27 protein-coding genes (1 of these 27 only partly in view) are annotated in these 40,580 nt (G+C 47.1%); 8 read left to right on the plus strand and 19 right to left on the minus strand.

The window, feature by feature from the left end:
- The 11 genes from L0659_RS22880 to L0659_RS22930 all read right to left on the minus strand — a co-directional run.
- A protein-coding gene (locus L0659_RS22880; RefSeq protein ID WP_235128894.1) for a TonB-dependent receptor crosses the window boundary here: on the minus strand, positions 1–1,439 show its start. 2,044 nt of this gene lie to the left of the window's left edge; the window shows 1,439 of its 3,483 coding nt (coding positions 1–1,439); the start codon lies at positions 1,437–1,439; the stop codon falls past the left edge of the window.
- 47 nt (positions 1,440–1,486) lie between these two features.
- Positions 1,487–2,473, minus strand: a complete 987-nt coding sequence (locus L0659_RS22885) for a FecR family protein (RefSeq protein WP_235128895.1) — start codon at positions 2,471–2,473, stop codon at positions 1,487–1,489.
- 106 nt (positions 2,474–2,579) lie between these two features.
- On the minus strand, positions 2,580–3,161 hold the full coding sequence (locus L0659_RS22890) for an RNA polymerase sigma-70 factor (protein ID WP_235128896.1): 582 nt from the start codon (positions 3,159–3,161) through the stop codon (positions 2,580–2,582).
- Between the two features lie 190 nt (positions 3,162–3,351).
- Complete coding sequence (locus L0659_RS22895) at positions 3,352–4,560, minus strand: inositol-3-phosphate synthase (RefSeq protein WP_235128897.1); 1,209 nt, start codon at positions 4,558–4,560, stop codon at positions 3,352–3,354.
- A 198-nt stretch (positions 4,561–4,758) separates the two neighbouring features.
- The gene (locus tag L0659_RS22900) at positions 4,759–6,321 is read right to left on the minus strand and encodes a glycoside hydrolase (RefSeq protein WP_235128898.1); all 1,563 of its coding nucleotides are present in this window, start codon (positions 6,319–6,321) and stop codon (positions 4,759–4,761) included.
- Between the two features lie 405 nt (positions 6,322–6,726).
- Entirely contained in the window at positions 6,727–8,412 is a 1,686-nt protein-coding gene (locus tag L0659_RS22905; protein ID WP_235128899.1) for a RagB/SusD family nutrient uptake outer membrane protein, read from the minus strand.
- A gap of 11 nt (positions 8,413–8,423) precedes the next feature.
- A complete protein-coding gene (locus L0659_RS22910) occupies positions 8,424–11,582 on the minus strand; it encodes a TonB-dependent receptor (RefSeq protein WP_235128900.1) in 3,159 nt (1,052 codons plus the stop codon).
- 204 nt (positions 11,583–11,786) lie between these two features.
- Complete coding sequence (locus tag L0659_RS22915) at positions 11,787–15,980, minus strand: hybrid sensor histidine kinase/response regulator transcription factor (RefSeq protein ID WP_235128901.1); 4,194 nt, start codon at positions 15,978–15,980, stop codon at positions 11,787–11,789.
- Positions 15,981–15,995: 15 nt separating this feature from the next.
- Positions 15,996–16,238: a hypothetical protein gene (locus L0659_RS22920; protein WP_235128902.1), complete on the minus strand. Its 243-nt coding sequence runs from the start codon at positions 16,236–16,238 to the stop codon at positions 15,996–15,998.
- 112 nt (positions 16,239–16,350) lie between these two features.
- Entirely contained in the window at positions 16,351–16,635 is a 285-nt protein-coding gene (locus L0659_RS22925; RefSeq protein ID WP_235128903.1) for a hypothetical protein, read from the minus strand.
- Between the two features lie 114 nt (positions 16,636–16,749).
- Positions 16,750–16,887 (minus strand): hypothetical protein, encoded by a 138-nt coding sequence (locus L0659_RS22930; protein ID WP_235128904.1) that lies wholly within the window; start codon positions 16,885–16,887, stop codon positions 16,750–16,752.
- Between the two features lie 160 nt (positions 16,888–17,047).
- On the opposite strand from L0659_RS22930, the gene L0659_RS22935 reads away from it, so the two are divergent.
- Positions 17,048–18,376 (plus strand): alginate export family protein, encoded by a 1,329-nt coding sequence (locus tag L0659_RS22935; protein ID WP_235128905.1) that lies wholly within the window; start codon positions 17,048–17,050, stop codon positions 18,374–18,376.
- A gap of 33 nt (positions 18,377–18,409) precedes the next feature.
- Entirely contained in the window at positions 18,410–19,228 is an 819-nt protein-coding gene (locus tag L0659_RS22940) for a pseudouridylate synthase (RefSeq protein ID WP_235128906.1), read from the plus strand.
- Here L0659_RS22940 and L0659_RS22945 read toward each other — a convergent pair.
- From L0659_RS22945 to L0659_RS22955, 3 genes are all read right to left on the minus strand, one after another.
- A complete protein-coding gene (locus tag L0659_RS22945; protein WP_235128907.1) occupies positions 19,221–20,924 on the minus strand; it encodes an alpha-amylase family protein in 1,704 nt (567 codons plus the stop codon). The two genes, L0659_RS22940 and L0659_RS22945, sit on opposite strands and share 8 nt — an antisense overlap.
- Before the next feature lie 82 nt (positions 20,925–21,006).
- Positions 21,007–21,906 carry a histone deacetylase gene (locus L0659_RS22950; RefSeq protein ID WP_235128908.1) on the minus strand — a complete coding sequence of 300 codons (900 nt, stop codon included), beginning with the start codon at positions 21,904–21,906 and terminating at the stop codon, positions 21,007–21,009.
- Positions 21,907–22,332, minus strand: a complete 426-nt coding sequence (locus L0659_RS22955; RefSeq protein WP_235128909.1) for a DUF1810 domain-containing protein — start codon at positions 22,330–22,332, stop codon at positions 21,907–21,909.
- Positions 22,333–23,044: 712 nt separating this feature from the next.
- Here L0659_RS22955 and L0659_RS22960 point away from each other — a divergent pair.
- The 4 genes from L0659_RS22960 to L0659_RS22975 are packed head-to-tail and all read left to right on the plus strand — an operon-like array spanning position 23,045 to position 26,300.
- Complete coding sequence (locus tag L0659_RS22960; protein ID WP_235128910.1) at positions 23,045–23,554, plus strand: RNA polymerase sigma factor; 510 nt, start codon at positions 23,045–23,047, stop codon at positions 23,552–23,554.
- An 8-nt stretch (positions 23,555–23,562) separates the two neighbouring features.
- Complete coding sequence (locus L0659_RS22965; RefSeq protein WP_235128911.1) at positions 23,563–24,135, plus strand: hypothetical protein; 573 nt, start codon at positions 23,563–23,565, stop codon at positions 24,133–24,135.
- A 10-nt stretch (positions 24,136–24,145) separates the two neighbouring features.
- Entirely contained in the window at positions 24,146–25,033 is an 888-nt protein-coding gene (locus L0659_RS22970) for a DUF4097 domain-containing protein (protein ID WP_235128912.1), read from the plus strand.
- A gap of 22 nt (positions 25,034–25,055) precedes the next feature.
- A complete protein-coding gene (locus L0659_RS22975; RefSeq protein ID WP_235128913.1) occupies positions 25,056–26,300 on the plus strand; it encodes a hypothetical protein in 1,245 nt (414 codons plus the stop codon).
- 82 nt (positions 26,301–26,382) lie between these two features.
- Here L0659_RS22975 and L0659_RS22980 read toward each other — a convergent pair whose 3' ends face one another.
- The 3 genes from L0659_RS22980 to L0659_RS22990 all read right to left on the minus strand — a co-directional run bounded on the left by L0659_RS22980 (position 26,383) and on the right by L0659_RS22990 (position 33,973).
- Positions 26,383–28,944, minus strand: coding sequence for a TonB-dependent receptor (locus L0659_RS22980; RefSeq protein ID WP_235128914.1), 2,562 nt, complete (start codon positions 28,942–28,944; stop codon positions 26,383–26,385).
- Positions 28,945–29,215: 271 nt separating this feature from the next.
- Complete coding sequence (locus tag L0659_RS22985; protein ID WP_235128915.1) at positions 29,216–30,769, minus strand: SusD/RagB family nutrient-binding outer membrane lipoprotein; 1,554 nt, start codon at positions 30,767–30,769, stop codon at positions 29,216–29,218.
- 24 nt (positions 30,770–30,793) lie between these two features.
- On the minus strand, positions 30,794–33,973 hold the full coding sequence (locus L0659_RS22990) for a SusC/RagA family TonB-linked outer membrane protein (RefSeq protein WP_235128916.1): 3,180 nt from the start codon (positions 33,971–33,973) through the stop codon (positions 30,794–30,796).
- Positions 33,974–34,347: 374 nt separating this feature from the next.
- Here L0659_RS22990 and L0659_RS22995 point away from each other — a divergent pair, with 374 nt between their 5' ends.
- Positions 34,348–35,760 carry a sulfatase gene (locus L0659_RS22995; RefSeq protein ID WP_235128917.1) on the plus strand — a complete coding sequence of 471 codons (1,413 nt, stop codon included), beginning with the start codon at positions 34,348–34,350 and terminating at the stop codon, positions 35,758–35,760.
- 301 nt (positions 35,761–36,061) lie between these two features.
- Here the strand turns inward: L0659_RS22995 and L0659_RS23000 are convergent, their stop codons facing one another.
- Entirely contained in the window at positions 36,062–36,511 is a 450-nt protein-coding gene (locus L0659_RS23000; RefSeq protein ID WP_235128918.1) for a helix-turn-helix domain-containing protein, read from the minus strand.
- 63 nt (positions 36,512–36,574) lie between these two features.
- Complete coding sequence (locus tag L0659_RS23005) at positions 36,575–37,069, minus strand: PPC domain-containing DNA-binding protein (protein ID WP_235128919.1); 495 nt, start codon at positions 37,067–37,069, stop codon at positions 36,575–36,577.
- Between the two features lie 232 nt (positions 37,070–37,301).
- Between L0659_RS23005 and L0659_RS23010 the strand changes: the two genes are divergently transcribed.
- Positions 37,302–40,457: a TonB-dependent receptor gene (locus L0659_RS23010; protein ID WP_235128920.1), complete on the plus strand. Its 3,156-nt coding sequence runs from the start codon at positions 37,302–37,304 to the stop codon at positions 40,455–40,457.
- Positions 40,458–40,580 lie beyond the last annotated feature (123 nt).

Below are 40,580 nucleotides of genomic sequence, written 5' to 3' on the forward strand. Positions count from 1 at the left end.
GCTTCGGCGGTAATGTTGATGTTGTAACTGTAACGGGAATATTTCACGGGGTCGAACATTCCGTTCTGTTTCAGGAAGCCAAGACCGGTCTGATACTTGATCCGGTCTGATCCGCCGCTGAGCTGTAAAGAATAATTCTGCATCGGCGCATTCATATTCACGAGCTCCTTAGTGTTGCTGATCGGATATTTGTCCGGATCTTCCCGGTTCAGATTGATGTAGTTTTCAACCAGGTCTGTTGCAAAAGGAAGCTGCGTTCCGGTTGGGTTCTCGTTCAGATATGCCTCGTTTTTCAACCGCATATAATCCTGGGCGCTCAGCAGCTTTGGATAATATGTGGGCGTTTGCGTTCCGTAATAACTGTTTAGTGTCAATGTTGGAGCGCCAGTTGCACCTTTTTTGGTGGTAATGAGCAAAACGCCGTTCGCGCCGCCGAGGCCGTAGGGTGCCACCGCCGCAGCATCTTTCAGGACGGTTACCGTTTCAATAGAACCCGGGTCGATCTGGCTTACATTGTCGCGGATAATGCCGTCAACGACAATTAACGGGCGGTTATTCCCGGTTGTCCCGATCCCGCGGATGTAAATTTGCGGCGAGTCGTTTCCGGGCTGTCCGCCGTTCGGGCGCATGCTCACGCCGGCCACTCGTCCTGCGATGGAATTTGAAATGTTAGGGACCGGATTTTCGGCAATTTCACTTCCTTTTACCGATGCGATGGAGCCGGTCAATGTCGATTTCTTCTGCGTTCCATAACCTACAACCACCACTTCGTCAAGCGCTTTGGTATCCAATATAAGATCCACTTTAAGATCCGTAGCATTGCCAACTTTCACTTCCTGAGACAGATAGCCCACAAAGGAAAAGATCAGCACCGCGTCGCCATCCGGAACATCCAGTTGAAAATTACCCGAAACATCGGTTGTTGTTCCCCTCTGGGTCCCTTTTAGAATAATACTTACACCCGGCAAAGGCTCATTGGTTCCGGGCGTTTTGACCGTTCCCCGCACCGTAATGTCTGCCATCAGCGGCACTACATCCAGCTCTTCCGTGGTTTGTAGCAATGTGGTCTTTTTGACTGATCTGGATAAAACGATCTGGTTGTTTTTGACGCGGTAAGCAATGGATAAGGGCGTCAGCAGCCGGTCCAGAACAGCATCCAGCTTTTCCTTACGGGCATCAATGCTCACGATATGCTGTAAGCTTACCAGGTTGCTGGAATAGGCGAATTCCACCTTCGTTTCATTCTCGATTTTGATCAATGCCTCATTCAAAGTTACATGCTTCAGTTCCAGCGTCACGCCTTTGTTGAGGAGTTCCTGGGCAGGCGAGGTGTGCGCAAAGGCCATTGCCGAGCACAGGCCAATGCATAATAATTGGTAGATCGTTAGTCGCATGATTTTGGGTAGCAATCCATGCCGTGGATGAAAAGGTTTTTTCATAAGTTTACATTGAATTGGTTAAATGTGAGCAATAACTATCCTGCTGTTCAATCGCAGCCTTCGCCGCCAAACGTAATTTTATCTCCCTCAATCTGATAAGTTGTTCCCAGCAAAGCATCGATCATATCCAGGATCTCGGGCAGTCGCTGGTTGTTGAAATCCACTTTTAACCGGCACTTTTTAATATGCGGATCTTTAAATTCAATATTGACTTTAAATAACTTTCCCAACCGTTCCGCCACTTCTTCCATCGGCGCTTCGTCAAAAACCAGGGAGACGCTCTGCCAGATTTCCTTCGTTTCCTGATTTTCAGGCAATGTTTTTACAGTTAATGCATTGCTGTTTTTGGCAAAAACCACTTGCTGTGCGGGTCGGAGGATCACGGGTTTTTTCTCCTTCAACGATTCCACTTCCACCACGCCCGTTACGACCGTAACCTGGCAAGTCGCTTCACCTGCATTGGCACGGACATTAAAGCTCGTTCCCAATACACGGGTTTTCATATCACCTGAAAATATCTCGAAAGGATGCAGCTTGTCGGGAGTAACGTCAAAAAATCCTTCTCCCGAAAAACGCACCTGCCGCTGCTTAAAAGATCTGGCGTAGGACAATGTTGCCCCCGGGCTAAGCCAAACCGTGGTGCTGTCGGGCAGCGTGTAGGGGTTTACTTTCTTTTCCTGATTCCTGAAACTTACCCATTCGGAAAGTGGCGCAGATGTTTCGGAGACGGTTTTATTTGGTTTGAAATAGAAATAATAAGCAACGCCCAGGCCCACACACAACATTGCCGCGACCCGGAACGCATATGTCCGGAATATTGCAACCGGCGCTGGCCGCAAATGTGCCCTGTCTTCTTCCGCAATCCGCACCTGAATGCGGTTATACAGATTTTCCTCCTCCGCTCCGGTCCAGAGTTCGGAGTGTTCCGCGTCCAGACTTTGATACCAATCATTCACTTCCCGACTTTCCGCATCACTGCAATTGCCGGTCAGGTATTTTTGTAAAATTTCGGATGAAGGTTTGGGGTGCTTCATTAGGTGTAAGTTTTACACTTATTAACAGGTTTCAATAGTACAGTCTATGAAATGCCTGAGCAACCCTTAGTCGGAATGTAAATTTTTTTTTAAAAAATAGGATAAGTCAAATTACTGGGAGAAAAAGCACGGCAAAAGCGATGTAATCTTTCATTTCAACGCGGAGGATTTTCAATGCTTTGCTGATATGGGCTTCTACGGTTTTTTCGGAAATTTCCATCGTAGCAGCGATTTCTTTAAGGGAGTAACCTTTCCGGCTGAGGATAAATACTTCGCGGCATTTCTGCGGAAGTTTGAGCAGCGATTGCTCGTAAAATTCATGAAGATTATTGAATTCCAGATATTCACTGGTGTCATTATCAAGCACCTCCTCCTCGTCAAGCAATGAAGTGGTCCGTTTTTTCTGCTCCTGGTGAAAATAGTTGATAATGTTGTTTTTCAACATCCCATTCAAATACGCCTGAATGTTTTTCTGGATGTCGAATTTGTTCCTGCCGAGCCAGAATTTCACAAATGTTTCCTGAACCAGGTCTTCTGCGATGGATTTTAGCCCCGTCTTCTTGATAGCAATATGGACCAAAAGCCGTGCATGACGCCTGTAAAGCTCGCGAAACGCCAGTTCTTCGTCGCATTGACAAATCAGTTTCATCAATGTTTCTTCGGAATAAGTGCTGTACAGGTGTGTCACCGCTTTTCTCAGGATTTTAAATGTGAAGGTTATCCGGCATTGTTACCGCAAAAGCATGCGCCGCATCTTATATAATGTTAAAAAAGGTAAAAATTAGTTCTATGCCAAAATCCTAAAATTTCCAGGAATTAGAACAAAATCCCGGCCAGTAAGCGCTGCGCCGGGATCTTAATGTTGAATGGATTGAAAATTAGACTGTAGCGGCTGATTTCGCCAGCTGTTTTCTTGTTGAAGCGGTTAGTTCACGTCTGGCTAATGCATGGCATTCATAAATGGCGTCGCTGAACATCATTTGCTCGGGTGGTGTTTTTTGCGTGGAAGCGGAAGGTCCTCTTAATGCACCCACAAGACCCATTTCGCGGGCAACATACACATAACGAATGGCATCGATCACCACGCCTGCTGAATTTGGCGAGTCCTGAACCGAAAGCTGCGCATCCAGAATCACCGGCGAACCCATGAATCCTTCTAGTTCAAGCCGGAAATTGGCCACTTTATTATCACCATAATAAGCAATGTACTCCGATGGCCCGGCGTGCAGGAAGCTGTCCTGCGTGGAAATTCCGCGGATGTCGTTTTGCGCACGAATGACATTTTCCTTGGAGATTTTCTTGGATTTCAGACGCGCTTTGTCTTCCATATTGAGGAAGTCGGTGTTGCCGCCTACGTTGCGCTGGATGTGTGCTTTTACATGATGTCCACGCTCGAAGGCGAGTTCCTGCAACATTTGGGATACAATGCTGGCGCCAAACTGGCTCCGCATATCGTCGCCGATGATGGGAATGCCTGCATCCACAAACCGCTGCTCCCACTGCGGGTCAGACGCGATGAAAACAGGGATGCAGTTTACAAGCGAAATCCCCAGTTCAAGACAAATCTCTGCGTAAAACTCAGTGGCCAGCTGCGAGCCAACGGGCAAGTAATTGATCAAAACTTCGGCTTCATGCTTTCTGAGCTGCGCCACGATCTCGCTGCGCAATGATGCCACCAGATCCTTGTTATAATGTTCGCTTTGCGCCAGCAGGTCCGTTTCTGCCAATTCACTTTTAATCACAAATCGGTTTTCAGCCGGGTACGCCAGCATTTGCGGTGACACGCCATCCATCACGGGCGACGGATACACCGGCGCTTTGGATTTAATGTCATTGTTGAGGATAATGGTGCAATTTGGCTTTGCAAAAATGGCCTCTTTCAACGGCAAGCCGACCTTTCGTTCATCGACGTCAAATGCACAGACAAATTCAATATCTGCGGCTTTATAACCGCCAATATCATCCGCCATTAACCCCGATTTCTGTTCGGAGAAGGATGTATAATATTCAACTCCCTGCACCAATGAACTGGCACAATTTCCTACGCCGACAATGGCAACTTTGATTCGTTCGGATCTATTCGACATTTGTATTTTTTGTCTAATTTCTGAATAATTAAACTGCCTCAATATTTCTCAATTTTATTATGAAGAAATAGGCGTTCAAATACAAATAAAGCCATTTTTTCTGGCATTCTGAACTTTTAAAACAAATTAATGCAAACGTTTGCAATTTTTGAAATTGGTTTGCATTATAACAATATTGTCAAACATGCTGGAAAGCAATTACTGACCGAGCTTTCCAATAACGGTGGTAACGCTTTTGGCCTCGATGGAAATCACGCTGCCAGCTGCTGCACCCATTACGGGTTCAAGATCAGCCGTGGCAGAAGTTTTGTAGATTTTAACATGAGAAAGCTTGGAGCCCTGCAAATTCAAAGTAACATCTGCCGCTTTGGACTGATCATTTATGATGATAGTCACGAGTTGGTTGTCCGCATTTTTATACGAGGAAATCAATAAACCCTCTCCGGCAGCCGATACTGAAACTTCCGTCCGAATTGCGCCTGGCCGAACAAAGCGGCTGAAATTTCCCAGTGCCCACAGCATTTTGGATGATTGGTAGCTGCCGTCGGTTTTGTTTTTATCAATGTAAACCAGGCCGTCTTTGTAGTTGTATGGAGAAATGGCAATCCACCAGTGCCATGCCGAGGCGCTGGCATTTACCAAGTCATTATGGATCACTTTCGCGATGTAAATGCCCGCATTAATCCCCAGGTCACGGCCCGAGCCCTGGATCTCGCCTTCGTTGTCGCCCAAGATACAATATTCAGACATCCAGTATTTCAGTCCAGGCGTGGCCTGCAATGCTTTGGCAATTTCCTGTCTTTTTGAAGCAGCCTTGTTGTAAGGAGAGGTCGTAAAATAGCTGTGACCGGAAATCGTTTGGGTCAGATTAGGCAGGTTACCGATGTAATCCGGTGACGATTTATCAAAGAACGCGCGGATCTGGTTCCCTCTGCCCGGTTTGTTGAACTCGGAATAGAGATAATTGATCTGTCCTGCTTCTGCAATGTCAATTTTGGTAGGCAGCTTACTTTTTATCAATGACGCGCTCAGGGATTTGGCGATACCGGCAATCTCGTTGTTAAAGAATGGAGTTCCTTCCTGCCCGCCATCGCTCCAATCCCACTGTGGCTCATTCACCGGACTAATGTGGTTAAAAGTAATCCCGGTCTTTTCGCGAACACCACTGACAACATTGGCCATAAAATCGCCATATTTATTGAAATTTTCGGCGTTCAAATTGGGCTTTCCAGCATTGGCATAACCCTTCTTATTTACGGTGATCTGCACTGGCGGACTGTTTGGAAACGCGAGAAATTCATTCACGCCACGCTCTTTTGCCGCTTTCAAAAACCAGATCTGCCCGGCCTGTTTGTTCCAGTTATAAGTGCCGTCATCATTCAGAAACGATTCGGCGCGCCTCCATTCGTCCTTAATCCCGCTGGCATCTCCTTGCTCAGCCGTCCCTGCCCCAATGTTGAACCGCCATAATGACAATCCGATGCCTTTGGGCTTACCATTCCCCAGCGTATCGCTGCTAAACAGCAAGTCGGCGATCCCGTTGCGCTTAGCATCCGGCCAATTCCCCACAAACTGGCACGACCAAGCATCGGAAGCTCCGAAATGGTCAATAGTTTGAAAGGTTTTAGCTGGGTTAACGGTAATAGTAATAGGATCCGCTCTACCGCCAGGGCCAATAGCAGTGCCCGGCGTTGCTGACGAGCAGGATGTTAGCGTTAAGGTCAGGAGGAATGCGGGTAGGAGTTTTTTTGTTGGGTTCAAGGTTTTGTTGGGTTTTTGGGTTGGTTAATGGTTCCGGCTGGGCGTTTTGGTGGTCGGTAGCGTTGTGCTTGCCCTTCGGCCGCCCGGCGGCCCGGTACGCTCAGGGTGACAGGGCGTTGTGCTAGTCAGCCGTTATGGGCGTAGCCCGTTGGCCACCCCGCAAGCGATAACGTTACTGACCTGCATAATGCTCTGTCACCCTGAGCGTAGCCGAAGGGCAAGCACGACGTCAACGGCTAGCACAATGCTCTGTCACCCTGAGCGTACCGGGCCGCCGGGCGGCCGAAGGGCGAGCACGACGTCACCGGCTAGCACAATGCTCTGTCACCCTGAGCGTAGCCGAAGGGCTAACCACAACGTCACCGGCTAGCCGCAACGCCTTAACATCCTACCGCTAGCACAGCATCAATACCCCGGGTTTTGTTCCAGTTTATTATTCGAAGCTTGTATCTCTGCCCGGGGAATTGGGAGCCAATATTGCTTTTCTGCAAATGCCTTCCCGGTTAATGCTTCTTTTACTTTGTACGTAAATGTATTGCCGCTTTTACCGATTTCGATGCCGTTGGCGGGGGCGTTTTCGGTTTCGTTGGCGATTTTCCATCTGCGGACGTCATAGAAGCGGTGCTCTTCGAACGCTAGTTCGATGCGGCGTTCGTTTCTGATTTTTGTGCGCATTTGGGCCTGGGTTAATCCGGCTTTCAGGACTGGCATCATGACACCGGGGCGTTGTCTGATGGCATTGATGGCTGCGTAAACGGATGCGTCCGGCCCTACTGCTTCATTTTGAGCCTCTGCGTAGTTGAGCAGGATTTCGGCATAGCGGAAATAAATCCAGGTTTGTGTTCCGGCGATGTCCCAGGGATTATCGATCGGGAGGGCATCGTTCATGAATTTTTTCAAGTAATAACCTGTCTTTGAGGTATTCCAGTTTGATGGGCCGTCTTTGCTGTCTTTTCCACCCGGCGTGAAAGTCTGGATTGTGCTTCCGCGATATGGTGCGCCGTTGTAAAGAATAGTTTCATAAAAACGCGGATCTCTGCCTTTGTATGGATCTTGCGGATTGTAGCTGGTCCCCGTTTCGTTGATTTTGGTCCCGTCCATCATTTCGTAATCATTTACCAGATTTTGAACCGGAACATTGCCGCCCCAGGCATTATAGCTGTTCGGCCCGTTAGCAATTTCGAGCGCCACGTGTCGTGCGCCCTGCGCGTACAAGCGCCCGAAAATGATTTCCTGATGGTCCTGCACAGTGAATATTTTGCCATAACCACCTGTATATAAGTTGTATTTATTCAAATCCATCACAGCCTTGGAAGCTGCGGCAGCTTGTGCCCAGGTTGCCGAATTGTACAACGGACTTGCACCGTAAAGCAACATTCTGGATTTCAGCGCCATGGCAGCGCCTTTGGTCGCACGGCCCAGTTTCCAGGAAGCGTTATCATTGTCTCTTGGTAAAAGTGCGCTGGCCTCGTCCAGCTGCGCAACCACGTAATCAACGCCGGCTTTGATTTCCGAGCGGGTGAAAAGCTCCGGACTAGTCAGGTCGTCGCCTAACTCGTAAACTTTATCTCCCAGCAAAACCGCTTTCCCGTAATTACGGATCAGGTCATGATAGCGGAATGCGCGCAAGAATTGAAGTTCTCCTTTTAACCTGTCCTTTTTTCCCTGGCTCATCGGAACCTTATCAATGTTGGCCAGCGCGTAGTTGATCTCGCGGATGCTTCTGTAACTCCTCCCCCAGAGCGTTCCTGCGATCCCGGTGTTTTCGGGCGCAATCTGTCCGCGCTGGATTACCCACGTGTTGTCATCATTGTTGTAAATGGATTCGTCTGTCAGTGAAGACCACATGGCGTATTCAAAACCACGTCCAAAGCCCGGTAATGTGCCTTCCGCCTCTTTGTCTGTGAGGCGTGTTCCCATGTAGCGGTTAATGACGTAGGCCTCAAAAAGGACCGAGTCGGACAAAATGGATGCGTCGGAAACACGGTCGGTTGGCACCACGTCCAGGAAATTTTCCTGGCAAGCCACAACCGCCAGCCCGCAAGCCCCGCAAACGGCTGCGATTAAGATATTTTTTATTTGCTTTATCATTTCAGTGTTCATTAAAACTTAATGTTCAAACCCAGGTTCAAGATCTTCTGCTGCGGATAAAACTGCCCGCTCGTATTATTTCCTTCCGGGTCATAGTCTTTCACGCCTGTGATTGTGAAGAGGTTAAATGCGCTGGCGTAAATTCTGAGCGAAGCGATCTTGATCTTTGACAATGCTTCTTTTGGCAATGTGTATCCGACTTCAATGTTTTTCAAACGCACAAACGATGCATTATCCAGCCAGAAATTGTTGGCATAAAGACCGCCGTTGATCGAAGTGGAAGCTCGTGTATCAACCCGAGGATAAGATCCTTCCGGGTTTGTCGGGCTCCAACGGTTATCTGCCCAGCTGCTGTAAAAGTTTCCTACCTGGCCTGATTCAGGAAGCACATACTGGCTTACCATGCCTTGTCCGGCAAAGACGACGGATGCGTCAAAAGCTTTATAACCTCCGTTCAGAACCAGACCGTATGTAAGCAAAGGCACATTTCCGTAAGGCGTCCTGGTCTGGTCGTCGGCCGTGATCTGGCCGTCGCCGTTGTAATCTTCCAGGATCAGATCCCCCAGTTGTGCGCCTTTCAGGTGCGGATATGCGTCCAGCTCTGCTTGCGTGCGGAAGATGCCGATGGAATTGTAAAGCAGGTTCGTATAGAGCGGACCGCCCGTCTGGCGCTGATAATCCAATGTTCCCGGCGCTTCGTCCATGAACACGACCTTACTTTTGGCATAGGTCATATTTCCTGAAATGTTGTACCGGAATGTTCCGGAATGGTTATAGCCCAATGTTGCCTCAAAGCCCGAGCTGTTCACTTTACCAATGTTCTGGTCCGGCACCAAAGGCGTGTTATCATTGGTTTTGAATGGATTCACAATCCCGGAAGTGTTTGGGATCGAAGCGTTTCTTGCCGCCAGGATATCTGACCTTTTTTGTTGGAAATAAATAACTTCCAGACTGAAATTTTTCAGGAAAATCGCATTCAGACCAATGTCCATTTTCTTCGCTACTTCCCAGGTAATGTTGGGGTTAGCGAGCTTGGTAAGGTCAATGCCCGGCGTGATCACATTGGAGCCCAGCACATACTGGTTTACGAACGAGTAGTTGTTGTAGTATTGAAATTGACCTACATTATCATTACCCAGCGAACCATAGGAAGCCCGGATTTTCAAATCGTCGATAAAGTTGACGCCGCTTTTAAACCAATCTTCTTCCGAAATACGGTAACCGGCTGATATAGAAGGGAAAAACCCAAATTGCTTGCCTTTTGGAAAAACAGAGGAGCCATCGATTCGCGCCTGAACTTCCGCGAGATATTTCTCACTAAAATTGTAAGCAACGCGACCGATCACACTTTTACGCGTGAAATTATAGCTGCTTCCGGAGTTATTTTTGTCCGTAGCCGCCGCACCGCCTTGTGAAAGCTCGGGTGTAGATACGGTCGGATAGTTAATGCGGGATGCATCAAATTTAACTTCATTGCGCTTGTTCTGCTCGTAAGCGACGAATGCATTCACATTATGCTTGCCCAATTGTCTCAAAAAGCTCACCCGGATGTTCTGGGTAACATTGGTAATGTTCAGCTGCGACTGGGTTAGTGACGCAAGGCCCGCAGAACCGCCCGTCACGACCGGGTTATATGCACCCGTATCGCCGTTGTAGTTGTAAAGCGTGTAAGGCGTGCTGAAATTTTTGGAAAAATTGAATGATTTATCCACCGAGAAAAACCCGTCAGCAGACAACCCTTCAATAAAAGGCAGATCATAGCTGGCACGAACTATGCCATTGAATACCGAAGTCGGGTTGTTGATCGTTCCGCCCATATCTGTTCCCAAAACAACCGGATTGCTGTTTTCCACGCCTGTCGAGTAATATCCGTTCGGGTAACGAGAAATGACGGTCGGGTAAGCGCGGTAAATGGAGCGGAAAGTGTTTCCTGCGGAAGAAATTGGGAACTGCCTGTTCTCCTGGCGCCCTGATAACGAAAGTCCTACTTTGAAATCTTTGGTTACGTTGGCATCGATATTCGAGCGGAAATTGTATTGCTTATATTTCGTCGCCCCGTTTTTGTATAAACCATCCTGGTAAATCGTCCCCAGCGACACATAATATTTCACATTCTCGGTCCCGCCGTTGATGCCCAGGTTATGCTGGTTCTGCAATGCAAATTTGCTCAATGATTCCTTTTGCCAGTTTGTGTTCGGGTAGTTCAAAGGATCCGAACCATTCCTGAACTTCTCGATTTCCTCTGGTGTATAAAACTGGTTCATGCCGCCTGCCGGATTGTTATAGTAATCGATCTCGTTCAAAATCGTGGCATAAGTCGGTGCATCAGCTAGTTTTGGCAATCTGGTCGGTGACGAAAAACCCTGATTGAAACTATACGAAATAACCGGCTTGCCGGTTGTTCCCCGTTTGGTCGTAACCAGGATAACCCCATTTGCAGCACGGCTTCCATAGACAGCCGCCGAAGCATCTTTCAGGATGGATATGCTTTCAATGTCATTCGGATCCAGACGTTCCAAACCGCCAACCTGACCCGGAATTCCGTCCACGACGATGAGTACATCATTGTTTCCCGTAGATGCAAAGCCGCGGATCGTGTAGCTGGATCCGTCGTACCCCGGCTCACCGCCCCTGTTATTGGCAACAAAACCTGAGAAACGGCCTGCCAGCGAGTTGGAAAGGTTTGGCTGCGGGCTTTTTACAATGTCAGCGCCTTTAACTTCTGATACAGAGCCGGTTAATGTCGCTTTTTTCTGCGTTCCGTATCCTACTACCACGATTTCCTGCAATGTCTTGTCATTGGTCACCAGCTTTACATCAATTTCGCTGCGGTTTGCCACGGCGATTTCCTGGTTGATATAACCGATGTAAGTAAACACGAGCGTGCCGTTTGCGTCAGGAATGTTGAGTGAATATTTCCCGTCCACGTCGGTTGTGGTTCCTGTGGATGTGCCTTTCAGGATCACGCTGGCGCCCGGAAGCGCATCGCCGTTGTCGGCGGTAACCGTTCCTTTTACTGCGATTGCGTTCTGTGCGAAGGCAGCCTGTGCACAACTAAGAAACGATATGGCCGCCAGCAACAAAGTCAGCCGGATATGCCTCCATGTCCTGCCCTCAGTTTCGTTAAGCATTCCAGGCAAAGCCCACTTGCTTCGAAAAGATTTTGTCATAAATCAATGTTTAAATAAAATGGTGATTGGTTGTCAGCACAAAAAAGCTTGACGCCTTTTTTATGAATTGATCAATCAAAAGTATGATTATTTGCAGTTGACAAACAGGGGGCATTTTCACATTAAGAAGGGGGTAATTCAATAAAAAGAGCCCGATCGATGAAAAACCGGCCTCTTAGAAAAGAAATCTTATTAACAGATCAACTAATTATCCAATTTATTTTGGAAAACACCCCGGTTGACCTGGAAATTCTCGTGAAATGGATTGCGGTATTTTTTGACATATTCCGAGGGCTTCATTTCGAATAGTTTGGTAAACTGCTCCCGGAAATACTTGATATCATTGATCCCGACCTGGTAAGCCACTTCGGATATGGTAATGTCCGTGGTGATCAGGATCTGTGCTGCTCGACGCAACCTGATGAAGCGGATGAAGCTGTTTGTAGACTGTCCGGAAATGGATTTGATGCGGTTATATAATGTCGAATGGCTCATGCCGATCTCGGCTGCAAGCACCTTAATGGAGAAGTCAGGATCGGTTAGATGGTTCTCTACAACGCGGATGCATTCTTTCAGAAACTCCTTGTATTCGGAGGAAATCTTGAAGTCGTTTGCCTGCAATGTGATCTCATTATAAAAATATCTTTGCAGGTCATTGCGGCTTTTCAGGATCGCATCTACACGCGCTATGAGCAATGCTTTGTCAAATGGTTTGCTGATGTAATCATCCGCGCCGCCTTCAATGCCTTTCAACCTCGATTCCTGGGAAGTGCTTGCAGTGAGCAGGATAACCGGAATGTGGCTCAATGTAAGATCAATCTTGATCTGGCTGCACATCTCGATCCCGCTTATGCCATCCATAAAAACGTCGCTGATGACAATGTCCGGTAAATGTTTCCTGACCAGCGCAATGCCTTCCTTCCCGTTCTCGGCCTGCAAAAGCTTGAATTTCCCGGTAAATGCCTGACCAATATATTGCCGGATATCCGCGTCGTCCTCAACAATGAGCATTGTTTTGATGTCTGAGCTCAGCTCTTCCACAACCATCTGATGCCTCGAAATAGCAGAGGAAGTGAGCATGACGCCATCTTCGGAAAGCTCTTCGAGCAGCACAGAATTCCCCTCCTCTGCACTTACTGGAAGATCGGCCGTGACCAGGTTTGGATGCGCCTTCCAGAGTAAAACGGTAAACACAGTGCCCCTACCCGCGTCCGATTCGTAAGAAATGGTGCCGAAATGCCTTTCGATAAATGTTTTGGTCAAATATAATCCAATCCCAAACCCGCCCTTGGAAGGAAAACGACCATCCTGGAATTGGTGGAAAACAGAATAAATGCTATCCCCAACGCCCGCCGGAATGCCCTGGCCCGAATCGCTAACCATAATCCGCACCTGATCGCCCACTTCCGTGATTTCCAATGTTACATGCCCGTTTTTAGGCGTGTACTTGACCGCATTTGAAACGAGGTTGAATAATGCAATCTCAATTTTCTCACGATCCGCAACCAGCTCCAAATTTTCATTCGGACTAACAAACCGATAGTTAATGTGCTTCTGTTCAGCCTGATGCGTAAAACACTGGAAAACTTCGAGCGCCAGCTTGGTAATGTTCTGGACGGCCGGGTTCAGCTTGTCCGCTTCCCGGTCGGCTTTTCGGAAAAGCAGGAGCTGGTCCACCATACTAAGCAGCCTTTTTGCATTCCTGTAAACAATGTTCAGATTGTTCTGATCGGGATGGCGGTTTTCGGCTTTGATTAATAATTCTTTAACCGGGTTGATTATCAGCGTTAACGGCGTACGAAACTCGTGCGAAATGTGTGTAAAGAATGCAAGCTTCTTTTCATTCAACTCCTTTTCTTTTTGCGTTTCGAAATGCGCCATTTGCACTTCATATTTCAACCGCGCCTGCCTGATCTTATATTGCTGGTAATAGTAAATGATCACGCCGGCCACAGCCAGGTAAAGCAAATAAGCCCACCAGGTCTGATACCAGGGAGGCAGCACGCGCACCTGCACACTCGCTACATTATCAAACCAAATCCCATCCTGGTTCGCGGATTTAACCTTGAATTCGTAACTGCCCGGCGGCAGATAACGGTAAGTAGCCGAACGCTCGTTTTGCACATAGTTCCAGTCCTTATCCAGCCCTTCCAGCTTGTAAGCGAAGGCATTATGGTCCGGATAAGCGTAGTTTAATGCAGTATATTGAATTGCAAAAACAGATTGGCTGGGCTGTAAAACGATTTCATCCTGATCCGCAATCTGCTTTTCGAGAATGATCTTACCATCTTTTTTGGCTCCAATGGCTACATTCTGTCCGAATAACTGCAACCCGGTGATCATTACTTTCGGCTTGTAATCCGACGGTTTGATGGCGGCGGGTGTAAACAGGTTCCAGCCTTCGGTGCCACCGAAAACCATCGCCTTTTCACGCTCCATATAAAGTGCAGAATTGGGATTGAACTGCCCTCCCTGCAAGCCGTTACTCTGGTCATAATGGTCAATCCGAAGGTTGGCCAGGTTAATTCTCGAAAGTCCCTTATTGGTGCTGAACCAAACCTGATCGACACTTTCGGGCAGGAAAGCATAAATGACATCATTGGCAAGACCATTTTTCTCGGTAAAATGCCTGGTCGAGCCGTTTTTTGTATCGTATATCAAAAGTCCGTTCCCCTCCGACCCAATCCATAAGCGTTCCTTTGCATCGAAATGAAGGGAGAAAATAATGCGATTGGACAAATAACCAATTTTCCCGGGGTCATTAAAGAACGACTTGAACTGCATGGTTTTGACATCCAGATAATTTAGCCCTCCACCATACGTCCCGATCCACAAATTGCCTTTATTATCCTCCGCAATGGCACGCACATCATTGGAAGTAATGCTGCTGTTTGCGGTCAAAAAATGCTGAAACGTGCCTTTATTCCGATCCAAAAGCGCCAGTCCGCCTCCATTCGTCCCAACCCATAAGTTGCGTTTGCGGTCTTCGTAAATTGCCCGGACATCATTTTTGACAAGACTTGCAGGATCTCCGGGAATGTTGGCATACTGCCGGAAAGCGTCCCTGCCTGCATGATATTGAAACAATCCGCCGGAATACGTCCCGAACCACAGTTCGCCATTCCTGCCGCGATGCGCCGCAATGACCGCCCCGGAAGAAAGACCGCCGGGAGCGTTGCTGACAGCATAATGTTTGATGGTTTCGCCTGTGCTTTTGGTTTTATAAATGCCATCGCCATCCGTTCCCAGCCAGAGATTTCCCTCGGTATCGGCGCACATTCCATAAAACCGCAAATAACTTTCCGCCCGGGAATCCTGGATCTTCTTGGCAAAACTCCTGAATTTTTCAGGAATGCTGCTGATCAGGTAAACGCCCTCGCCGTAAGTTCCTAACCAGATGTTATGGTCGGCATCCATGTAAATGGACTGGACCGAACGCTGGGTAATGCCTTGATTTTGAGAATTATTTACCTTTTCAAATGAAAATTCTTCCGGCTTGCGATCTGTTAATTGAGACAAATCCAGACTGTAAAGCCCGCCATCCTGCACGCCTACGAGCAGCTGGCCGCGGTGGTTTTCCAGTAACGAAAGATATATGTCGCTGCGCTGATTTCCCGGCAGGTGAACGATGTAGAATCTGGATTCATCGCGTTTGAATAAGATCAGTCCTCTGGCCGATGCGATCCAGACATTGCTTAAATGATCTTCGTAAATGCTGTTAATGCGCGTGGAAGGAAGGTTTTCCAAACTCAGTTTTGCTTTCGAAAGCTTCCTGTTTTTCCCAACCTGCAAAACATCAATCCCCGATTCCCGCGTCCCGAGCCATAACAATCCTTTTGAATCTTCGAATGTGCTCAGGATCGAATTGGTGTTTACGTTCGGGAGATTCCGCTTATTATAGTAGGTAAAGCGTTCCTTTTTTTTATCAAATAGTGCAAATCCGGCACCATTCAGGGAAATCCAGAGATTACCATCCCTGGCCTGGGAAATGTCGCTGACATCCGCGCCCGAAGCGCCTTTGACAGGCATGGGCGTGTGGCGTTCGAAGCGTTCTTTTTCAGCTATGTATTTATTGAGGCCACTGCGGGAACTGGTCCAGATAACGCCGTCCCTGTCGCAAAACACGGATTTGACATAATTTCCGGAAAGACTTTGCTTGTCGTCGGGGCTGTTTTTGAATACTTTAAAAGAGGTGCCGTCGAAGCGGTTGAGCCCGTCGCCGGTGGCAAGCCACATCAGCCCCTGCTTATCCTGGACAATGCTGTTAACGATGCCGAATGACAAACCTTCTTTCAGGGAATAGCGCAGCACCCTCCCACTCTCGGCCGCGAAAACAGGGAACATGCCCAGGCAGAAGAAACCCAGGCTTATCAGGATTTTAAGGAATGCTCCCTTCATTAAGTCACTCGCTGTTTACTTCAACCAACCCGCTTCTTTTGCCAAAAATAGCAATTCAATCACTACAACAAGTCCTGTGACACCTATCACCGCATATTTGATCTTGCTCTTGTTGCTGATGGGTTGTTTTGGCTCTTCGACTTTCTTCTCGACAATGACTTTTTCAACAGGTTTCCTCATAAGTGGCGCATCCGTGCCCAGTTTCGCCTTATGAAGCTCAAATAGTTCCCTGCGCTTGTCCTCTAAATTTGAACTCATAAACCAAAGTATTTTTAACCTGACAAATGCATTTCCAATGTTTTGTAAAAAACGTAAACTAATGGGTTTTAGTTGAAAAAAGATGCTGGTTATTTCGAAATTCTGATCGCAATCAATGCATTAGCGAAGCTTCTGTTTCCAGAACATCGGCTAACTGATCGATCAGTTCGTTGGCTTCGTAGTAATATTGCTGTTCAGTTAATGTGCCCTGGTTATGCAGCACGAGCAATCGGTCCAGATCAGCTTTGATCTGGCGGCGGTGCCGTTTTTCCGGCAAACGCGGGGCTGGCCGCTGCACAATATGCTTGCGTTTCGGCCTGAAAAGATCGATTATATGGCTAAGTAAGAAGAAGCTGACGCCCACGACCAGCACACCCAAGAGATCCAGCAGTATCATCGCATAGAAGTTATATGCCGTAGTAGCGGCGTATTTGGTTCTATTTACAATAACAATTTACAGTTATTGATGCGATATCTCAACCATTTGCTGCCAAACAAGAAAAAAATTTTATCACTTCAACGTCAGGCTCTTTTCCTGCGCGCCGTTCTCAACGAAAATCACCGGCTTGGTATGCTCCGTGATCAGCTGCTCGTTCCATTGATCAGAATAAAGTATAATTTGAAATATAGCAAGAATAGTTTGGCTCAAAACCTATATAAGAAAACAAGCCAGTGAAATAGTTGGCCTTTTCGACTATTTTAGATCTGGATTTACACGCTTAACGACTGGTAATGACTGAAAAGACAATTTATAAGACTGCCGAAACGGATCAGGAGTATGTGCGCATTTCCCAAGGACATTTACATTAATGAAGTTGACCATTTCTGCTCTTTGTTTTGCCTGCCAGCCGCGTCTCGTGCTGCTGGTTTTGGGATATTTTCTTTTTGTGAATTCACCTGGGTTTGCACAAGAAAGTGACTCAGTCAAAAACGAACTGATCATTGACTTTGAAGTAAGGCCGCGTGCTGAGTTTCGGGATCATTTTATGCTTACGGCTGCGGATTCAGTGATGCCGGAATTGTTTGCGACACAAAGGAACAGGCTGAACATTACGTATTTAACCAGACATTTCAGGTTTCATGCTTCACCACAGGAAATTCATGTTTGGGGCAAACCGGACCGGTTTTCCCGCGTTGGAAGCATCAATGCATTCGAACTATACGCCGAAGGATCATTAAACAAACACTTTTCCGTACGCGTTGGCAGGCAGTCGTTATCGCTGGATAACGGCCGGATTTTCTCGGCAGCGCCATGGAGCCAGCAGGGACGCTCGCATGAGGGCATCCGGTTTTTCTTCAACAAAAAGGTAAATACCGATCTCACCATCGCATTTACCCGTCCCTATGGCGATGCTTTTGATGCAGCTTATTCACCCGTGGCATCACACCAGTATAAAATGCTTTTTGTTCATCACCTTAAATACACATTCAAGAACCACATTGCGATAACCACCATTAACACGCTCGAAGTTTTTGATAAAAATGCGAAGCAACCAAATCATTATCAACGCATTACAAATGGCGGACGACTGGAATACAGCCAGGGTTGGCTATATGGGACGGTGAATGCATATTATCAATACGGCGAAAATGCCGGCGCAAAGAAAATCCGCGCCTACTACATACAACCCGAAGTAAGCGCATTGATGGGTAAAACAACATTGCGTCTGGGTGCCGAGATGATCAGTGGAGACCGAAAAACGGTTCAGAAAAATGTCTCCAATTCCTTTGTGCCGTTGTATGGTGTTGCCTGGAAATTTATGGGCAACATGAACCTGTTCACCAGGTTTCCCGCAGATTTGAATGATCGGGGATTAGTGAATCCTTATCTTTTCATTTTATATCAAATTAACAAGAAAGTCGCCTTTCGTTCGGATTTTCACCTGTTTTATTCCCAACATCAGCTCAGCGAAAGCAACGATTTTTCCGGGAAATACCTTGGTTTTGAAAACGATATTTCTGTCAATTATAAGCCTGTAAAACGGTTGGAAGTCATATTCGGTTTTTCCTCCACCTTTGCCACCGAACGCATGGAATTGCTCAAAAAAGTCCCGGATTCCGGTAAAGTCCCGGTTTGGAGTTACCTTATGGTCTCTTATACGCCGAGATTATTGCATTTGAAACGGAGCGTCGATTGATCCATATCATTTAAGTAAAATAAAAGCCTGGTCTTGTCAACGTCATTATCATCCATCACAGAAGCATATTTCACACCATTCAGGGATGCGGCTGCGGGCTATATTTTACCTGAAAAATTCACTTTCCCATTTGATTACGAGCCGCACCCGCTGAGTTTGCTGGCCGTGTCCATGCTGCAATCCCACCTGGAAACCCAGAATGACTGGACGCATAATTTTGGTTTATCGGGCGATCCTGAGAATATTATTGGTAAAATGTTTGGGGTGCTTGTGGTTGAAACTGAGGAGCATGAGATCGGTTATCTGGCTGCCTTTTCCGGGAAGCTTGCCGGGGGCAATCATCATGCCAGATTTGTCCCTCCTATTTTCGACGGAGTTGCAGAAGGCGGCTTCCTGAACGCAGGCATGACCGAGCTTTCGCGCATCAACGAGGCGATTAAGACAGTTGAACTCGATAAAAGTAATGCGTTTGAATTAGAAGTGAAGGATTTGAAAGCGCTCCGGAAAAGCCATTCTCTTTCTCTGCAAAACGCGATTTTTGATCAATATAGCTTTCTAAACCAAGCAGGAACGCGCAAGAGCCTGCGGGACATATTTGCCGATGCATGCTATAAAAATCCACCTGCCGGTGCAGGCGAATGTGCCGCTCCAAAATTACTTCAATACGCATTTTTACACAACATGAAACCGCTTGCGATGGCTGAATTCTGGTGGGGAATGTCACCAAAATCCGATTTTTGGAAACACCGCCAGTTTTACCCAGCCTGCCGCGAAAAATGTGCGCCCATACTCGCTCATATGCTTGCTGGCATTGATATGGAAGCCAATCCACGGCACAATCATGTCATTTAACCCGAAACCATTTATAACCATAGCCATCCAGCTTGATGTTATATCTACCATCGGAAGCTTTCTGGTCATCGTTATTCACGAGATCAACCAATAACTTATTTCCGGGCATGCTGATTCTGGACTGTTTTGGCTGATCGCTGAAATTGTGCAGGATTACCAGCGATTTTCCTTCATGCTCATACTGTATAGCAAACACAGAGGGTGAACCTGCGTCGAGAAGTTTATACGTTCCCAACCCTATTTCCGGGCAGGATTTGCGAAGCTTGATCAACTCAGTCGTCCAGTTCAGCATGGATGCCGAGTCGCGGGTTTGTTGTTCGACATTTATTTTCTTGTAACTATGTTCGCCAAAATCGATCACAGGCCGAAAAGCCGAATCAGCTGTGGTGAAGCCGGCATTTTTTTCGGCTGTCCATTGCATGGGCGTTCTGACGGAGATGCGCTCCTTTAAGCGAAGATCGTCGCCCATTCCCAGCTCATCGCCATAGCGGATTACCGCCGTTCCGGGAAGTGAAAATAACAAGCTGTAAGCCAACTCCATATGCTTGCGGTTGTTGCCCAACATTGTGGCCAGCCGTCGTCTGATCCCCCTGTCGTAAAGCTGCATGCTGGTATCCGGGCCGAATTTGGCATAAACCTCCTGCCGCTGTTTGTCTGAAAGCCTGCCCAGGTCGATTTCATCATGATTTCGCAGAAAATGAGCCCATTGCGACGCATCCGGAATGACCTGAGTCTCCGTGATCGCCTTTTTGAATGGATCCAGATTGCCCGTCGCGAGGGCGTAAAACAGATGCTGGTTTGCGAAAAAATTGAACATCATTTGCATGCCTTCACCATTCTTCCCGAAGTAATTTTGATTCTCTTCCGGCACAACATTGGCTTCACCCAGAATGACGACATCAGCACGGCGCGTTTGCGCAAACTGCCTGATATCCATCAGGAATTTGTAATCCAGCTTGGGCTTCTCGCTTCCCGTTTTAGGCACCTCAATAATAAACGGAACTGCATCCAGACGAAAGCCCGAAACGCCCTGCCCCAACCAGTAACCTATGATCTTCTGACTTTCTTTTACCACCTCAGGATTGGCAAAGTTCAGATCAGGCTGAAAGGGATAAAACCGGTGATAATAATATTGCCCGGAAAGTGAATCAAGGTCCCAAACTGCCTTTTGAACACCGGGAAACACCATTCCCTTGTCATAATCCTTTGGCAGCTTTTCAGACCAGATGTACCAGTCATGATATTTGGAATCCTTGCTCTTGCGTGCATTCTGAAACCATGAATGCTGATCGGAAGTGTGGTTTATAACAAGATCGATTATCACGCGCAAACCCCTTTTTTGTGCCTGAAAAACGAATTCTGCAAAATCGCCGCTCGTTCCCAGTTTCTCGTCAACACCATAAAAATCACCCACATCGTAACCATCGTCCTCGCCCGGCGAAGGCTGAAACGGCGCCAGCCAGATCGCATCAACGCCCAACGCGCGGATATAGTCGAGCTTCTGGATCAGGCCCTGAAAATCACCCCGGCCGTCGCCGTCGCTATCTTTAAAAACCCCGACTTCCAGGTTATATATAATGCTGTTTTTAAACCAGATATGATTTTTTAAATCGACGGTCGCCAGTTTTTCCTGCGCATGGCTATATGCGGGCGATATCAATAATGTGAAAAGTAAGAGTTTGTTGAGCTGCTTCATTTAGTGGATTTTATGTTCGATGAGGCGCGGTCCGGCGCGAATCCGGAGCTGTTTAAAAATTGTGCCCAATCACGATTTGAAATCAAAAAATTTGCTTTGCGACGCGGTAAGTGTTTGCGTGTGCATTCAGAATGGTCCTGAGTTGCGGGGAATAGCCGCCGCCCATACTGCATTGCATTGGAATGTTGTGCTTTTTGGCGAGCTGCATAACCATTTCGTCCCTTAACTGGCAACCCCGTTCAGTGCAGGACATCCGCCCGATTTTATCTGTTTGCAGTATGTCGACGCCAGCCTGGTAGAAAATAAAATCGGGTTTCACTTGCGCTATGAGCTTTGGAAGTGTGTTTTCCAATATTTTCAAATACGTGCTATCCCCGGTTTTATCATCCAACGGCACATCCAGATCGCTCTTTTCTTTTCGGAAAGGATAGTTGTTTTTCCCGTGCATGGAAAAGGTGAAAACTTTCGGTTGGTTTGCGAAAATGTGTGCCGTGCCGTTGCCCTGGTGTACATCCAGGTCGATGATAAGCACTTGTCTTACCTTTTTATGATCAATTAAATACTGGGCCGCGACCGCGTGATCATTGATCATACAAAACCCCTCCCCAAAATCGCGACCGGCATGATGCGTGCCGCCGGCAATGTTGAACGCAATTCCCGTATCCAATGCTTTAAGCGCCCCCTGCACCGTTCCGTTCGTAATCCGCAACTCGCGTTCTGCCAGCAATGGCGACTGCACAAAGCCAATGCGCCTCATTTCCTGCTTACCAAGCGTTCCCGCGACCAGCCGGTCCACATAGCCGCGATCGTGAACCGCATATACTGCTTGTATATCTACGGGTTCGGGGCTGAAAAAATCCGGTTCTTCCGCTATCCCCTCGCGCAGCAGTTGCTGAGGAAGCAGTTCATATTTATCCATCGGGAATCGGTGTCCATCCGGCACCGGGTACTTATATATGGGATCAAATGCGATTGGAAACATTCAGGACTGTTTACGGAGGATTTCAATGGTTTTCTGATCGGGCTTACCATCAAAATATTTATCAAGGACCGCCTGAAAAACCGGATCTGCATCCTCAGCCATACTAAATAAAGTCATACTTGACCGCAACTTTAAATCATCCGGGCTCCCCAGGATCTGATTGGCCGATTTACCTGTAACATCAAGAATTGCATTTGAAATTTCCACCAGTCTTTTCCCTAAGACAGGATGCTGCAAATATCGATTCGCCTCGTCCAGATCCTCAATCCCATAATGCACAGAGGTGCTGCTCATTCCCAACCCCTTAATCTGCGGAAAAACATACCATATCCAATGCCCCTGCTTCCGCCCCCGCTTTATCTCCGCCAAAGCGCCAGCATAATCACGCTCCTGGGCTGTTAAAAATCTATTAAGGTCCGATTCCATTGTTTATTATTTTGATCCGGCTTTGGGATTGAATAAAAGCTTGCCAGCGGTTGAATGTCGAATCATTTCAAGTTTGGCATAAATACTTCCTCGATTTTCAAAAGCGGGTTTATTCTTAAAAATCTGTATAGGCCTGCCATGCATTAATCTATCTCTATCTTTATAATGTCTAGCCAGGACGGAATCAATAGCATTACGCAGGATAACCTCAAACTGGCTAATGGGATGAAATGCCTGCGATAGTGCTATCGAGGCATTGTACAGCTTCCTGGCCAGCTCCTCGTCATATGCGCTTGCTATTAAGTATCTATTACATCTCGGCTTGGATAAATATCTGTTCCGTAAATTATTATTCATGCTTTTTGGAAATTCCAATATAATGTGTTTTGTTTGTATCACGTAGGCCTGGTCAAGCCTCTTTCCTTCGTGGAAACGTAACCAGGTAAGTTTAGGGAGTTCTGTACAGAGCTCCCTTTTTTTGTATCTGATTTGTTGGTTTTGCTCCAATGGCCACAATCATTTTTCCTCTATGTTTAAGTGTGTAAATTCTACAATCCATAGGTGCGAATATTCCGACGATTTCGCTGGAAAACAAGCCTGCTTCCGACGTTATAGGTGTAGCCTATAATTTTATTACACTTTCCCTCCACACCCATACAACCTTTTCCCCTTCTTGCGGCCTCTTTGAATTGAGTACCCTAAAAAACAATGTATGACATCTGAGGCTGAGCTTATTTCAGGATGCCTTTTGCATGACCGGATTGCGCAGCGGAAATTGTATGACCGCTACAAAAAAGCGATGTATACGCTCGCTTATCGCATAACCGGGGATTTTGATGATGCCAATGATGTGTTGCAGGATGCATTTATGGATGTTTTCAAACACCTGAACCAGTTTCGTGGCGATGCGGCGCTGGGTGCGTGGATCAAGCAAATTGTCATCAGGAAATCTACTAAAAAGAAAAAGATCGTGGTTTGGCAGGATCTGGATGAATATACCGGCGAAATCATTGACTGGAATGAAGTAGAGATCAACACGGCGCATTTGGAAACAGCTGTCCTTTCCCTACCCGACGGTTTCCGCACGATTTTCGTGCTGGCAGAGGTGGAAGGCTACACCCACAAAGAAATCGCCACGATGCTCAACATTACAGAAGGAACATCCAAATCACAATTATTCCATGCAAAGAGAAAGCTGCGCAGCATGCTCTCGCCAAAATAATCACCACTATGGAAAAGAACCGGCGTACATTAAAAGAAGCCTTGAACAAACTTCCGCACTACTCGCCAGGAGAGGGCGTGTGGGCATCATTGAACCAGCAACTGAATGAGTTACCATTGAAAACGGCGGCAAAGTCACTACCTGAATACGAACCGGATGACAGACTTTGGAACCAGATTGAACTTGGCCCAAAGGTCGGAAGAACTGCTTACTTCTGGCGGTATGCTGCGGCGGTGATATTGCTGGCAGGCGTTGCAGCAGGTTGGTTTGTAAGTCAAAAAACAGGAAAACAAATCGCTTTCACGCAGGAAATGGTGGACGAGCGGCTGCAAACCAATGCGGACCTGGTTACTGACCAGCAGTATGAAAAGCTCAAAACGTACTGCGAAACGGAAACATTGATTTGTAAAAGCAATGATTATAAAAGGTTACAGCATGAATATGAAGAGCTCGTCGGGGCGGCTGTGCAGTTGCAGCAAGCCATCGGCGAGTACAATGCAGAACCCGACCTGGTGCGCCAGTTTGCAAACATTGAACAACAAAAGGCCGAAGTGCTGAACGAAATGGCCAAAATGATATAATCCCTGAAACATGAAACAACTCTTTTATCTGAAAATCTTCCTTGTCGTGCTATCAGCTGTTGCCAGCCACAGAGGCCATGCACAGAGCGTATTGCAGGTTGCGACCAAAACCATTGAGAAAAACATACCGTCACCCGCTATACGCACGCTGCACATCCATGCAGAGAAGGCGGACATTGAACTGACGACCTGGGACAAACCGGAGATCTCTGTGGTGATGGAGCTGTCGGCGAGGCACCCGGAGAAAAATGTTGCTGCCATCGATCTTTCCAAGGTCCAGTATATAGCCGACCGTAATGGAAAAGATTATTTTTTGCGCAACTACATTGTCCTGAAAAACGGCGAAAGCAAGCCTGTTTCCAACCTGAGGGCCCGGTACAAAATCCATCTGCCCGCCTCATGCGCAGTAGACCTGAAAAATTCCTTTGGCACCATTACATTGAAAGGTTTGACGAACAACTTACAGCTGAAAGCCGATTTTTGTACAACTAACCTGTTGGAAATCAAAGGGAAAGGACAAATGCAGACTTCATTCGGGGAGCTGAAAGGGAATGAATTATCAGGCGATTTCTCATTCCAAAGTGACCATACAAAAATGTCGTTACAAAGCATTGCCGGGATAATTAAGGTGGATGCAGTTTATGGAGACATTGCATTATTCCCTTCGAGCGGCCTGACGAGTTTGAGCATCAAATCTAAAAAAGCCGAGATCACCCTGCAAACTAAAAACTGGCAAAACTTCGATTACACGATCCAGAGCGCCTATGCTACTATAAAGCTCCCGAACGGCTTTAAATGGAAACGCAACACGGCCGACTTCAAGGAGGCATTCTTCTCTAAAAACCAATTGGCGAATGTCGATATCACCGCTGAATTCGGTCAGGTGACCGTCAAATAGATCATTTATTCCCGTCTTATCTATGAAAAAAATCCTTATCCCGCTGCTTTCGTTATTCCTCGTCCAATCCGCTTTCGCACAGGACAGCATTCCGGTTATGTTCCATCAGGAAACCGATACGCTTGTGAAACAGCGCTTCATCGACCGCTATGAAAATGTGTTTATGACGAAGGTGCCGACGCGCCAGATGTTTAAGATTGCCGCTGTTGGTTCCGAAATTCAGGGAACGGGTTTCAATTTTGGTTATGAATATAAATTGCTGCCATCATTGTCTGTGGAGGCGTCTGTTTACACGCAACTCAGTGAGTTCAACAGCGGGCTGGCGCAGGAACTGCGGTATTTTAATTTTCGCAGTGTGAGTATCTGGGCCAATGCGAAAGCACGCTGGTATTACAACATGAACCGGCGGATCGAGAAGGGACTCAACGCGAACAATTTCAGTGGATCGTACATAGGGTTGTCCGTTGAGCAACGTCTCCTTGACGAACATTATAATAACGCGACAAGATTTGGGCTGCTTTACGGTTTTCAAAGCAGGTTTTTAAACCGCGGTTATTTTGATTTTTCCGTTGGCATATATCAAAAGCGGCAGACAGGTTCAACTTTTTCAGAAGTGGATCCTGCGCCTTTTAAATTAAAAAACTTTGTTTTAAGCACACAGGCTAACATTGGCATTGCATTTGGCGATTGGAAAAAAGCGACCACCAATCCAATCTGTGATGTGATCATGTGCGATGAGTTGGTAAAGGGCCAGTTTAAAGTTGAAATGCCCTACGTTGCAATTGGGTGGAATGAGCAAGTAGTCAGGGCTGGCATAGCTTATGAAAGGCGGCTAGGCCAGGGTCCGCTTTCCGTTCAGACAGATGCAAACCTTTATTATGCCAATCACAACGTCCGGAATGCTTTTAAAGGCAGATATTCCAGTATTGGCGCTTCGCTTGAACTCCGCTATTACTTTTTGCAAGATTTCCTGATGCGCAATGGTAAGGGTGGTAAAAACCTCTCGGGCCCCTACCTGGGAATACGCGGCGGTTATGAATTCTTTAACGCGAAAGTAAGCAATGGCTATGTGACGGAACTGAATCGAAGACTGAGTTACCAAGCCGTCCGGACCGAGCTGCATCTCGGATATCAGCAAAGGCTTTTCAAAACAATGTACATCAATGGCTCTGTCCATTATGGTAAACAATTCCTTCAAGGTTATCATTATGAGGGCGCATCGAAGCCGTTTCTGTCCTCCAAAATGGCCATTGGTTTTACATTTTAATAAAAAAATAGAGGCCATTATACAAAAAGAGAAGCCGCATCACACGGCTTCTCTTTTACATGATGAACCTTAACCTGATTTTCTACAAAGAATATCTCAACGTTACCCCGTAAGTTCTCTGATCCCCAACGATCCCGGCGTATTGTCCGTAACTTCCCGGCGCCGCAAGCAATTGTTCGTAGTAATTTTTGTTAAACAAGTTACGTCCCCAAGCGAAGAATGTGATGCCGTTGGAAGCTCTGAAACCCACTCGTGCATTTGTAAGGCCGTAACCATCAATGTTCAGATATTGCGATGGTGATGGGCTGGAAGAAAATTCCGAACGATAATATTCATCCACACTCAGGAAGTAATTTCCTTTCAATCCGATCAGTTTCCCTTTCGCGACCACTTCGCCACCTACTGAACCCGACCATTTGGAAATACCCGGCAGACGTCCGCCAGAAACATCCTTGAAAGCCTGCGGCCCTCCTACTTCCTCCAAAGGAACAGGTGCGTTGGTGAATTTCACATATTTACCATCGGTGTAAGCAACTGCAGCATTTAATGTCAATGCACCCAAACGAATGTTACCGTCCAATTCGGCTCCCTGCACGCGTACATTTTCAGCATTGGCCAGGTAACCGCGGTTTACACCTGGTTCCGGCGTTTGCACCTGCGTTTGGAAGTCATCAATGTCGGAGCGGAAGAACGTAAGGTTCAGTACCGAGTTTCCTGATGGTTTTGTTTTGATACCGAATTCCTTATGCTCAACAAACTCTGGTTTCACTTTGGCCAGATCCAGCAAAACTGCTCCGTTTGCCGTTGGCAGACCGCCCACATTCACACCAATAGGCTTAAAACCAACCGAGTAAGTGGCATATGCATTGAACCGCGTGCTTGCTCTGTATTGAAGCGACAACTGGCCAGAGAAATTCCCCTCAGCATAGTCCGTATTGAAAGCCTGATCGCTGTAAACGCCGTTTTTCAATTTCAACAATTCCGAATCCGTTGTTTGCAGGCCTCCGTAAGCAACGCGGCTGTAATCCACCACTTTTTTATCATAATTGTAGCGCACCCCTGGGAGAATGTGAAACTTCTCGGCCACAGCCCAGTCAGCCTGTGCGAAAACTGCCAAACTGGTACTCTTGATGCGATTTGTTGTTCTGATACCAAAGTTATCAAACAGGCCCGGCGTTTGCCAAAGAGGGCTGGTAGAGCTTTGTGCGAAGCGCCATTGTGCCGAACCGGCTTCCTCCGTTTGAACCGGGTCAGAAGTTAAATCCTGCCAAAGTCCGAACACGCCGATCACACCGCTCAACTTAGGGGAAATCTTCCCTGAATAACGCAGTTCCTGCGACCATTGATCGTGTGCCGAGTTACCCGAAGAAATTGTAAATACAGGCAGTCCAATGTAATCCCGGTCATTCAAAGGCGTCCATTTCCAGTAACGCCACGCCGAAGTAGATGTTAATGTTCCGTTTCCGATCTTTATATCTGCATTCACAGAAACACCGCCCAACTGGTTGTCCGCTTTGGAAGGCGTGTCCAGGTCCAGTCTGCGTTCGAAAGCGCTTTTGTAAGGAATGGTGTATCCCAAATCGGCGATAATGCTGTTGAATTGACGGTAACCAGCTCTTTTGGTCGTAACCACACCAGCCACCGGCCAGCCGTAACCCGTCGGTTTTTGATCCGAAATATCCCCGATCACTGTAATGTTCACCTTTTCGGAAGGCGTGTAAAGCAGCTGTCCCCTTACCCCAATGTTGTTAATGTCATTGATCGGCAATTGGGTATGCTCATTAAAGAACGTGCCGTTGCGCTGTGTTCCGGTGAATGAAACCCGTGCAGCGAGTTTTTTGCTCAAAGGACCCGTTACCGAAGCTTTTGCCTGAATATATCCCAGGTTACCATAGCTCATTTCCAGGTTGGCGCCGGTTGTGAAGCTCGCGGCGCGCGTTGTAATGTTGAATGCACCTGCGGTTGTGTTTTTACCGAACAACGTTCCCTGTGGTCCGCGCAAAACTTCAACGCGCTCAATGTCAATAAAATCCAATGCTGTGGCGGCCGGACGGGCATAGTAAACTCCATCTACATAAAAACCCACGCCCGGGTCAATCCCATCATTGGTAAGTCCGTAGGTTGAACCCAATCCGCGGATGTTCAATGTGGTATTTCTTGCATTGGATGCATAAAGCTGAACGGTTGGAACGAGTTCTTTCAAACGGTTCACATTGAATGCACCTGCATCCTCAGCCCTTGTCCCACCAATCACCGAAATCGGAATGGGCACTTCCTGAGCAGATTCCTGACGGCGACGGGAGGAAATCACCACGTCGTCAAGCTGCGTGTTATTCTGATCCAGTCTTATCTCGACTTTGCTGTCGTTAATGAGGACTTCTTTTTTTACATAACCAACATACGTTACGATCAAGGTAAACGGCAGGATCTGGCCGGTAACCAGGCTGAATTCACCATTGGCATCCGTAACATCCCCGTTGGTTGTTCCTTTAATGGTCACTGTGGCCCCGATAAGCGGTTCGCTCGTGCCGGCATCCAGGATTTTCCCGGTTACCGTAGCATTAACGGTGGCATCCTGCGCAAATAAATAGAGGGGAAATAGAAAGGCAATTGTTAAAATGGCTGACTTGAAATAATTTTTCATGCTTACTGCAATTAGCGATATAATGGTTGTCTGGTTTAAATGGGAGTCAGAAAGTTGAAAAGCAACCTCCTGTTTGTAAGGCAACTGCGTACCGCCAACAATAAGCGCCCTTTCTTAGGATAACTGAATGCATAAAGGAGTTTGATTAGTTTGGCCACAAATATATAAAAACATAAACTATATAGAATTGGTAGGGTAATAAAAAAGTTAAAAAAAAACGCAACGGGAGCCTTGCAAAGCCACCATTGCGTTTTTTTAATCCTATTCTGCTTTATTTATTCCACCAAAGAGACGTGGTAATGTCATCATTTCCCTGTGCTTTCACGGCATTCTGGTAATTGGCGAGGTTTACACTTTGTTCTTTCGGCGGGTAATACAACCGCAATGGCACTCCTTCACCGAACAATGGCTGGAATTTGTAATCCGTTGTTTGGCCATTGGCAGTCCTGCGCCAGACCACGTCGCCGGATTTTACCAGGAATGTGGGATAGCCCGTGCGGCGTATCTCGCTCCATGCTTCATCGCCCTGGGTGTATAGTGCGAGATATTTTTGATTCAAAACATTAGCCTTATCTGCTTTCGGAAGCGCTGCAACATATGCTGTAATGTCAGCCGGAGCAACTCCCCATTTCTGCAAAGAAGCCGTAACACCATTGATATACGCCTGCTGGTCCCAATTTTTATATTCCGAAATAAGGAAAGAAACCTCAGCATACTCCTGCAAAACTTCACCATAACCCGCTGCATTAACGGCCGCTCCCGGAAGGCTCACATCTGTGGCCGTAAGCAAGCCTGCTGCCGCAACCGGCAAACCATAAGGCTGGCCTACATATTCACCCGCCGCATTCTTAGTGGCGTAGATCGGCAGTCTCGGGTCCTGCACTTTCACAGTTCCCAGCTCACCTTTCAGCACATTGATAAGCACGTGAGAAACGGCAAAGTCCTTTCTGTTCGCAGTTACCGTTGCGCGGTAAAGCGGCGCTTCGTTGGGTGCCAATGCCTGATATTTGAACACAGCATTGTCTGCATTGGATGTAAAAACTCCTTTGGCCAGTGCATCCTCAAAATGCGCGTTCGATTCTGCCGGAAGCTTGGTCCGGATGCGGGTTGCGATGCGCAACCGGAGTGAATTTGCAAATTTTGCCCACAGCTCATTTTTACCTTTGTAAATCACATCATAGTTACCAAAGGTGTTGGCCGTTTTGTATTTGATCAAAGTATCCCCTGCCGCTTTCAACTCGTTCAGAATGTCCTGATAGATCTTTTGCTGGCTTGCATAGCCCGGACTCAGGTTTTCTGGCGTTTGCTGCAAAGCCTGAAATTCAGGGTCCTGATTGCCATACGACTGGTAAGGAACATTCCCGAAAACGTCGGTAAGGCCTTGAAAAGCGTAGGCTTTCAGGATCCGCGCAATAGCGATCTGGTTTGCATTCGTACCCGCAACACCGGCTGCCGCAACATCTTTTTTAGCAGGATCGGTGTTCAGGATAATGATCTCGTTCAGGTTATTGAGCGCTTTGTAAGCATTGCTCCAATATGTGTCTGAATAAGAACGCGGAATGTCGTAACGCGACTGGTCACTGTAAATATTCTGACTGTAATACTGAGCGAACAGCTGGGTGCCGCGCAGGGAGCTGTTTTCATTCCGAATGTTGTCAATAAGCTGTTTTTCAGCCGATAGCAAGATCGTTGTCGTCGTTGCGTTACCCGGACGGTTCGGATCTTCATTTATTTCCTCAAAATGGTTGTCGCTGCATGAAGCAAGGAATGCAAGCGCACCGATGGCGAGGGGAATCAGGCTTTTTTGATATATGGACTTTTGCATGGTCTTCTCTTTTAAAACTTTAAATTAAAATTTCACATTCACGTTCAGACCGTAAGTTGCGGGCACCGGAATGCTTCCGCCTTCAAGGCCCTGAATGTTTCCTCCGCTGCTTGTAAACTCAGGATCAATGTATTTGCTGGCTGTGTAAATGTTGGCCAGGTTACGTCCATAAAGGCCGAAATAGATTGATTTCACGGTTTTGTTTGCCAATGGCAGGCTGTAACCGAATGTTACCTCTCTCAACTTTACAAACGTCGCATCGAAGATCGTCTGAGGCGTCGGGCCGCTGTATTCGCCGCGCGCCCATGCTTGTGCCGTGATGCGTGTGTCGTTTTGCGATGTGTTTGTAACCTCGTACGAGCCGTCTGCATTGTATTTAACTGTTCCTTTCACACCGTCAAGCACTACGCCGGTTTCACGCACATTGTTGGCAGCGGTTTTGTCCAACACACCAGCATACATACCCACTTTATAGGTTTGCGAGAAGAATTTTCCACCCACGCGGCCATCCAACAGGAAGCCCAGGTTAAAGTTTTTGTAAGTAAAGCTGTTTTGGAAACCGAACAGATATTTTGGCAAAACACTCCCCAGCGGCGTCAGTTGCTGACCGCGGTCGTAAGTTCCGTCTGCCTTGATCACCTTCTGGCCATCGGCTGCATAGATAAAATCATTGCCTAAAATCTGTCCATAAGGCTGGCCTTCACGTGCAACCAATGTGACCAGGCTGTTTGCCAGCTGGAATGTATTCACGCCCGGCGCAAGTGAAATCACCTTGTTGCGGTTGCGCGACCAGTTCAGGCTCGAATTCCATTCAAAACCATTCTGGCGGATGGGTGTTCCCGTCAATGTCACTTCCACACCTTTGTTATTGATCTTGCCCGCATTAATCACCTTGGAATCATACCCGAATGCCGAAGAAACGGGAATATTGATGATCTGGTTGCGACTTACATTGTCATAATAAGTTACGTCCACCCCTACCCTGTTCTTAAATGCCTGAATGCTCAAACCTGTTTCCCACGAGCTTGTGATCTCCGGTTTCAAAGCCTGGTTATTGAGCTGCGTAGGTAGTTTGTAAGACGCCAATCCATCAAATGACTGCGAAGCTTCGTAAGCACGCTGCAACTGATATGGGTCCGTGTCATTACCAACCTGGGCCCATCCCAAGCGAACTTTTGCAAAATCAAGCCAAGTCCAATCTTCAACGCCGTTCAGCTCGCTAAGGATCAAACTGGTTGTTAATGAAGGATATGCAAAAGAGTTTTTAGCAACGGGCAATGTGGAAGACCAGTCGTTACGCAATGTTCCATCTACAAAAAGCAGACTTTTCCAACCCAAAGAAAAGCTGGCGAAAAGCGAGTTGATCTGCTTGCGGTAAGCATTGGAATTGATCAAAACAGAGCTTGCGTTTTTGAGATTATAATATTCAGGAATGATCAATCCGCCTTGTGTTACGGCATCGCTCACGCGGCGTTTCTGGCTCATAATATTCCCCCCGGCGTTCACATTCAATGAAATATCGCCCCAGCTTTTGTTGGCAGAAGCCAGCAACTCGTAGTTGAATTCACTGAAATTATTCATGTATTCCTGATACTGCGATTGGGTACGGGAATAGACGGCGATGCGGTCCTGATATTGGTAATTATAAACATCCGCATTCACTTTTCCGCTCACTTTCAGCCAGCTGTTTACGTCGTAAACTAAACCCACATTGCCATAAAAGCGGTCGCGGTTTTCATCCAGATAACTTTCGTACGCCGACCAGTAAGGGTTATCGATAAACTTGGCAGCTTCTCCGGCAGGCGTGTTCTGATAGCCGCTCCGGTTCCACAGGATCTGCGTTCCGTCGGCTCTTTTGTAGTTTTTCAGCTTCTCGTAATCCACCTGCACAGCGCCCCACTGGAATGCTTCGAGGATAATGTTCCGGTTCGTAGCACCCGTCCATGGCCGGCCCGTCGATTGATTTTTGATATAATTAAAATTGTTGTAAACCTTCAACTTACCCAGCTGCGTCGAACCCGAAAAGTTGATCGAGTTTCTTTTCAGTGAAGAATTCGGGACGGTTCCTTTTACATTTTTATTGGTATACGAAAGCCTGTAAGTCGAGTTCGCGTTTCCGCCGCTCACAGAAAGGCTGTTTGTATTGGCAACTCCCGTTTCAAAAAATGTGTGAACATCATTTTTGGGATAACTCCATGGCTGCGGGTTCAGGTAGTCCGCCGTATTTTCAGGGTCAAGGTTATACCAATGCAGCACCGGCGTTCCATCCAGTTTCGGGCCCCAGCTTTCATCTACGGCATATTCGGCAATGTTGTAATCTTTGCCATCAATGTTTGCCTGTTGAAATGTGCTTGAAAAGCCGCCGCCATACAATTTTTGGCGCTTAGGCAGCCGCACGATCTGCTCGAATTCAATGCCTGTGTTCAGCGCGATGTTCACCTTGCTGTTCTCTTTTCCTTTTTTAGTTGTGATCAGAATGACGCCGTTTGCCGCCCTGGTTCCATAAAGCGCAGCCGCAGACGGCCCTTTCAGCACCGAAATGTTCTCGATATCATCCGGGTTAAGGTCCTGGATCATGTTACCAACATCTTTTCCTCCACTGCCTGAGCTCGTCGCAGCGCTGTTCAGATCCGCATTGTCGATTGGCGTTCCATCGATGACATATAATGGCTGGTTGTTTCCTGAGATCGAATTCACCCCGCGCAAAAGCACACGTGACGAACCGCCCATATTCCCACCCGATGTAACCACTTGCAAACCAGCCACTTTACCAGAAAGTGCGCTTAATGCGTTGGTAGGACGCGTTTGCAATGCTTCGCCTTTCACTTCTTGTACAGCATAACCCAGTGCCCGCTTTTCGCGCGAGATCCCAAGGGCGGTTACCACCACTTCGTTCAGGATTTTAGTGTCGGCTTTCAGTGCCACGGCAATTTTATCGCCATTGGCAATCGCCACATCCTGAGCCAGATAACCAATGAATGAAACGACAAGGATAGATGCGTCGTCGCTGACACTTAAACTAAAAGCGCCGTCCGCATCCGAAAGTGTCCCGGAAGAAGTTCCTTTTACAGCCACCGAAGCACCGGGAAGCGGTGAGCCATCATTCGCATCCCTGATGATCCCGGTGATGACCCTTTGCTGGGCAACGACAGTTCCCATTGCGAGAAATGTTAGAAAAAATAGATATAGAAATCGTGTTTTCATGAATTGTATTTTAATAAGAGAGGTAACATTAAGTTTTGTAAAATTACACGGCACTTTTCCGAACATTCAATTGGATAATATTCTTTTTCATGGGCTGTTTTAAAAATTTAATTTGGTTAAATCACTTGTCCAAGGGTGTAAGCGTGATAGTGGCTTACAATTCTTTTGCAAATTTATTAAAAAGAGATTAAATATCTAATCTCTATCGAATTTATAGAATAATAATTTTATTTGTCTTATTCGTTGATTGCTTATCCCTTATCGCCAAGCATTAACGTGCTATATATGTGCAGGATCACGCACGGATCTCATGCGAATTCCTTTTATTTATTGCCAAGCCGCAGGGCTGGCTCAAAGATTAACGGTTAACGGTGATGAAAAGAATAAACCTTATCAAAGTATCAGCAGGATTTTGGTTGTTATTCCAATTCTTGCCCGTCTTTGCCCAGCGTAAGAATTCTGAACACCCCAAGTCAAGACCCAATGTAATCATTATTTTGACTGACGATATGGGCGTGGGCGACGTAGGGGTCTTTGAAGGCAGTATGGTCCCTACTCCAAACATCGACAAACTCGCTGCAAGCGGTTTGAAATTGACAAACTATTACGCAGGAGCGCCCATTTGTTCGCCTTCACGTGCCAGCATCCTTACTGGAATGTATCCCGGAAAATGGAATTTCGTAACGTTTCTTGATAAGAAAAGCCATAACAAAGACGCTGAACAAGCTGACTTTCTGAATCCCGAGGCGCCTTCAATTGCCCGCTTTTTCAAAAGTTCGGGTTATGCGACGGGGCATTTTGGGAAGTGGCACATGGGCGGCGGCAGGGACGTTACAGACGCCCCGAAGTTTGCACAATACGGAATAGACGAGCACGCAAGCACCTACGAAAGCCCTGAACCCGACCCCTTACTGACCGCCACAAACTGGATCTGGTCCGACAAAGACAGCATTAAACGATGGAACCGCACCTCCTATTTCGTTGATAAAACATTGGATTTCATGAGCCGGCACAAGGACCAGCCCTGTTTCGTAAATTTATGGCCCGACGAAGTCCACACACCTTGGGTGCCTGAGCTGGAAGCTGGTGATGAACCCTTAAAACCGCAGTCGGAAGCCGCTTTCAAACGCGTCCTCAAAGAATACGACATGCAGATCGGCCGCCTCATCGACGGACTGAAAGAGCGTGGTCTGTTCGACAATACGATCATCATCTTCACCAGCGACAACGGCGCGCTGCCAACATTCAAAGGCTCCCGAAGCGACGACTCCCGAAGCAACGGTTCCCGAAGTGGCCAGTTCCGCGGTTCCAAACTTTCGCTCTATGAAGGCGGCATCCGGATGCCTTTCATCGTCACCTGGCCCGGCCACATTCCCACCGGAAAAACAGATGAACGTTCCGAACTACATGCAACCGATCTGCTCCCGACCTTATCCAAACTATCCGGAATAGCATTACCCGCCAATTACAAAAGCGACGGCCTAGATCGTTCCGCAGTCTTGCTGGGCAAACCTTCCTCACGAAAAAATGAAATGTTCTGGGAATACGGTCGAAACAACATTGCCTACGCCTACCCCAAAGGCGCCGACAAAAGCTCGCAACTAGCCATAAGATCGAGACAATGGAAACTGCTCATGAATCACGACGGCACCAACGCGGAACTCTACAACCTAGACAAAGACCCATCCGAAACCAACAACCTGGCATCCGGCAACATTAAAAAGCGGGACGAACTAAGTCAGAAGTTACTAGCTTGGTGGAAGGCCCTGCCGCGGTTGGGGGAGTAATTGAGAAGTCGGGTTTCGCAAATTGGCTAATTGATTTCGGAAGGCTGTCACGGCACTTTCCGGATTCAGCTCTATCAAATTTGTAATAAAAAGTTCCGGATGCTGCGCTTCAATGTCAAATTGTTTCAAATAGTGATTTGGGAAATCCTTCAAATTTGCTGTAACTATTACATCTGCATTGCAGCAGTGGTCTTTTTCAATTGCGCCGCAAGAATGTCCGGTCGGTTTAACAGCAAATCACGTATTGGCGCTGGATATAAAACACAAGCGTTGAGAATCGCGATGAACCTTGCAGAATGGATCATTCGTACCCAAGACTTAGGTCTTGTGCTTGCTTTGCGAGCATTTTCAGGTTTCTCTTGGTTATGGCTTTTTGCTGACCAGCATATTTCATCAGATCTTCCAGTAAAATCCTCCGATGACTTCCTGCCTTTTTAAAAGGGATCACGCCGTCTTCAAGCATCTTGACAATGTGAGGACGGGACACATTTAACATATCTGCTGCCTGTTGGGTACTCAGCTCAGACTCGGAAGGAATCAGCGAAATTGCTTTCCCCTCCGCCATGACAGAGAGGATATTAGACAGGAATTCAAGCGCTTTCCTAGGAATTGCAAAGGACTCCCCGCTTTCCTGAATACTAATGTTGACACTATCTGAGGTTCGCCCGAAGACAGCCGACTTAAAATTTGCAACCGATTCGCTTGCCATTTGCTGTTCCCGTTGTGTTGGCCTTTCCAATACATTTTCCATGTCGTGAGTAAGTTTTAACAAATACGCTAAACGAAATAAACGAAACGAAATCAGCTTGTCTATTTATTCCAAACTAAGCACATTCGCACCCAACGGCTGTTCGGTGACCCGTTCCAACTTTTTGTCGTGAACGGTTACAATGATTTCCACAGAGCCGGTGCTTACTGTGGCGGCGAGCATATGGCCGCCATGGGCGGTGAAGTCTTTTCCCGTGACTGTTCCGTGACAATGCAGGGACGGTTTTCCGTCTTTCCAGGCGATTGTGCCGCTCATGGAGGCCAGCTCAACTTTCTTGAATTCCTTTGGATCGTATTCCTTCGTGTCGAAATTAAAGAAGCCGAATTTTACATTGACGAAACCCATGCCGCTCAGGTTTGCGGATGGGATCTTTTCCTTTACGGCTAACTTTTCCAGCTCAGCAAAAACATCATCGCCCTGCCGGAGGACCATCAGAAAGCCCGTTGGCACTTTTACATATTTTGGAATTTCCTGCGCATTTGTATGGGTTTTTAAAACAGAAAACAAGAGCAGCAGCGAAAGAAAACTAATAGTCTGCATGGTGATATGTCGGTTAGGTGATGATGTCCTGCCATCAAATAACTATGCCGCCAGCCGGTGCAACATTGTTTGTATCCTCATATTTCGCAGCCCCGAGAAGGTTAATTATTGGTTAATCCACCGTTAACACAGCCTTAACATTGCCTGTCTACTTTTGCGGGCGTTAAACCTCCCTGCCCTGACGAGGCACATTTTATCCAATCACAACTATTACTCAATTAACTCACAAAAAATGAATCGATTAATTACCGGACTTATTGTGGCATTCGCAATGGTCTTCTGCTCGGCCACCTTATTTGCGCAGGGCAATGAAGCAACCATCATTGGGAAAGTCTCCGAAGTGAATGCAGGCCCGATCCCGGGCGCGACCGTCTTGGTCAGAAACGAATCCACTGGTTTCCAGGCGGGTACAGTTACAGACATGAATGGCGATTACATTATCAAGCAATTGCCGCTTGGTTCGCCTTACTCCATCACAGTTTCTTTTATTGGTTTTGGAGAACAAAAGAAAACAGGATACGCCTTGAACCAGGGCGATCAGCTGAGGCTGAATTTTGCGATGGAAAACAGCGCTACTGAATTGCAAGCTGTTGATATTAAGGCCAACTCATTGAAAAACACAGTGGTAACACTAGGCTCTTCTACACCGATCACAGCCAAAGACATCGCCAAATTGCCTGTTAACGGCCGGAACTTTACCTCGCTGATCGACCTTTCGCCTTTGAGCAACGGGAGCAGTTTAGGTGGACAACTTGCCTCTTCTACCAACTACACATTGGATGGTATGACCTCACGAGGAACAATTGCGGGCGGCTCGACACAGGGTGCCTATTCCATTTCTATGGAAGCGATCCGCGAGTTTAAGGTGGTTACCAACGAATACGATGTAACAATGGGCCGTTCAGGTGGTGGTACAATCAGTACGGTGACCAAGTCAGGAACGAACAAGCTCTCAGGAAGCGCATTTACATTTATGCGTACAGACTGGCTTTCAAGTGGTTATGATTTGAGAGGAAACAAAAGAGTGCAGGATTTCTCTACCTATCAGTATGGTGCATCTTTGGGAGGAGCGATCAAGAAAGACAAAGCGCATTTCTTCGTAGCGTGGGACCATCAGGCTGACTCACGTCCGCTATACATTGCAAACATTCAGTCGCCGGCTGACGAAGCTGCAAATAAAGTAACGCAAGCGACATTGGATCAGTTTACGGACATCGCCAGAAGTAAATATGGTGTTTCAAACAACCCTCAGTTTGGTGCTTTTGGAAAGAAAAAAGGAACGGATGCTATTTTTGCCAAGATCGACTGGCAGCTGAATTCAAAGAACCTTTTGACCTTGCGTAACAACATGGTGATCGAAAACGACGCACTTTCGGAAGGTGACAACAGCAATATCAATGCTTATGAATCCTACATCGACCGCAAAAGATTCGATAACAGCATCATGGCGTCACTGCGCACGATTATCAATCCAAAAATTACGAATGAACTGAAATTGCAGCATTTTTACGAAGATCAGGCAATTATTCCTAGCTCTGAACTTCCTTCGGACGGGATTCCCCGTGCCATTGTTGAAAACGTGCAATCTGTTTCAGGAACAAATAATTACAACACTTCCATCCAGATCGGTGGCCAGCGTTTCTCACCTGAATGGTTCAAAGGAACTGTGGTTCAACTGGTTGATAACTTTTATTACAGCACAGGAAAGATCAATTTCACTTTCGGTCTGGACCTGATGTACAACCGCATGAAGTCGCGTTATGGTAGCGAGATGAACGGACGCTTTTACTTCACAGGTCTGGAAAACTTCGCGAACCAGACACCTTACCGTTATGCAAGGGAAATCAACCTGCTGGAAGACCCTAGCAATGTTGTAAATTCTTTGAGCACAGGTGTTTATGCGCAAATGGATACAAAGCTGGCGCTTGGTCTTGAAATGATGGCGGGTTTGCGTTTGGACAACACACAATATCTGAACAAAGCGAATTTCAGCCAGGTGGTTTTCGATGAACTGGGCTTGCGTACGGACAATGTGATCAATACAACGCAATTGCAGCCACGCGTGCAATTTACGTGGGATGTGAATGAGCAGAGCAAAGATATCGTTCGCTTTGGTGCGGGTGTATTTGGCTCAGCTTTGAACCCTTACTCGATGATCAACAACATGTTATTTGACGGAACAAGGGTTGCTTCTGTGGAAATCCAGGGTAACCTGGTTCCAAAACCAAACTTCCCAGGCTACCGCGCAGATCCTTCAACAGCACCAGGCGCAGAGCTTTTCAACATTCCTGGCATTGAAAGATTGGTAACTATCAATACAAACAGCAAAGACGCGAAAATCCCGGTTGTGTATAAAACCAACTTCTCTTACAACCACTTTTTTAGCGACCGTCTTCGTGTGGGCGTGAGCGGATATGCTTCATGGGCGCGCAACAACTATATGTATGTTGACCGCAACATGGTGCAAGATCCATTCTTCCGCATTACGGCAGAAGCCAACCGCGGCGTATATGTGCCTGCTGAAAGCATTACCGAAAAAAATGGGGCAACAAACTGGTTGAACAGTCGTAAAACGAAGAACGTGGGCCGCGTGCTTGAATTGACCAGCGATGGAAAGAAAAACCAATATGCTGTGGTGATCGACGGAACGTATCGTTACTTCAAAGACGGTCAGATTACGGCTTCTTACACATGGAATGATGCAAAGGATAACACTTCCTACAACGGAAACGTGGCCAACACGGCAACACTTGACCTGATGGTTGCTGACGATCCGCGTGATTTGAGCAAAATGGCTTACGCCAACAACCAGTTCCGCAGCAAAATCGTATTCTACGGAACAGCGCCTAGTATTTACGGTGTCACCATCGGCTTGCGTTACTCAGGGATCGGCGGAACGCGTTACTCAATGGCAGTAAGCGGTAACATGAACGGTGACTTCGTATCGTCGAATGACCTGGCCTACATTTACAATCCGAACAGCCCTGAAACGCCTGAATATATCCGCAAAGGAATCCAGACGATTCTTGACAACCCGGAAGCAGAGCAGAGCATTAAGGATTATATCAAAAGAGATATGGGCAAAATGGCTGAGCGCAATGGTGGTATCAACGATTTCTACGGAGTATTTGACCTGCGTCTTGCGAAACGTTTCAAACTGTTTGACGGCCACGGATTGGAGGCTTCAGTAGATGTTTTCAACGTCGCCAATCTTTTGAACCATGATTGGGGTGTAGGTAAAAACCTGGGTAAGCAAAACCTCTACGCAATCAAAAGCTTCGACCGCGCAAAAGAACAATACGTCTACACCATGAGCGCCGGAACAGGTGTATCCACCCTAAACGGCAACCCTTACCAAATCCAGCTTGGTTTGAGATATGGGTTTTGATGTAGGATGAATCGGGCTGTTTAGGCTGTGCAGCCTGTCAGCTTGTTAAAGCACATGTCAGCCTGAGCGGACCGGGCCGCCGGGCGGTCGAAGGCGCGTTACCCAGGAGTAGCGCGCCTTCGA

Source organism: Dyadobacter sp. CY347 (assembly GCF_021502655.1).
Taxonomy (GTDB): Bacteria; Bacteroidota; Bacteroidia; order Cytophagales; family Spirosomataceae; genus Dyadobacter.

What these genes read in the sequence shown, in the direction of transcription:
- L0659_RS22885 (WP_235128895.1), bottom strand. Translation starts at nt 2,473, where the DNA reads ATGAAGCACCCCAAACCTTCATCCGAAATTTTACAAAAATACCTGACC.
- L0659_RS22895 (WP_235128897.1), bottom strand. Translation starts at nt 4,560, where the DNA reads ATGTCGAATAGATCCGAACGAATCAAAGTTGCCATTGTCGGCGTAGGA.
- L0659_RS22905 (WP_235128899.1), bottom strand. Translation starts at nt 8,412, where the DNA reads ATGATAAAGCAAATAAAAAATATCTTAATCGCAGCCGTTTGCGGGGCT.
- L0659_RS22910 (WP_235128900.1), bottom strand. Translation starts at nt 11,582, where the DNA reads ATGACAAAATCTTTTCGAAGCAAGTGGGCTTTGCCTGGAATGCTTAAC.
- L0659_RS22915 (WP_235128901.1), bottom strand. Translation starts at nt 15,980, where the DNA reads ATGAAGGGAGCATTCCTTAAAATCCTGATAAGCCTGGGTTTCTTCTGC.
- L0659_RS22920 (WP_235128902.1), bottom strand. Translation starts at nt 16,238, where the DNA reads ATGAGTTCAAATTTAGAGGACAAGCGCAGGGAACTATTTGAGCTTCAT.
- L0659_RS22925 (WP_235128903.1), bottom strand. Translation starts at nt 16,635, where the DNA reads ATGATACTGCTGGATCTCTTGGGTGTGCTGGTCGTGGGCGTCAGCTTC.
- L0659_RS22935 (WP_235128905.1), top strand. Translation starts at nt 17,048, where the DNA reads ATGAAGTTGACCATTTCTGCTCTTTGTTTTGCCTGCCAGCCGCGTCTC.
- L0659_RS22945 (WP_235128907.1), bottom strand. Translation starts at nt 20,924, where the DNA reads ATGAAGCAGCTCAACAAACTCTTACTTTTCACATTATTGATATCGCCC.
- L0659_RS22950 (WP_235128908.1), bottom strand. Translation starts at nt 21,906, where the DNA reads ATGTTTCCAATCGCATTTGATCCCATATATAAGTACCCGGTGCCGGAT.
- L0659_RS22955 (WP_235128909.1), bottom strand. Translation starts at nt 22,332, where the DNA reads ATGGAATCGGACCTTAATAGATTTTTAACAGCCCAGGAGCGTGATTAT.
- L0659_RS22960 (WP_235128910.1), top strand. Translation starts at nt 23,045, where the DNA reads ATGACATCTGAGGCTGAGCTTATTTCAGGATGCCTTTTGCATGACCGG.
- L0659_RS22965 (WP_235128911.1), top strand. Translation starts at nt 23,563, where the DNA reads ATGGAAAAGAACCGGCGTACATTAAAAGAAGCCTTGAACAAACTTCCG.
- L0659_RS22970 (WP_235128912.1), top strand. Translation starts at nt 24,146, where the DNA reads ATGAAACAACTCTTTTATCTGAAAATCTTCCTTGTCGTGCTATCAGCT.
- L0659_RS22975 (WP_235128913.1), top strand. Translation starts at nt 25,056, where the DNA reads ATGAAAAAAATCCTTATCCCGCTGCTTTCGTTATTCCTCGTCCAATCC.
- L0659_RS22980 (WP_235128914.1), bottom strand. Translation starts at nt 28,944, where the DNA reads ATGAAAAATTATTTCAAGTCAGCCATTTTAACAATTGCCTTTCTATTT.
- L0659_RS22985 (WP_235128915.1), bottom strand. Translation starts at nt 30,769, where the DNA reads ATGCAAAAGTCCATATATCAAAAAAGCCTGATTCCCCTCGCCATCGGT.
- L0659_RS22990 (WP_235128916.1), bottom strand. Translation starts at nt 33,973, where the DNA reads ATGAAAACACGATTTCTATATCTATTTTTTCTAACATTTCTCGCAATG.
- L0659_RS22995 (WP_235128917.1), top strand. Translation starts at nt 34,348, where the DNA reads ATGAAAAGAATAAACCTTATCAAAGTATCAGCAGGATTTTGGTTGTTA.
- L0659_RS23000 (WP_235128918.1), bottom strand. Translation starts at nt 36,511, where the DNA reads ATGGAAAATGTATTGGAAAGGCCAACACAACGGGAACAGCAAATGGCA.
- L0659_RS23005 (WP_235128919.1), bottom strand. Translation starts at nt 37,069, where the DNA reads ATGCAGACTATTAGTTTTCTTTCGCTGCTGCTCTTGTTTTCTGTTTTA.
- L0659_RS23010 (WP_235128920.1), top strand. Translation starts at nt 37,302, where the DNA reads ATGAATCGATTAATTACCGGACTTATTGTGGCATTCGCAATGGTCTTC.